The sequence below is a fragment of the Pseudoduganella sp. OTU4001 genome (genome assembly GCF_038440195.1).
Lineage (GTDB): Bacteria > Pseudomonadota > Gammaproteobacteria > Burkholderiales > Burkholderiaceae_D > Rugamonas.
On the sequence record NZ_JASATG010000016.1, the window covers coordinates 1 to 55,793 of the forward strand.

Here is a 55,793-nt window from a genome sequence, read left to right on the forward strand (position 1 = left end):
CCGAAGGCCCGCTAAGCATAAGCTAGCGGGCCTTTTTGCTTTCGAAAGTCTCAAATTAAACATACAACAGAAAGTTGTCTCAATTTGTAGAAATTTTGACTCTCCCCCTCCAAGCCCGATAGTGTGGCAGTCCCATTACAAAACCACCACGGGACAATTGGAGACCATATGCAAATTCGTAAAACGCTGATCGCTGCAGCCATCGCTGTGGTAGCTGCACAAGCTGGCGCCGCCAGCATGATGGCTAGCCCTGTAGCCTTCTCTGCACAGGAAAAAGCGCGCCTGATTTCTACCCTGAACGGTGAGCGCGGCAAGCACGGCCTGGATACCGACCACGGCTTCGTCATCGCCAGCCAGCACCCAGGCGAACAAGGCCACGCAATCAGCCGCCTCAACCACACCTACAAAGGTGTGCGCATCTTTGAATCCGAATCCGTGGTGGTGACCGACAAGGGCGGCAACATCGTCAGCGAATCGATCGGCGAGCGCCGTCAAGGCCTGTCCGCCAAGCGCTTCGACGTGAAGCCTGTCATCAGCAGCAAGGACGCCATCTCCAAAGCCGGCCAGCACGTGCCGGCGCGCGGCGCCCCGATCGATCCGCCTTCCGCTGAGCTGGTGATCTTCCCTGTCATGAAGTCGGTGCGTGCAGCCGGCGCCGAGAACAAGGCCGAAGATGAACTGAACGCAGTCGACGTGCAGGAAGTGGTGGACCGCCACGAACTGGCCTACCTGGTGAAGACCCGCGCCAAGGATGGTTTCTACGACACCGTTATCAGCGCCAAAGACGGCCGCGTGCTGGACCAGTGGAGCGCAATGCAAAACGTCGTCGGTACCGGCAATAGCCAGTACAACGGCGCGGTGCCAATCAACACTACCCTGACCGGCGGCGTGTACAAGATGATCGACGGCACCCGCGGTACCGGCGGCACCTTCGGCGCGATGGCCATCACGAACGCTGACCATGGCACCACTGCTGGCGCCGTGTACTCCAACGCCACCAATGTGTGGGGCGACGGCAAGCAGTACATCGCCGGCGGCAGCACCACCAACGCCAACGGCCAGACCGCTGCAGTGAATGCACTGTGGGGCCTGATGAACACCTACGACATGCACAAGAACGTGCTGGGCTGGCAGTCGCTGGACGGCAACAACACCGCGACCTACATCGCCGTGCACGTGAACACCGCCTACGACAATGCCTACTACTCCGACAGCTGCAAGTGCATGTTCATCGGCGACGGCGGCACGTCGTTCAATAACCTGGGTTCGATCGACGTGATCGGCCACGAGATGGGCCACGGCATTACCGCCGCCACCTCCAACCTGACCTACCGCGGCGAATCCGGCGGCCTGAACGAATCGTCGTCGGACATCGCCGGCGAAGCAGTGGAAGCCTACGCACGTGCCGGCGGCACTGGCGCGGCCCTGCCTGTCCCTTCCGGTAACGACTGGATGATGGGCAAGGAAATCTCGAAGAGCGGCCAGCCGCTGCGCTGGATGTACAAGCCAAGCAAGGATGGCCGCTCGCCAGATGCATGGTCGACCTCCGTGAAGCGCCTGGATGTGCACTACAGCAGCGGCCCTAACAACCGCATGTTCTACTTCCTGGCCATGGGCTCCAGTGCCACCACCACCAGCGACTACTACTCCAAGTATCTGGTGCAGGCGCCTAAGAACATGACCGGTATCGGCATCGACAAGGCTTACCGTATCTGGTTCCGCGCGAACAGCACCAAGTTCACCTCGTCGACCAACTACGCAGATGCTCGTTTGAAAGTGCTGGCAGCAGCGCAGGAACTGTATGGCGCGAACAGCGCTGAAGCAAAAGCAGTCCAGCGCGCATATGCTGCAATCAATGTCGGGGCTGACGTAGCAGAATAAGCTGCGCTGACCTGGATGAAGAAAGCCGCCGGTGCAAACCGGCGGCTTTTCTTTTTAGTAGCGGTAGGACGCTTTGATGACGAGGTAGTCGACGCCGCTGTTTGGCTTCTTGATGCCGCCGTTGGAGAAGTGCTGTGCCTTCAGGGCCACTTCCCACTTGTTGGCGAACACATAGCCGACGCCCAGGTGGTCGCCGAACTGGAAGGCCGTGGAGAGGCCATCGTCGTTGCTGTTATAAGTGCGCGACAGCAGGTGGGCGCCAATGCCGCCTTCAACGTAGAAGCCCTTCTTATTGGTATTCTCGAAGCGGAATACCGGGGTCAGTCCGATGTCGATAAGATTCCTCTTGGAGCCTGGTACATTGTGCCATTGGCGCGCTTCCCATAAGCCGATGCTGGCGTCCCAGTAACCGGCCAGGTGGGTGCCATTGGAATTGAACCAGCTCCACTCGGGCTTGAAGTCCTGGGTGGCGCCCAGGCGCACCATGCGGACTTTGGAGGCGGAACCGTATTCCACGTAGGCGGAATTGAGGTCGATGGCAAAGGCAGATTGAGCTGCAAGCAAGGCTGCGGCAGCGATGATTGTTTTACGGTGCATGTAATTTATCTCTCTTATTTTTGCCACAGTCTCTACATTTGCTGCGGCAATTCGGGCATTTTACTTACGTTCTGAAATAATTTCAGACGACCCCCAAATTGTTAAAATCACTGCAATATTGACATAAGTGGAGCAAAAATTGACTCATCCTCAGCGAATTGCGTTCCTCGGTATCGGCCTGATGGGGGAGCCCATGGTGCGTCGTCTGCTGGCGGCGGGTTACCCGGTCACCGCCTGGAACCGCACGCCGGGCAAGGCTGGCGTATTGGCGGCTGCCGGCGCCGATCCGGACGATGTGCTGCCGCATGCGGTGGCGGATGCGGCGGTGGTGGTGTCGATGTTGTCAGCGGGCGACGCGGTGCGCGGCGTGATCGAGGCGGCGCTTGATGCGCTGCGTCCGGGCACGCTGTGGATCGACATGAGTTCAACGCGGCAGGATGAGGCGCAGGAGTTCCATGCGCTGCTGGGCCGGCGCGGGCATCGCTTTATCGATGCGCCGGTGTCGGGCGGCGTTGGCGGTGCGGCTGCGGGTACGCTGGCGATCATGGCGGGCGGCAGCGCGGAGGATTTCGAGACAGCGCGTCCGGTGCTGGAGGCGATGGGCAAGCCGAAGCTGGTCGGGCCAGCCGGCAGCGGGCAGGTGGCGAAGCTGTGCAACCAGCTGATCGTCGGTGGCACCATCAATATCGTGGCGGAGGCTTTGCTGCTGGCGCAGGCGGCGGGGGCGGATCCGGAGGCGGTGCGGGAGGCGATCCGTGGCGGCTTTGCGGAGAGCCGGGTGCTGGAAGTGCATGGGCAGCGCATGCTGGAGCGGAATTTCCTGCCTGGCGGGCAGGTGCTGACGCAGCTGAAGGACCAGCACAATATCCTGGCTGCGGCAGCTGCTGCGGGGGTGGCGCTGCCCGTCACCAGCCTGGTGACGGAGCGTTATGAGACGATTCGCGATGTGCTGCCGCGGGCGGATCATTCGGCGGCGCTGATTGCGCTGGAACGGCTGAATCCGGGCGTGCGCGTCGGCAGCGGCGAGGATCGGCTGCCTTAACCTTTCGGCAGGGCTGCTTCGGCCAGCTGGACCCAGAAGCTGGCGCCGATCGGCAGCAGCTGGTCGTTGAAGTCGTAGCTGCCGTTGTGCAGCACGCAGGGACCGAGGCCGTGGCCGCCATCGCGGTGGTCGCCGTCGCCGTTGCCAATGAAGACGTAGCAGCCTGGCTTCTCCTGCAGGAAGAAGGCGAAATCCTCCGCGCCCATGGTCGGTTCGATATTGCTGTCGACCATCGCATCGCCAACCACGGCTTTCATCACCTCCACGGCGAAGCGGGTTTCCTTGGCGTGATTCACCAGCGGCGGGTAGTTGCGGCGGAAGGTGAATTCGACTTCCGCATCGAAGGCGGCGGCAATGCCTTCGGCCAGTGACTGCATGCGCTTCTCGACCATGTCCAGCACTTCGGTGGTGAAGGTGCGCACGGTGCCGACCAGCTTGGCGTCATCGGGAATCACATTGGTGGCGCTGCCGGCGTGGATCTGGGTGATCGACAGCACCGCCGTATCCAGCGGGCTCTTGTTGCGGGTGACGATGGTCTGCCAGGCCTGCGCGATCTGCACCGCGATCATGATCGGGTCGATGCCCTTGTGCGGCTGGGCCGCGTGGGCGCCTTTGCCGCGCACGGTGACGTGGAATTCGTTGGAAGAGGCCATCATCGGGCCTTCGCATACGCCCAGCGCGCCTTGCGCCATGCCGGGCCAGTTGTGCATGCCGTAGATGGCATCCATCGGGCACTTCTCGAACAGGCCGTCGCGGATCATTTCGCGCGCACCGGCGCCGCCTTCTTCGGCCGGCTGGAATACCAGGTAGACGGTGCCGTCAAAATTGCGGTGCTGCGACAGGTAGTGCGCCGCGCCCAGCAGCATGGCGGTGTGGCCGTCGTGGCCGCAGGCGTGCATCTTGCCGGCGTGTTTGGAGGCGTGCGGGAAGGTGTTGATCTCCTGCATCGGTAGCGCATCCATATCGGCGCGCAGGCCAATGGCGCGTTCGGACGTGCCGTTCTTGATGATGCCAACCACGCCGGTCTTGCCCAGGCCGCGGATCACGGGGATGCCCCATTCGCTCAGCTTGGCGGCAACGGTTTCGGCGGTACGTACTTCTTCATAGCAGAGTTCCGGGTGGGCATGCAGGTCGCGTCGGATCTGCTGCAGCTCGGATTGAAACGCAATAATCGGGTCGATCAGTTTCATTTGGTTCTCCATCGGTGTTGCCATTCTAGCCTCCCGATGCGATTTTCTGGAATCGTTTACGATATCGTTTTACGCCGCCGCTAAACCATATCAAGATGTCCACCTCCCAAGTCCGCGCCACCTGCCCGCACGATTGCCCCGATACCTGCGCCTTGCTCGTTACCGTCGAGGACGGCGTGGCGACCGAAGTGAAGGGCGATCCCGACCATCCGACCACGGCCGGCGTGCTGTGCACCAAGGTGTCGCGCTATACCGAGCGCACCTATTCGCCGGACCGCCTGCTGTACCCGATGCGCCGCGTCGGCAAGAAGGGCGAGGGCAAGTTCGAGCGGATCAGCTGGGATGAGGCGCTGGATGAGATCGCGGCGCGCCTGCAGCCGCTGGCAGCGACTGAGCCTGAATCCATCTTGCCGTACAGCTACGCGGGCACTATGGGCCTGGTGCAGGGCGATTCCATGTCCTCGCGATTCTTCCACAAGATCGGCGCTTCGCTGCTGGACCGCACGATTTGCGCGACGGCCGGGGCCACCGGCTACAAGTACACCATCGGCGCCTCGATCGGCACCGACCTCGAGCAATTCCAGAATGCCAAGCTGATCATCATCTGGGGCGGCAACCCGATTGCCTCCAACCTGCATTTCTGGACCCGCGCGCAGGAAGCCAAGCGCAATGGCGCCAAGCTGATCGCCATCGATCCCTACCGTTCGCTGACAGCCGACAAATGCCACCAGCACATCGCCGTGCTGCCGGGCACCGATTCGGCGCTGGCGCTGGGCATGATGCACATCCTGATCCGCGACGACCTGCTGGACCACGACTACATCGCGCAGTACACGCTTGGCTTCGACCAGCTGCGCGAGCGTGCGGCGGAGTGGACGCCGGAGCGCACCGCCGCCACCTGCGGCATCAGCGTCGAGGAAGTGGAAGGCCTGGCGCGCGAATATGGCGAAACCGCCAAGCGCGGCGAGCCGGTGGCGATTCGCATGAATTACGGCGTGCAGCGCGTGCATGGCGGCGGCATGTCGGTGCGCAATATCGCCTGCCTGCCGGCGCTGGTCGGCGCCTGGCGCCACGCGGCGGGCGGGGTGCAGCTGTCCTCCTCCGGCACCTTCAAGAAAAACCTGGCAGCGCTGCAGCGCCCGGATTTGCTGGCCAAACAGCCGCGCACCATCAATATGACCACCATCGGCGACGACCTGCTGCGCCCGGCCTCGCCCGAGTTCGGCCCGCAGTTGAAAGCGGTGATCGTGTACAACTCCAACCCGCTGGCGATTGCGCCCGACTCGGCCAAAGTAGCGGCCGGCTTCGCACGCGAGGACTTGTTCACGGTGGTGCTGGAACACTTCCAGACCGATACGGCCGATTATGCCGACATTGTGCTGCCGGCCACCACGCAGCTCGAGCATACCGATGCGCACAGCGCCTATGGCCACCTGTACATGATGGCCAACAATCCCGCCATCGCACCGATGGGCGAAGCGAAGTCGAACACCGAGTTCTTCCGCCTGCTGGCCGCGCGCATGGGCCTCGGCGATCCATGCTTTAAAGACAGTGATGACCAGCTGGCATCGGTCGCATTCGTGCAGTTCGACTGGGAGTCACTCAAGCGCAAGGGTTGGCAGAAACTGGAAGTTCCTGATGCACCTTTTGCATGCGGCAAATTCCCCACACCATCAGGAAAATGTGAGTTCTATTCGGAAAGCATGAAGCAGGATGGCCTGGACCCGTTGCCGACCTACATCGCCAACTACGAATCGGCGGCATCTGCCCCCGAACTGGCGGCAAAATACCCGCTGGCGATGATATCTCCGCCGGCGCGCAACTTCCTGAACTCGACCTTTGTCAACGTGCAAAGCCTGCGCGCCACCGAGGGTGAGCCGCACCTCGACATCAGTCCTGACGATGCGGCAACACGTGGCATCAACCACGGCGATATGGTGCGCATCTTCAACGATCGCGGTTCCTTCGTGTGCAAGGCGCGCGTGACGCCGAAGGCCCGCAAAGGCCTGGTGGTGGGGCTATCGATCTGGTGGAAGAAGCTGGCGGGCGATGGCAAGAACGCCAATGAGGTCACCAGCCAACGGTTGACTGACATGGGTCGTGCGCCGACGTTTTACGATACACTGGTCCAAGTCGAGAAAGCTGCCTGAGAATGACTTATGCGCACGTTAGCACACTTGAAACTGCGCGCCAGATACCTGGCGACAGCGGGTGTGTGCGCCGCGCTCCTGGCCGGTTGTGCGCAATTCAAGTATTACTTCCAGGCGGCCCAGGGCCAGTACGCGCTCTGGTCTGACGCCCGTCCGGTCGACGACTGGATCGGCGACCCCGCCACCGATCCCAAACTCAAAGCCCGCCTTGAAAAAGCCAAGCTGATCCGCCGTTTCGCGGTGAAGGAGCTCGGCCTGCCCGACAACGCCAGCTACAAGAACTACGCGCCGCTCAAGCGCCAGTACGTGCTGTGGAATGTGGTGGCCACGCCCGAGCTGTCGCTGCGCCCGGTGCAATGGTGCTTCCCGATTGCGGGCTGCGTCAGCTACCGCGGCTATTACGACAAGGCCGACGCCGAAGCCTATGCCGCCGAGCTGCGCAAGGAAGGCAACGATGTGCAGATCGGCGGCGTGCCGGCCTATTCCACGCTGGGCTGGTTCAGCGACCCGCTGCTGTCCACCTTCATCAACCACTCCGATGCCGAACTGGCGCGCCTGGTGTTCCATGAACTGGCGCACCAGGTGGTGTATGTGCAGGGCGATTCGAAATTCAACGAAGCCTTTGCCTCGGCGGTGGAAGAAGCCGGCGTCAACCGCTGGCTCGAACTGTATGGCAATGAAGCCATGCGCGAAGCCTACCAGCGCTACAACCTGCGGCGGCAGGATTTCATGGCACTGCTGGTCAAGCACCGCCAGATGCTGGCGGACAATTACGCCAGCAAGGCCAGCGCCAAAAAGAAGCGCGAGGAAAAGCTGCGCGTGTTCGCCTCCCTGCAGGAGGAATACAAGGTCTTGAAGGCCAACTGGGCTGGCTACAACGGCTATGACCGATTCTTTGCAGAACCGCTCAATAATGCCCATTTAGCATCTGTTGCAACCTATAATGACTTGCTGCCCGGCTTCCGCGCCTTGCTAGCTAAAGAGAAGGGATTCCCCCACTTTTATGCTGCGGTGCGGAGCATGAGCAACCTGCCATCCGTGGAGCGGCATGACCGGTTGCACGAGCTGGCGCGCGCTATGGCGCAGGCTCCTGAAACCACTACCGCTGCGGCGGCCAGGGAACGAAGCGGCGTGAACTGATGCTGCGGTGCAGCAGGGAGGCCTGCTAGAGGACGCGTTCCAGAATCCGGAAAATAGCTTGCCACTAGGCTGGCCTGCACGATAGCATCTAGAGTGCGGGAAAGCACGGCCGTTCTATTTTCGCAAATAATACATATAAAACCGAGACAAAGAGGCACAGGATGGAAAAAATCTGGTTGAAGTCGTATCCCCCAGGCGTCCCAAGCGAGATCGACGCCACGCAATACCGCTCACTGGTTCACCTGCTCGAAGAATCGTTCCAGAAGTACGCGTCGCGCAATGCCTTCGTGTGCATGGATAAGTTCATCACCTATGCCGAACTGGATCAACATTCCAAACGTCTCGGCGCCTGGCTGCAAAGCCGCGGCATGAAGAAGGGCGCGCGCGTCGCCGTCATGATGCCAAACGTGCTGCAATACCCGATCGCCATCTGCGCCATCCTGCGCGCCGGCTACACCGTGGTCAACGTCAACCCGCTGTACACCCCGCGCGAGCTGGAGCACCAGCTGAACGACTCCGGCGCGGAAGCCATCATCATCCTCGAGAATTTCGCCACCACGCTGGAACAGGTGCTGCCGCGCACCCAGGTCAAGCACATCATCGTTGCCAATATGGGCGAGATGCTGGGCGGCCTGAAAGGCCATATCGTCAACTTCGTGGTGCGCAACGTGAAGAAGCTGGTGCCGCCGTTCTCGCTGCCGAACGCGGTGCGCTTCAAGGATGCGCTGGGCCATGCCAAGAGCATGAAGCTGACCGCCGTCGAGCTGCGCCATGAGGACGTGGCCTTCCTGCAGTACACCGGCGGCACCACCGGCGTGTCCAAGGGCGCCACCCTGACCCACAAGAACATCATCGCCAACCTGCTGCAGATGCAGGCCTGGTCGGCGCCGAAGTTGGCCGACCTGCCGCCGGAAGAGCGCACCATCATTTGCGCGCTGCCGCTGTACCACATCTTCGCGCTGACCGTGTGCGCCATGTGGGGCATGCGCGAGGGCGGCCTGAATGTGCTGATCCCGAACCCGCGCGACATCGGCGGCTTTATCAAGGAACTGGCCAAGTACCGTTTCAACCTGCTGCCGGCAGTGAATACGCTGTACAACGCACTGCTCAACCATCCGGACTTCAACAAGCTCGATTTCTCCGGCCTGAAAGTCGCCAACGGCGGCGGCATGGCGGTGCAGAAGGCGGTGGCCGACAAGTGGCTGGCCGCAACCGGCGTCACCATCGTGGAAGGCTACGGCCTGTCCGAGACCGCGCCGGTGGCAACCGCCAACCGCTTCGACAGCACCGAGTTCTCGGGCATGATCGGCATGCCGATCCCATCCACCGACGTGGCGATCCTGGACGATGAAGGCAAGGAAGTGCCGCTTGGTACCCCTGGCGAAATCGCGATCCGCGGCCCGCAGGTGATGGCCGGCTACTGGAACCGTCCGGAAGAAACGGCCAAGGTCATGACCCCCGACGGCTACTTCAAGTCCGGCGACGTGGGCGTGATGGATGAACGCGGCTACGTGAAGATCGTGGACCGCAAGAAGGACATGATCCTGGTATCCGGCTTCAACGTCTACCCGAACGAAATCGAAGACGTGGTGGCTTCGCATCCGGGCGTGCTGGAATGCGCCTGCATCGGCGTGCCGGACGAGCACTCCGGCGAGGCGGTGAAAGTGTTCGTGGTGAAGAAAGACCCGAACCTGACCGCCGAAGCGCTGATGGAGCACTGCAAGCAAAACCTGACCGGCTACAAGAAGCCGAAATATATCGAGTTCCGCACGGAACTTCCAAAGACCAATGTTGGCAAGATCCTGCGCCGCATGCTGCGCGACGAGAAGCCTGCCGACGACAAGAAAGCTGCTTAAAAATGGAAAAAATCTGGCTGAAGTCCTATCCTGAGGGCGTTCCTGCGGAGATCGACGTTTCGCAGTACCGTTCCGTGACCCACCTGATGGAAGAGTCGTTCCAGAAGTTCGCGTCCCGCAACGCCTACGTCTGCATGGACAAGTTCCTGACCTACGCCCAGGTGGACCAGCTGTCGAAGCAATTCGGCGCATGGCTGCAATCCAAGGGCCTCAAGCCAGGTGCACGCGTCGCCATCATGCTGCCGAACGTGCTGCAATATCCGGTGGCGCTGGCGGGCATCATCCGCGCCGGCTATGTGGTGGTCAACGTCAATCCGCTGTATACCCCGCGCGAGCTGCAGCACCAGCTGAACGACTCCGGTGCGGAAGCGATCATCGTGCTGGAAAACTTTGCCACCACCGTTGAACAGGTGGTCGCATCGACCGGCGTCAAGCACGTGGTGGTGGCCTCGATGGGCGACCTGCTGGGCGGCCTGAAAGGCGCCATCGTCAACTTCGTGGTGCGCAATGTGAAGAAGATGGTGCCGGCCTGGAATATCCCTGGCCACACCAGCTTCAAGCAAGTGCTGTCGGAGGGCTCGCGCCTGCCGCTGCAGTCGGCCGACCAGAAACCAAGCGATATCGCCTTCCTGCAGTACACCGGCGGTACTACCGGCGTGTCGAAGGGCGCCGTGCTGCTGCACTCCAACGTCGTCGCCAACATGCTGCAGAACGAAGCATGGCTGCAGATGAAGCCAAGCAATGAGCAGATGGTGTTCGTGGCTGCGCTGCCGCTGTACCACATCTACTCGCTGACCATTTCCTGCTTCATGGGCTGGAAGACGGGTGGCATGAATATCCTGATCCCGAACCCGCGCGATATCCCGGGCTTCGTGAAAGAGCTGGCCAAGTACCGCGTGACCGTATTCCCTGCGGTGAATACGCTGTACAACGCGCTGCTGAACAATCCTGACTTCTCCAAGCTGGACTTCTCGAGTTACAAGATCTGCAACGGCGGCGGCATGGCCGTGCAGCAGTCGGTGGCGGACCGCTGGCTGAAGGTGACCGGCACCCCGATCATCGAAGGCTACGGCTTGTCCGAAACCTCGCCGGTGGCTACCGCCAACCGCGTCGACATCAAGGAATTCACCGGCACCATCGGCGTGCCTATCCCTTCCACCGAAGTGGCGATCTTGGATGATGATGGCAATGAAGTAGCGCTGGGCGCGCCCGGCGAAATCGCGATCCGCGGCCCGCAGGTGATGGCCGGCTACTGGAACCGTCCGGAAGATACCGCCAAGTCGATCACGCCTGACGGCTACTTCAAAACCGGCGACGTGGGCATCATGGACGACAAGGGCTTTGTGCGCATCGTCGACCGCAAGAAAGACATGATCCTGGTGTCGGGCTTCAATGTGTACCCGAACGAAGTGGAAGGCGTGGTTGCCGCGCACCCAGGCGTGCTCGAAGTGGCTTGCGTTGGTGTACCCGACGCGAACTCCGGCGAGGCGGTCAAACTGTTCGTTGTACGCAAGGACCCGAACCTGACGGTGGAAGCGTTGCAGGAATTCTGCAAGCACGAATTGACCGCGTACAAAAAGCCGAAGTATATTGAGTTCCGTGACGAACTGCCGAAAACGAACGTCGGCAAGATTCTTCGCCGTCAGCTGCGCGACGAAAAGAAGGCAGCATAAGCCGGCACGATTGATCTGGCGCAAGTAAAGGCTCCGGACCGGCTGTAAAGTGGAAAGTACCACCTGTGCAGCCTCCGGAAGCCATTTATGGGCCAATCGATACCATACACTTTAAACGCAGCACTCTCCCTCTCCACTGAAGGCCGCCGGGCGCTGCGACAGCGCGAAGGTTTGAGCGGCTACTATCAAACAAGCCATCCGGATATGACGCCCGACCAGGTCGAGGCGGAATTTGACCTGACCGTGCGCGGTGCGGAACGCGCCGTGCAGCGCCAGGTCAGCCACCATGCCCTCACGCAGGCGCAGTTCGATGCGCTGGTCAGCTATACCTTTAACCTCGGTGCGGGCGGCGCCATGCTGGTGCTGCGCCGTATCGATGCCGGCGACCTGGAAGGCGCGGCCGACGCCATGCTGCGCAATATCGACGCACCGGTCGCAGGCCGCCTGCAGCCGCAAGCCGGCCTGGTTGCACGGCGCAAGGAAGAAAGCGCGCCTTTCCGCCCCGGCGCCTAGCGCCTGGCACGCGGCGCTCAGGTTTCGCGCCGGGGTTCCGCCACGCCGTCCGCCACGCTAAAGCTCGCCAGCGTCGCGATGCCGCTGCCCGCCTGGCGCACATTGTCCAGCCCCTGGAAGGACACGGCGGCGCGCTCCGGCCGCAATTCCAGCAGCATGAAGCCGCGCTTGTCGCTGCGTCCATAGTGCAGGTGGCGGTTCATCTCGACGTATTGCTGCGTGCGCGCCTGCGGGCGCGAGCTGGACGTGACCGAAGTGCCGCAGAATTCTGTGGCGATGACGGGGTTGCTGGCGCTGGCCGCGCGCAAAGGATCGCGCCGCAAGTCCGCAGCGAAGAAGGTATGCACGTCGCCGGACAGCACCACGGGGTTGCGCGCGTGGCGCATCGCGTCGAGCAGGCGTCCGCGTGCTGCGGCATAGCCATCCCACCCGTCGGTCCAGAAGCGGCCATCGCTATCGCTGGCCGGCGGCACTTGCGACAGCTGCGCCATCAGGGTCTGCTGCGCGACGATGTTCCAGCTTGCCTTCGATTCCTTCAGACCCTGCGCCAGCCAGCGCTCCTGCTCCATGCCCAGCATGGTGCGGCCCGGCTCCGCCAGTGCCGCGCAGGCGCGCCGATAGACCGAATTGGAACCGCCGCGTCCCGCCGGCTGGCAGGCATGGGGCGAGCGGTACTGGCGCGTATCGAGCACGTGGAAGCGCGCCAGGCGCCCCCAGTCGTAGCGCTGGTAGATACGCTGCGCCCGCAGCGGCTGGTGCTCGAAGAAGGCCTGGTAGGCGGCGGCCCGGCGCTGCACGAAATCCGGCGACAGCAGCTCGTCGCGCGTTGGGCTGTAGTCGTTGGCTACTTCGTGGTCGTCCCAGGTCACCAGCCAGGGCGCGGCGTGGTGCGCGGCCTGCAGGTTGGTGTCGCTCTTGTACTGCGCGTAGCGCGCGCGGTACTGGGCCAGGGTGAAACTCTCGTCGCGGCGCAGGGCGCTGGCCGGATGCTGCAGGCTGTAGGGGCCCCACTCGTAGATGTAATCGCCGAGGAAGGCGACCAGGTCGGGCGCGGCGGCCGCGATATGGCGGTGCGCATCGTAGTGGCCGAATTCCCAGTGCTGGCAGGAGGCGGCGGCCAGCTTGAGCGCGGACGGCATGCTGCCCGGCGCCGGCGCGGTGCGGGTGCGGCCTGTCGGGCTGACCGCGTCGCCCAGCATGAAGCGGTACCAGTACCAGCGGTCCGGTTCCAGGCCGCGCACGTCGACGTGGACGCAGTGCGCCAGCTCGGGCGATGCGACAGCCGTGCCGCGCGCGGCGAGCCGGGTGAAGCCTTCGTCATGGGCGACTTCCCAGCGCAGCTGCTGGGCAATGGGCGGCATGGACGCGGCGTTCAGCGGATCGGGCAGGAGCCGGGTCCACAGGATGACGGAGTCGGGCAGGGGAGCGCCGGAAGCAACGCCCAGCGTGAAAGGATAGGCGCCGTTGGTGGCGCTGCGTGCGGAAGCGGGCAGGTGGGGCGCCAGTGCCGCCAGTGCGGCCACGCGGGCCGCAGTCTGGAGCAGGAGGCGGCGCCCTTCCTGCATGGGGTTACAGCAGTGATTCCAGCGGCGGCACCGGGCGTGGCTTGCGATCCGGGCCGGTGGCGACGTAGGTCAGCGTGGCCTCGGTCACCTTGACGATATTGGCCTGCAGGCGGTTGCGCTCCGCATAGACCTCGACGTTGACGGTGATCGAAGTGTTGCCGACCTTGACGATGTCGACATAGAAGGACAGCAGGTCGCCCACGAACACCGGGTTCTTGAACAGGAAGGAGTTCACGGCGATGGTGGCAACGCGGCCATTGGCGCGGCGGGTCGCAGGCAGCGACCCGGCAATATCGACCTGCGACATGATCCAGCCGCCGAAGACGTCGCCGTAGACATTGGCGTCGGACGGCGATGGCATCACGCGCAATTCCGGCATCCTTCCAGGCGGGAGGCTGTTAGGGGGAGTAATTTGTTCTTGGGTGCTCATCGCAAAATCTCATGAAGGACTACAATTGACAGGATTTTAAACCAGCCAGCCAACGCACGTATGCGACGCTATCCGAACACTCCCCCACCTCCACCAGGCCAGTCGCGCGGCGACCTTGCTACTCTGAAAACATTGCTGCCCTACCTGTGGGTGTACAAATGGCGCGTACTGGCGGCCCTGCTGGCGCTGGTGGGCGCCAAGGCTGCCAACGTCGGCGTGCCGGTGGTGCTCAAGCAGCTGGTGGACGATATGACCGTCAAGCCGGGCGACCCGCGCGCGCTGCTGGTGCTGCCGCTGGCGACGCTGGTGGCGTACGGTTTGCTGCGCCTGTCCACCACCATGTTCACCGAACTGCGCGAGTTCCTGTTCGCGCGTGTGACGCAGCGTGCGGTGCGCACGATTGCGCTGAAGGTGTTCCGCCACCTGCATTCGCTGTCCTTGCGCTTCCACTTGAACCGGCAGACCGGCGGCATGACGCGCGATATCGAGCGCGGTACGCGCGGCGTCAGTTCGCTGATCTCTTACACGCTGTTCAATATCCTGCCGACGCTGGTCGAGATCACGCTGGTGCTGGCCTACCTGGTGCTGCATTACGACGTGTGGTTCTCGGTGATTACTTTCTCGGCGCTGGTGATCTACATTACCTTCACCATCGTGGTGACCAACTGGCGTACGCACTTCCGCCGCACCATGAACGACCTGGATTCGAAGGCCAATACCAAGGCTATCGACTCGCTGTTGAACTACGAGACGGTCAAGTACTTCGGCAACGAGGACTACGAGGCCAACCGCTACGACGAGGGCTTGCAGCGCTTCGAGAAGGCGGCGGTCAAGTCGCAAACTTCGCTGTCTCTGCTGAACACAGGGCAATCGGCGATTATCGCGATTGCGGTCACGCTGATCCTGTGGCGCGCTACGCAAGGCGTGATTGACGGCACCATGACGCTGGGCGACCTGGTGCTGGTGAATGCCTTCATGATCCAGCTGTATATCCCGCTGAATTTCCTCGGCGTGATCTACCGCGAGATCAAGCAAAGCCTGGCGGATATGGAGCGTCTGTTCTCGCTGCTGAACGAGAACCGCGAAGTGGCTGATGCGGAACACGCGCAGCCGCTGCATCCGCAGGGCGCGGAGGTGCGCTTCAACCACGTCGATTTCAGCTACGAATCGAAACGCCAGATCCTGTTCGATGTGGACTTCACCATCCCCGCCGGTACTACGACGGCGGTGGTCGGCCATAGCGGCTCTGGCAAGTCCACGCTATCGCGCCTGCTGTACCGCTTCTATGAAGTGAATAGCGGCAGCATCACCATCGACGGCCAGGACTTGCGCGACGTCACGCAGAACTCACTGCGCCACGCGATCGGTATCGTGCCGCAGGATACGGTGCTGTTCAACGACACCATCGAATACAACATCGCCTATGGCCGCCCCGGCGCCAGCAAGGACGAGATCATCGCCGCCGCACGTGCCGCCTCGATCCACGACTTCATCGCCAGCCTGCCGGACGGCTACGAGACCATGGTCGGTGAGCGCGGGCTCAAGCTTTCCGGCGGCGAGAAGCAGCGCGTGGCGATTGCACGCACCTTGCTGAAGAACCCTGCCATCCTGATTTTCGACGAAGCTACTTCCGCGCTGGATTCCAAGGCCGAGCAGGCGATCCAGGCGCAGTTGAAAGAAATCGCGAAGAACCGCACCACCATGGTGATCGCGCACCGCTTGTCGACCATCGCCGACGCCCAGCAGATCATCGTGCTGGACCACGGCAAAATCATCGAACGCGGCACCCACGCCGCCCTGCTGGCACGCGAAGGCCTCTACGCCCAGATGTGGGAGCGCCAGCAAGCACGCGGCGACCAAGAGCAGGCCTCACCCACAAGCGACGAGTTGTTGATCCAGGGCGGTTAGCGCGCACCTAAAGGATCTCCAGCGAAGCGTGCGCGTGTTCCGTTCAGACGAAAAAAATGCCGCCCGGTTGGGCGGCATTTTTGTTGGGGCGCGGTGCGCTTATGGCAGCGGACGGTCGGCCAGTTCGGTGTCGTCGGTGGCGACCAGTTCGCCTTCCCACTTTGCCACGACGGCGGTAGCGATCGAGTTGCCGATCACGTTGGTAGCCGAGCGGGCCATGTCCAGGAAGTGGTCGATACCGAGCAGCAGCACCAGGCCCGCTTCAGGGATGTTGAACTGCGACAGGGTCGCGGCAATCACCACCAGCGAGGCGCGCGGCACGCCGGCCATGCCCTTGGAGGTCAGCATCAGCACGGCCATCATGGTCATCTGGGTGCCCAGGTCCAGCTGGATGCCGTAAGCCTGTGCGATGAAGATGGCTGCAAAAGTGCAGTACATCATCGAGCCGTCCAGGTTGAAGGAGTAGCCGATCGGCAGCACGAACGCGGCGATGCGGTTACGCACGCCAAAGCGCTCCAGGCCTTCCAGGGTCTTGGGGAAAGCCGCTTCGGAGGAGGCGGTGGAGAAGGCCAGCAGGGTCGGCTCTTTCACTTCCGAAACCAGCTTCATCACGCGCTTGCCCAGGAACAGGAAGCCGGCAAAGATCAGGATCGCCCACAGTACGGCGATGGACAGGTAGAACTCCGCCATAAATACGCCATAGGTTTGCAGCACGCCCAGGCCGCTCTTGGCGATGGTGCCGGCAACCGCGGCGAACACCGCAAACGGTGCGAACTGCATCACGTAGCCGGTAACCTTCAGCATGATGTGCGCCACGCCGTCGACCGCGTCGATCAGCGGTTCCGCCTTCTTGCCGACAGCAGCAGCTGCGGTGCCGAAGAACAGCGAGAACACCACGATCTGCAGGATCTCGTTCTTGGCCATGCCGTCGATGATGGAGGACGGCACCAGGTGGGTGATGAACTCTTTCAGGGACAGGCTGGATTTCTGCAGCGTCGCTGCGGCGGCCGCGCCGTCAGTCGGGATATGGCCCATCAGCGCATCGCCCGGACGGAACAGGTTGACCATGATCAGGCCCAGGGTCAGCGACAGTACCGACGCAATGAAGAACCAGCCCAGGGTCTTGATACCGACGCGGCCCACTTCCTTGGTATCGCCCATGCGCGCGATGCCGACCATCAGGGTCGAGAACACCAGCGGCGCGATGATCATCTTGATCAGGCGCAGGAACAGGGTGGTAATGAGCGACATGTACTCGGCAAAGCTGGTCGCGCCATCCTTGTAACCGGTATTGATGAAGTAGCCGGCGACGATACCCAGCGCCAGGCCGACGAGGATATAGGTGGTCAAACGGTTTTTGTTGGCCATAAGCAAGATTCCTGATGTGGGGCGGATTTGCCGTTAGAATGAGGAGCTTAATGATGGGTTATTAAGCAAGTCCCGAAGTATCCTTGCGGTGCTAGGCGACTGTCAAGCAAGAATGAAACTGCTGAAACACCAAAAAGATGATCGCAATTAAAGACTTAAGTAAATGGTATGGCAACTTTCAGGTGCTGACAGACTGCAGCACCGAGGTGGCCAAGGGCGACGTCATGGTGATCTGCGGACCGTCCGGCTCCGGCAAATCGACCCTGATCAAGACGGTAAACGGCCTGGAACCCTTCCAAAAAGGCGAGATTATTGTCGATGGAACATCAGTTGGCGCCAAAGGCACCAATTTGTCGGCCTTGCGGGCCCGGATCGGCATGGTTTTCCAGAATTTCGAGCTGTTCCCCCATTTGTCGGTGCGCGAAAACCTGACCCTGGGGCAGGTCAAGGTGCTGGGCCGTTCCCAGGACGAGGCCAATGACAAGGGCCTGAAGTACCTGGACCGCGTCGGCCTGCTGGCGCACCAGGACAAATACCCGAACCAGCTGTCCGGCGGCCAGCAGCAGCGCGTGGCCATCGCGCGCGCCCTGGCGATGGACCCGATCGCCATGCTGTTCGACGAGCCTACCTCCGCCCTGGACCCGGAAATGATCAACGAGGTGCTGGACGTGATGGTCGGGCTGGCGCAGGAAGGCATGACCATGATGGTGGTGACCCATGAAATGGGCTTCGCCCGCAAGGTCGCCAACCGGGTGGTTTTCATGGACAAGGGCCGTATCCTGGAAGACTGCAGCAAGGACGAATTCTTCGGCGCGCCACGTTCCGAGCGCGCACGGGACTTTTTAGCGCGTATCATCCACTAGTAGAGCGGGTCATCGTCCCCGCCTAGCGGAGGACATCATGACCTGTCTGCGCCTGCTTCCCTTCCTGTGCCTGTGCGCGGCCACGACGGCTGTCGCGCAGGACGCCACCGGCACCCTTGCCAAGATCAAACGCAGCGGCCAGATCGTGCTGGGCGTGCGCGACGGCTCGGTGCCTTTCTCCTATCTCGACGACAAGCAGCAGTACCAGGGTTATTCGGTTGACCTGTGCCTGAAGATCGTCGACCACCTGAAGGCGCAGCTGGCCATGCCGGGGCTGACAGTCGCCTACAACCCAGTCACTTCGGCCAACCGCATCCCGCTGATGGCCAACGGCACTATCGATCTTGAATGCGGCTCCACCACCAATAATGCGGAGCGCCAGCAGCAGGTGGCGTTCGCGCCGACCATGTTCGTGATCTCCAGCCGCCTGTTGACGAAGAAGGCTGCCGGCATCCGCTCCCTGGCCGACATGAAGGGCAAGACGCTGGTCGCCACCGCCGGCACCACCTCATTGAAGCAGTTGACGGTGTTGAATGCGCAGCGCGGGCTGGGCATGAAGATTGTTACCGGCCGCGACCACCCTGAATCGTTCCTGATGCTGGAAACGGGGCGCGCGGTGGCGGAGGCGAATGACGATATCCTGCTGGCGGCCCAGGTAGCCACTTCCAAGGCGCCGGGCGACTATGTGATCGGCGGCGAGGCGCTGTCGGTGGAGCCATACGGCATCATGCTGCGCAGGGGCGATGCTCCGTTCAAGCAGGCGGTCGATGCGGCGTTGGCCAAGGTATACCAGTCGCCCGAGATGGCGCGCATTTACGACAAGTGGTTCATGCAGCCGATTCCGCCGCGCGGCGTGAACCTGAAGTTTCCCATGCCGGCCGCGCTGAAAGCCGTGCTGGCCAAGCCGACCGACTCGCCCGACCCCGCTGCTTACAAATAGCATGCACTACAACTGGAATTGGCGCATCTTCTGGGAGCTGTCGCCGGACGGTGTGCATACCTATTGGGACACGCTGCTGTCCGGGCTGGCGTGGACGCTGGCTACCTCGCTGGCCGGATGGGTGATTGCGCTGGCGCTGGGGATTGTGGTCGGCACCTTGCGCACGGCGCCCAACCGCTGGCTGCGCCGGCTGGCGATCTGCTGGGTGGAGGTGTTCCGCAATATCCCGCTGCTGGTGCAGATGTTCCTGTGGTTCTTTGTGCTGCCCGAGCTGCTGCCGCGTGCGGCGGGGGACTGGCTCAAGGCGCTGCCTAACGCACCGTTCGTGACGGCGGTGTTATGCCTGGGCTTTTTCACCTCGGCACGCGTGGCAGTGCAGGTCGCGGCGGGGATCAATGCACTGGCGAGTGGGCAGCGGCTGGCGGCGCTGGCGATTGGGCTGTCGCGCGTGCAGGCGTATCGCCATGTGCTGCTGCCGCTGGGCTTGCGCATCGTGCTGCCCCCTTTAGCCAGTGAATTTCTCAACATCATCAAGAACAGTTCCGTCGCGCTCACCATCGGCCTGATGGAGCTGACCGCCAGCGCGCGCTCGATGCAGGAGTTCTCGTTCCAGTTCTTCGAGGCCTTTGCCGCCGCCACCATGATCTACGTACTGGCGAACTTGCTTGTCGTCGCCGGCATGACCGTGCTCGAACGCCGATTGGCGCTGCCTGGCACGCTTGGCGAGGCTGCCCGGAGGGCCGCGTGATGCTGGCCAGCTTCGACTTCAGCGTGATCGCCAACTCCTGGATCTATCTGTTCAAGGTCGGCATGCTGTTCACGCTCAAGCTCACCGTGCTCGCCATGCTGGGCGGCGTGGCGCTTGGCACGCTGCTCGCCATGGCGCGGCTGGCGAGCTGGCGCCCGCTTGCGCTGGCCGCCGCGGCATACGTCAACCTGATCCGCGCCGTGCCGCTGGTGCTGGTGATCTTCTGGTTCTACTTCCTGGTGCCCTATATCGCCGCCTGGGCGTTGGGCAAGGCCGAACCGGTGAAGGTCGGCACCTTCCTCTCCGCGCTGATCACCTTCACCTTGTTCCAGGCGGCCTACTACTGCGAGATCATGCGCGGCGGCATACAAGCCATCCCGGAAGGGCAGGTGTATGCGGCGCAAGCGCTTGGCATGAACTACTGGCAGACCATGTCGAAAGTAGTGCTGCCCCAGGCCTTTCGAAATATGTTGCCAGTCCTGCTAACACAGACCATCGTATTGTTTCAGGATGTATCACTGGTCTACGTGCTCTCAGTGCCCGACTTCGTCGGCGCCGCCAGTAAAATCGCCCAGCGCGACGGACGCCTTGTCGAAATGTACCTGTTTGTGGCCCTCATCTATTTCGTAATGTGTAGTTTGTTATCGTGGCTGGTGCGCAGGCTTCAGCGGGCGTACCATGTTGGGCAATGAAGACGACTAAACTTTTGGTTGGCGCCTTGATGGTGCTGGGGGCGTACGGCAGCGCGCATGCTGCGGGACGCGTGGTGGTGGATGTGGCGCTGACGCAGGCAACGATTGTCGATGTGGCCAGCGGCCAGCTGGTGACGGGCAAGGCGGTGCTGCTGAAGGGAGGCGACATCCTCGCCGTGGTCGACAGCGCGAAGCTGAAAAACTACGCGCCCAAACGCACCGTCAAACTGCCGGGCAAGTATTTGATGCCGGGCCTGTGGGATACCCACGTACACTTCGGCGGCGGTCCCGCCCTGATTGAAGAGAACAAGCAGCTGCTGGGACTCTATCTCGCGCACGGCATCACCACGGTGCGGGATTGCGCCGGCGACCTGTCGGACACCGTGCTCGATTGGCGCGACCTGATCCGCCAGGGCAAGCTGGTGGGCCCGAAGATCCTCGCCTCCGGCCCCAAGCTGGAAGGCTACAAGCCGCTGTGGAAAGGCACCATCGAAGTCGGCACGCCGGAAGAAATCAGCAAGGCGCTGGACTACCTGCAATCGCGCAGCGTGGACTTCGTGAAGATTACCGAGAACACCATGAAGCCCGAGATCTTCCTGGAAGCGGTACGCCAGGCGAAAGCGCGCGGCATGCAGACTTCCGGCCACCTGCCCGTGCAGCTGACGCTGGACCAGGTGATGCGGGCCGGCCTGGGCAGCATCGAGCACCAGTCCTACGCCCTGCGCGGCGCGACCCCGCGCGAAGCGGAGCTGACCGCGCAAGTCGCCGCAGGAAAGCTGCCCCCGCGAGAAGCCATGCGCGCCAGCCTGGAGAGTTTTGACGAAGCGACCGCACGCGCCACCTTCCGCCGCATGGCCGCTGCCGGCATGTCGATCACCCCAACCCTGGTGGGCTCGCAGGTCACGGCCTACCTGGACCAGGACGACCACGCGCACGACGACTACCTGAAATACATCGGCAAGGGCCTGCGCAAGACTTACGAATGGCGCGTGCAGCGCGCGGCCAAGGACGATGCAGCCGCCATCGCCTATCGCCACGCGCAGTATGAGAAGGCGGCCTCGCTGCTGCCGCTGATGCAGCAGGAAGGCGTCAACATCATCGCTGGTACCGATGCGGGCTTCCTGAACTCCTTCGACTATCCGGGCCAGGGCCTGCACGACGAGCTGGGCATCTTCGTCAAGAACGGCCTGACGCCGCAGCAGGCGCTGCAGGCGTCGGTGATCAACGGCCCGCGTTTCATGGGCAAGCAGGAACGCTATGGCGCGGTGGCGCCAGGGAAGGCGGCCGACTTGCTGGCGCTGGACGCCAACCCGCTGCAGGATATCGCCAACACGCGCAAGGTACGCCTGGTGGTCAGCCAGGGCAAGGTGTACGAGCGCGCCAGGCTGGACGCCATGCTGGAGTCAGCACGCCGCTACGCCGAAGAGCATCCGGCGCCAACTGCCGACTAAGAGCCGCGTCGCGCCTTCTCGATCGCCGCGATGTCGATTTTCCCCATCGTCATCATGGCATCGAAGGCGCGCTTGGCTGCCGCGCGGTCCGGATCGGTAATCGCCTCCATCAGGACGCGCGGCGTAATCTGCCACGACACGCCCCAGCGGTCCTTGCACCAGCCGCAGGCGCTTTCCTGGCCGCCGTTGCCGACGATGGCATTCCACAGGCGGTCGGTCTCGGCCTGGTCCTCGGTCGAAATCTGGAACGAGAAGGCTTCGCTTTGCTTGAACTGGGGACCGCCGTTCAGGCCAACGCAGGGAATGCCGGCCACTGTGAATTCGACGGTCAGCACATCGCCCTGATGACCGTCCGGAAAATCGCCAGGGGCGCGAAACACGGCGCCAACAGAGCTGTCAGGGAAGGTTTTGGCGTAAAAGCTTGCAGCCTCGAGCGCATCGCGCTCGTACCAAAGGCAGATCGTATTCTTGCTGGGCATGGGAGGCTCCTCAAGGATTGCGGCAGGAGCCGCCAATATCGCACATTCTCGCGGAAGGGGCTGTCCAGAAGGTAAAATGGCGGGATTCGTTCCAACAGAAAGCTTGCCGCCATGAGTGACTTCGAGATCCCACAAAGCATCACCATTACCCGCCCAGACGACTGGCACCTTCACCTGCGTGATGGCGCCACCATGGCCAGCGTCCTGCCGGACACCGCGCGCCAGTTCGGCCGTGCGATCGTGATGCCAAATTTGAAACCTCCTGTCACCACCGTGGCGCAGGCGGCCGCCTACCGCGACCGCATCCTGGCCGCCCTGCCGCAAGGCATGGACTTCGAGCCGCTGATGACGCTCTACCTGACCGACAACACCTCGCCGGACGAAATCATCCGCGCCGCCGACAGCGGCTTTGTGCATGCGGTCAAGCTGTACCCAGCCGGCGCCACCACCAATTCCGACGCGGGCGTGACCGACCTGGCCAAGTGCTACAAGGTGCTGGAAACCATGCAGGAGGTGGGCATGCCTTTCCTGGTGCACGGCGAAGTCACCGACCAGGACATCGACCTGTTCGACCGCGAGGCCGTCTTCATCGAACGCGTGATGCGCCCGCTGCGCAAGGACCTACCGGCACTGAACATCGTGTTCGAGCACATCACTACCAAGGACGCCGCGCAGTACGTGGCAGAGGCGGAAGGCCCGATCGCGGCCACCATCACCGCCCACCATCTGCTGTACAACCGCAACGAGATCTTCAAAGGCGGCATCCGTCCCCACTACTACTGCCTGCCGGTGCTGAAGCGTGAAGAGCACCGCCTCGCGCTGGTGACTGCCGCCACCAGCGGCGACGAGCGTTTCTTCCTCGGCACCGACTCCGCGCCGCACGCGCAGGGCGCCAAGGAAGCGGCTTGCGGCTGCGCCGGCTGCTACACCGCGCTGCACGCGATGGAGCTGTACACCGAAGCCTTCGCCCGCGCCGGCGCGCTGGACAAGCTGGAAGCCTTCGCCTCGCTGAACGGCCCTGCTTTCTACGGCCTGGAGCCAAATATGGGCAAGATCACCCTGAAGCGCGAGCAGTGGACGCTGCCAGCCGACCTGCCATTCGGCGATTCCAAGCTGATCCCGCTGAACGCCGGCGAAGTCATCAACTGGAAAATGGTCTAAGGATCATAGTGTTCGCAGAGATCGACTGGTCCCGCCCGTGGTACGCCGCGGTGCGGGACGCCGCTTCCCGCATCGACCTCTCCCTGCCCAGCGTAGTCGGCCCGTTCTGCGAGCAAGCCACTGCGCTGGCGCTGGTCAACCACGCTGGCCAGCCGCTGCGCTTCGTGCCGCAGGACGCGCTGCCGGAAGGCACCGCTTATGAAGAATTCATCGGCGCCACCGGCCAGGTGCCCACGCGCGACAACCTGCACGACTTCTTCAACGGCCTGGTGTGGCTGACCTTCCCGATCATCAAACGCGAGCTGAACGCGCTGCAGTCCGCCCAGATCGCACAGGACGGCGTGGGCAAGTCGCGCGGTCCGGCGCGCGATGCTGCTACTATCTACGATGAAAACGCCGCCTTGCTGGTAGTGCGCGACGATGCCGACGGCGCCGCGCTGGTGGACGCCCTGCGCAACCACCGCTGGCGCGAGGCGTTCGTTGAACGTGCTGCGCAATTTGGCCCTGCCGCGCAAGTCTGGCTGTTCGGCCACGCCCTGATGGAAAAGCTGGTGGCGCCTTACAAGGCGATCACCGCCCACACCCGTGTGGTGCAGGCCGGCGACGATTACTGGGCGCTGGACGATGCAGGCCGGCGCGCCTGGCTCGACCGTGCCGAAGCCCGGCGCCTGGCCGAAGAGGGCCTGGCCAAGGGCGGTTTCACGCCGCTGCCGGTGCTGGGCATCCCCGGCTGGTGGCCGCAACAGGATGACGCTTTTTACGACGATGACACGGTATTCCGCCCCAAGCGGAAGCCGACCTGACCAGGAGCTTATGCATGGAAAAGATTATTCGCTGGGGCATCCTCGGCACCGGCAAGATCGCCAAGGCTTTCGCCACGGCGCTGCGCGAGGTACCTGATGCCGAGCTGGCGGCGGTCGCATCGCGCAGCTTAGATAGCGCTACCAGTTTCGCCGCCGAATACGGAGTCCAACGCGCCCACGGCAGCTACCAGGCGCTGGCCGACGATGCCGGCGTGGACGCGATCTACATCGCCACGCCGCACGCCATGCACCACGAAAACGCCCTCATGTGCCTGAAGGCGGGCAAGGCGCTGCTGATCGAAAAGGCCTTCACCCTGAACCGCCGCGAAGCGCAGGAAATCGCCGGCCTGGCGCGCGAACGCAAGCTGTTCGTCATGGAAGCGATGTGGACGCGCTTCCAGCCCGCCATGCTGGAAGCCAAGCGCATGATCGACATGGGCGAGATCGGCAATGTGCGTAACCTGCAGGCGGACTTTGGCTTCCCGGCCGACGCCGGCCCGGAGCACCGCCTGTTCAACCCTGCGCTGGGCGGCGGCTCGCTGCTGGACCTGGGCATCTACCCGCTGTCGATGGCTGCCTTCTTCCTCGGCCCGGTGAAGGGCGTGAAGGGCTTTGGCGAGCTGGCGCCGACCGGCGTCGACATCCAGGCCAGCTTCGCCTTGCAGCACGAAGGCGGCGCGCTTTCGGTCTGCACCTGCAGCCTGAATACGCGCACCCCGACGACCCTGACCATTTGCGGCGACAAGGGATTCCTGCGCCTGCATGGACGCTTCCACCATACCGAGCGCTTCACCATCGGCCTGAACGACGGCAGCGAGCGCGAATTCCACTTCCCGCGCATCGGCAACGGCTATGCGCATGAGGCGATGGAAGTGGGGCGCTGCCTGCGCGAGGGGCTGCAGGAAAGCCCGGAGATGCCGCTGGGCGAGTCGGTCGACCTGATGGGCGTGCTGGATGAACTGCGCCGCCAGTTAGGCGTCCGCTACGCCGTGGACTGACACGCTTTGCACGGCAAGCTTCTGCAAGGAGGCTGCCGAATCGCTGGCGACACGCCGGCGCAGGACCAGCCGGTCCGCCAGGCGTACCAGCAGGCTGGCGAACCGGTATTCCAGTGTGCGCACGAAACGGGTGCCGGCCGCAGTGGCCGCGCATTCGTAGGTGACCAGCAGCTCCAGGCCATGCTTGCCGCGTGCGCTCGCCTGCCATAGCCGGCCAGGTTCGCAGGCCAGCACTTCCCAATGCAATTGACCCGCGCGCCCGCCGAAGTATTCGAAGCGGCTGCCGGCCGGCAAAGCGCCCTCCGGCGCGGTGACATCGACATGGTAGGGATGCCATTCGTGCCAGCGGCGCGGCGTGCTGGCGTATTCCAGCACCTGGGCCGGCGGCAGGGGGATGTCAACCTGGTGCTGCATCCTGATTGCAGAGGGCCGGCGCTCTCCGGACGGCGTTTGCCAGTAGAGGGTGCCGTAGATCCAGTCCCACAGCGGGAACACGATATTGAAATTGTGCGTCTGCATCAGCTCGCGGCGGTGATGCAGCTCGTGCAGATGACGCATATGGCGCACCCACGGCAGGCGCGCCACCGGATTCTCCGGCGGGAAGTGCTCGCAGGCGTGCAGGATTTCGTAACTCAGGTAGCCGCCGACCAGCGTGGCCGCGAACAGTGCTGCGACGTTTTCATTGAGCAGGCAAAGCGCGCCCCAGGCCAGTAAGGCGCCGCAGCTGTAAATCACGATCAGCCAGGCTGGAAACAGGATCACGCGCCAGTCCTTGGCGAAATCATAGCGCATATGGCCGTCGGCGAAGAAGGAGTGGTGGTCGCCCGTATGCCGCTTGTAGAAGGTCGGCAGCAGGGGGAGCTTCTTATGGCCCAGGCCTTTGTGGATGTGGTATTCGCCCCAGCTGTAGAAGACCAGGGTCAGCGGCACAGTCAGCCATTCCAGCAGGCTGACCTGGTCCAGCGTGCGCAGCAGGAAAGCCAGCACGGCCAGGCCGGCGGCCAGCACGAAGCCGCCGTGCAGCCAGGGGTTGTAGTAGGGCGCGATATTGGCCCGGTACTTGTTGCGGAACGCTTGCGTATCAAACGACATGGGCTGTGTCCTCCTTGACAGCAGTCTAGCGAACGCTGGATTATTTGAATAATTTATATTTGTTAATAGCATTATTCATGATCCAGAATTTGCGTCAGCTCGACCTCAACCTGCTCCTGGTGTTCGATGCCCTGATGCAGGAGCAAAAGCTGTCGCGGGCTGCCGAGCGCCTCCACATGAGCCAACCCGCGGTGAGCAACGCCCTCATGCGCTTGCGGGCGCAGCTGGGGGAGCCGCTGTTCACGCGCACCGCGCGCGGCATGCTGCCGACGCCGCAGGCGCAGCAGATGCATGGGCATGTGCGCCAGGCGCTGCATTTGCTGCAATTGGGGCTGGGGCCGCAGCAGGAGTTCGACGGCAATGCCGAGCACCACTTCCGCATCTGCATGAACGATTACGGACAGATGGCGCTGCTGCCGGCGCTGCTGGCTGAGCTGCGGAAGTCGGCGCCAGGCGTGCTGCTGACCGTGCAAAGCGACGACGCTGCCACCATCCCCACCCGCCTGGCGACGGGCGAACTCGACCTGGCAATCGATTACCTGTCTTTCGACGCACCGGACCTGCGCTATCAAGCGCTGCTGGAGGAGGAGCTGGTGGTGATTGGCCGCGCCGGACATCCCGCGTTTGCGGGCGGCCTGAGCGCGGACAGCTACCAGGACAGTCCGCATGTCGCCGTGCTGCCGCGTGGTGTGCGCGGTTCGCCTCTGGAAATCGTGCTCGGTTCGGCCAAGCTGCGGAGGAAGATCCAGCTCTACCTGCCGCATTACGTGCCGATTCCGGCGCTGGTAGCGAGCTCGGACCTGCTCGGCACGGTGCCGCGCCGGCAGGCCGTGCAATCGGGCCTGGCCCATGCATTGGAAATCGCCCCATTGCCCCTGCCGGCGCCGCCGATCCAGGTCAGCCTGATCTGGCATCGCCAGCAGGAGGCCGCGCCTGGCCTGGTCTGGCTGCGCAAACGTATTGCTGAGGTAGTCAGCAGACTGCCGGGCGCATAGCCGGCGGTTTCGATCCGTCGTCAGCAGGAAATTGCAGCATCCTTTACACTGGCCTTCTTTGCCTGCCAGGATGCACGCCATGTCCGACAACGACCGCCAGCTGAATCTCAAGACGATACTGATCACGACCGGCGTCGTGCTGACGCTGTCGATGGGCGTGCGCCACGGCTTCGGCTTCTGGATGCAGCCGATCTCACAGGCCAATGGCTGGAGCCGCGAAACCTATTCGCTGGCGCTGGCTTTGCAAAACCTGCTGTGGGGCGCCTTCGGCCCCTTCGCCGGCATGGTGGCCGACCGCTGGGGCACCCAGCGCGTGGTGATCGCGGGCGCGCTGTCCTATGTGGCGGGCTTGCTGTGGATGGCTACGGTGACGCAGCCGGCGCTGTTCATCATCGGTTCCGGCGTGTTCATTGGCCTCGGCCTGGCGTGTACCGCGTTTGGCGCGGTCAGCGGCATCATTGGCCGCGCCGCCCCGGTGGAGAAGCGCTCCTGGGCCTTTGGCGTCTCCGGCGCGGCCAGCTCCTTCGGCCAGTTCCTGATGATGCCGGTCGAGCAGCAATTGATCTCCACCATCGGCTGGCAGCAGGCCTTCTACGCGCTGGCAGGCGTGGTATTCCTGCTGATGATCCCGATGTCGTCCTTCCTGCGCGAGCCAAAGCATGCAGTGGCCGCCGGCGCTGCCGACCAGAGTGTGGGTGAAGCCATGCGCGAAGCGATCGGCAACCGCTCCTTCATGCTGCTGGTGGCCGGCTATTTCGTATGCGGCTTCCAGCTCGTGTTCATCGGCGCCCACCTGCCGGCCTACCTCAAAGACAAAGGCATCGTCACGCCCGGCGTGGCGGTGATGGCGCTGGCGCTGATTGGCCTGTTCAATATTTTCGGCTCCTTCGCCGCCGGCCAGCTGGGCGGCAAGCTGCCCAAGCGCTACCTGCTCTCCACCATCTACTTCGCCCGCTCGGTGGTGATTGGCCTGTTCCTGCTGGCGCCTTTGTCGCAGTGGTCTGTGTATTTGTTCGCCGCAGCGATCGGCTTCCTGTGGCTGGCCACCGTGCCGCTCACCAACGGCATCATCGCCGGCGTGTTCGGCTTGAAGCATATGTCCATGCTGGCGGGCGTGGTGTTCCTGTCGCACCAGGTGGGCAGCTTCCTCGGGGTGTGGCTGGGCGGCTACCTGTTCGACCAGCGCGGCAGCTATGACGTGGTGTGGGGCATCACCCTCGGCCTCGGCATCTTCGCCGGCCTGGCCAACCTGCCAATCGACGAACGCCCGCTGGTGCGCTCCTCGCCCAAGCTGCAGGCGGCCTGACATGAAACGCCAGCTGCTCCGTTTCGGCACCTGGGCCCTGGTCGCCCTCGTGCTGGCGCTGGCGTTCGCATCCTACCTGCAGCCAGCCTTCATGCTCGACCTCGCCAACCGCATCTACCTCTGCTTCTGACGGGAGTTTTTTCAGGCGCGCTTGCGGGACTTGCTGGACTTTTGTGCGACCTGGGTTTTCTTCTTTGATGGTTTGGCGCTGCTGGCGAGGCGGGCCGCCTTGCCTTTAGATTTCTTGCCGGCTTTTTCTTTGGTGCGTGCAGTCGGGGGGACTTCCTCCACGCCGGTGCGCTTGGCGCGCATGGCTGACGGCAGGGCGTCGTCTTCCAGGTTAGCCAGCAGGAAGCGGTTCGGGTCGATGCGGGTGCCGTCCTGGTAGGCTTCGAGATGCAGGTGCGGGCCGGTGGACTTGCCGGTGGCGCCGGAGAGACCGATCAGTTCACCGGCGCTGACCGAATCGCCCACATTCACATGGCGCTTGTTCAGGTGCGCGTACAGCGAACGCAGGCCGCCTTCATGTTCGATCACCACCACATTGCCGTATTTGCGGTCGCCTTTGTAGCCCATGCTGGAGGCGACGACCGTGCCGTCATTGGTCGCCATCACCGGGGTGTTGTGCGGGACGGAGAAGTCGATGCCGCCGTGTGCTCGGCGGCCTCGCGCGGCGCCAAAGAAACTGCTGACGCGGCCCGCGTCGAGCGGTAGTCGCCATTGCTGGTCCTTGGCTTGCTCTTTCGGCAGCACGTCCAATGGCTCAGGCATCGCAGCAGCAGGCTGCACGACATTGACGGCGGCCAGCAGGGCCAGTAACAGAATGTTGGTGATCTTTGGCATAGGCGGGCGAGTTTCGCATACAAGATGCGTTCTGGCAAATTCGTAAGTAACAGACAAGATTTACTTTCCTTAGTTGAAGTGGTGCGTGTAGTTGAGGCGCACGGTGGCGCCGCCGTGCGCGGTGATGGCGGATTGGCGCCAGGCGCCGCTGCTGGCGTCGTCGTAGCCGTAGGTGCTGGTTTGGTCGGGATGCAGGACATTGCTTAGCGCCAGGCGCCATTCCTCGCGTGGCGACGGCTTCCAGCTGGCGCGCAGGTCCAGCTTGCGCTGATAGGGGGCCAGCGCACTGGTGGTGAGCGAGTCGCGGCTTGGGCCGCCAGCTTCGTAGGTGTATTCGGCGTCCAGCGACAGCGCGGCGTATTTGTAGCTGAGGGATGCGGCGCCGCTCAATGGCGCCTGGCGGTCAAGGCGGTTGTCAGGGCCGGGTACGTGATCGAGGCGCGAGCGGTTGAAGGTGGCGTTGGCGCGCATCGACAGCGCTGGTGTGAGCGGCATGCGGGATTCCAGCGTGATGCCGTAGGCGCGGGCGCCGCCCCGGTTGGCGGGCATGGCGATCCAGCGTGCCCCGTCGCGGTATAAGGTGGTGAGGATTACGTTGTCGATGTCGCGGGCGTAGATGCTGGCACTGAGCAGGCTGTCCTTCGCGAAGTAGTAGTCGATGCCAGCATCCAGGCCCCAGGCCAGTTCCGGGCGCAGTGTGGGATTGCCTTGCGTGTCGGGGTTGGTGGTGCTGTTGTTGTTGTCGGAGGTGAAGCGGCGCGGGATCAGGTCCAGCATGTTGGGCCCCTTATAGGTGCGGCTGGCGCCAAGACGCAACTGGACGTTGCCGGGCAGTTGGCGCATCCATTCCAGCACGGGGCTGATGACGGTGCTACGCTGGCGTACCTCGGCGCTGTGGCGGTCGTGCGCGGCGGTGAGCATGGTTTCCCAGCGCAGGCCTGCGGACCAGGAGTCGCTGCCTTGCTTCCATTCGTCCTGGGCGAAGGCGGCCAGGCGTTCAATGCGGCCGTCGTAGCGGTCGTCGCGGACGAAGTTCACGGCGCCGGAGTGGTTGTACTCATGCTCGATGCGGGTCTGCATGCGTTGGATGGCGGAGCCGTCCCAGCCTGCGACCAGGGCGTGGCCGTTACCGAGAGGGTGGGAATATTTGCCGCCGTAGTTGAAGCCGTTTTCCCGGATGTCGCCATCGACGTGGCGCAAGGTGGGGCCGGGTCCGGCCAGCGGCATGCCGGTAAAGTCGAAGTCAGTTTCGCGCGGGGCGGTGCTGGCGCCCAGCTTGAGTTCCCATTGTGCTTCGTTGGCCAGCTTGCGCTGCCATGCCAGCTCGCTGCGCAGGAATTGGCTGCGTAGGCGGAAGTTGCTGCGGACATCGGCGAAGTCGCCGGTCTCGCCAAGCTGCATGGTTTCGTGCGAGCGGTAATCGACGTGGCGGCGCGTGATGGTGGCGATGGTTTGCAGCGAGATGGCGTCGCCGCTGGCGTTGCTCCAGTTCAGGCGCGGGGCGAGGTTGAGGGTTTGGGCGACGTTGTCTTCATGCGAGTTGGTGGTGCGCAGCAGGCCGGGGGCGCTCTCGGTGATGGTGCGGCTGGCTGGCGTGCTGGGACGGGCCAGTACCAGGCTGACGTTGTGCGACCAGCCGTCGGCCTTGCCGCTGCTTTGCGCGCTGAGGCGGGGCGACCATGCGCCGTGCAGTGTGTCTGCGCCGAGTTGCAATTCCTGCGTGTCGCGGCGGATGGTTTTTCGCAGCACGATGTTGATGGTGCCGGCGATGCCTTGCGTTCCCAGTACGGCGGAGGCGGCGCGCAGCACTTCCACGCGTTCGATCACTTCCGGCGGTAGGCTGTCGAGCGAGAAGCCGTTGGGGGCGGGCTGGCCGTTCAGCAGCACTTGCGTGTAGCCGTTGCCCAGGCCGCGCATGCGGATGCCGGCGCTGTCGCTGATGGTGATGCCGGGCAGGCGGCGCAGGGCGTCGGCCACGGTGCGGTCGCCGGCGGCGGTCAGGTCTTCGCGCGTCAGCACGAGGGTGCTGGCGGTGTCCTCTTTGCGCTGGTCGATACGGGCGGTCTTGATTTCCACCACCGGTTGCGGTTGTGCGGATGCGGTCTGGCCTGCCAGCGCGGCGGCCAGCATGAGGGTGAGCTTCTTCATGCGTTTCCTTGGGATGAGCGCCGCCGCTGCCGGGCGTTTTGCGCGGCAGGACTATTTGGCGGCGGGAGACTGGTTAAGGCGCTCGGCTAGCCTTCAGGCGTTGCAGCGCGGTTCGCGTGGCGTTGGCTTCGAGGTTGCCCAACAGGGCTTGCGGGTCGATGTTGTCGCCGTTGCGGGTGATTTCCATGTGCAGGTGCGGGCCGGTGACTTTTCCGCTGGCGCCGGAGGTGCCGAATTGCTGGCCGGCGGTGATTCGGTCGCCTTCCTTTACCTGGCGTTTGTCGAGGTGGGCATAGAGTGAGCGCAGGCCGCCAGGGTGTTCGATGACGACTACCTCGCCCCACTTTGCTTCGCCACGGTAGTTGCTGGTGGAGGCGATGACGACACCTGCCGCCGGGGCGGTGACCGGCGTGCCGGTGGGGGCGGCGAAGTCCATGCCGCCGTGCAGCCGGCCGGTTGGCGCGTGCTTGATGCCGTAGAAGGCGCTGACCCGCAGACGCTCCATGGGGGCTAGCCAGGCGGGCGCGGTATCGCCGGCTGCGGCCGTGGCGGGAGCGGGCGAGTGGGCGGCGGTGTCGAGGCGCCAGGCGAAGGCGGGTTGCAACAAGACGCTGGCGGCCAGCACGGCGGGCAGTGCGGCCCAGCCGAGTGCTGCGGCTGCGGCGCGCGGCATGGCGGGGACGCCGTCGCGGATCATGCCGATGCGGGCGGCGACTGCGTCCACCACGCGGCCGCCGAAGGCCAGTGCGGTGCCATGGTCGGGCGTGGCTTGCATGCGCATTTGCGCGACCAGTGCGGCGGCGTAGGCGCGGCGGTGGGTGGATGGGCGGCCTTCCAGCACGGTGCGGTCGCAGCCCAGTTCCTGCGCCCAAGCCATCTGCTTGCCAAGGCGCGCCACCATGGGGTTGAACCATTGCGCTGCCTGCAGCAGGAAGCTGAGGTGCATCCACAAGTGATCGCGGCGGGCGAGGTGGGTCAGCTCATGTTCGATGACGAGGCGCTGCTGGGCTGCGTCGAAGTCGCGCAGGTGGCGCGGCAGCAGCAGGATTGGACGTGCCAGGCCAGCCAGCATGGGCGCGATGGGGGCGTCGATCTCGCGCACCTCCGGCAGCTTGCGGTGCAGGTTGGCGAAGCCGGGATGGGCCGCCAGGTGGAAGCGGTCGAGGCGCTGGGCGGCCGACAGCAGGGCGTTCAAGCGGCGTTTGGCTTGCAGCCAGCGGGTGGCAGTGGCGGCCAGGCCTGCGCCGTATATGGCGAGCCAGGCGTAGCCCAGCCACAGCAGGGCGGGCGCGGGCTCGAGTGGCATGGCGCCATCGTCGGTGGCGTCGTCGGCCGCTGCGCGAGACGCCGGGCCGGGTCCGGCGTGGTCGGGAGCTCCATCGCGGGGCAGGGCGGTGGGACTCAGCACTGCTGGTAGTTCGATGGCCGGCACGATGCTGGGCCGCAGGGCGGGGGGCAGCAAGCCAAGTGCGAGGCTGGCTGCGGCGAAGGCCACGGCCAGCAGCCACGGTGCGCGGCGCGCTTGCAAGGCGGGCCAGGCGCGGGCGGCAGTGCGCAGCAGGAGCCAGGCGCCGGCTCCTGCCAGCAGGCTGGCCAGGCTGGCCTGCAGGAAGACTAATGCGAACATGGTCTTACTCCTGATCTTCCGGCCACTCACTGAGCAATTGTTCCAGTTCTTTCAGCTCATGCTGGTTCACCAGCTTGGAGCCGGTGAACATATTCACAGGCAGCGGCGCGTTCATTTCCATCACACGATGCGAAAAATCGTGCGCAAATGCGGCCAGCGTTTCAACCTTTTCGAGTACTGGCGCGTATACGTGCATACCGTGGGCGGAATGCTGGCTGATCATGCCTTTCTCAAGCATGCGCTCCAGGGTTTTGCGGGTGGAGGAATAGGACCAGGCCAGTTCTTCTTCTGCCCGGTCGTGGATTTCGCGGGCGCTGAGCGGCTGCTGTTTCCACAGCGCTTTGAGCAAGGTCAGTTCGGTAATGGATGGAATGGCCATAGGGGCTCCTTGTGACGTATGACGGCAGTATGCGACATGTGTCGCACCAATGCAAGGAGTTTATGCGACAGTTGTCACATGCGGTATCATTCACTATATGAAGAAACTTGCAATCATTATCATCGCGGCCCTGGCAGGCCTGACGGCATGCGGGAAACGCCTGACCGAAGCGGAAGTCCGCACCGTCATGGTCAATATGGAAGCCTCGGTCAAACGCCACGATGCTGAAAGCCTGATGGCCAATTTCGCGCCTAACGCCACCATCATGGTGTCAATGCCCGGCACCGGCGGCGGCCTGTCGCGCATGAGCGTGGGCGAGTACAAGACCATGCTGGAAGGGTTGTGGAAGGTGCAGCTGCACTCGAGCTATGAGGTCAGCAGCCGCGAAGTCGCGCTGTCGTCGAATGGCCGCAGCGCCACCGCACGCGATACCGCGAAGGAAGTCGTACTGCTGCCCGGCGAGCGCATGGAATCGCTCAGCAAGCAGAAGGCGGAAATCGCGCTGGTTGATGGTGTGCCGCGCATTATCACGCTGACGGCGGAAGTGGAGTCGCTGGTGGCGACGCCGACGGCAACGGCAAGCCGCAACTAAACTTTCAGGAATTCCTCGCGGCCGCCCAGCCAGCGTTCGAGGTGGGCTTCCACCGTGGCGTTGTTGGCGGGCGTAGGTTCGTGCAGCAAGGCGTGCGCGATGTCGCGGGCCTGGTCGACCAGCCAGCCGTCGGTTTCCAGGTCGGCGAAGCGCAGCATGGCCTGGCCGGACTGGCGTGAACCGAGGAATTCGCCGGGGCCGCGGATCTCCAGGTCGCGGCGGGCGATCTCGAAACCGTCGGTGGTTTCGCGCATGGTCGACAGGCGCTGCTTGGCGACCGGGCCAAGCGGGCTTTGATACAGCAGCAGGCAGACCGAGGCCGCCGAGCCGCGCCCCACGCGGCCGCGCAGCTGGTGCAGCTGCGACAGGCCGAAACGCTCGGCGTGTTCGATCACCATCAGCGAGGAATTCGGCACGTCCACGCCGACCTCGATCACGGTGGTGGCGACCAGTACGTGGATTTCGCCGGCGGCAAAGGCGTCCATCACTTCAGCTTTTTCGGCGGGCTTCAGGCGGCCGTGCACCAGGCCGACGCGCAGGTCGGGCAGGGCGGCGGCCAGGGTTTCGTAGGTCTCCGTCGCGGTCTGCAGCTGCAGCGCTTCCGATTCTTCGATCAGCGGGCAGACCCAGTAGGCCTGGCGCCCTTCCAGCGCGGCGGCATGCACGCGGGCGATCACTTCGTCGCGGCGGTTCTGGTCCACTACGGCGGTGACGATGGGCGTGCGGCCCGGCGGCAACTCGTCGATCACCGAGACTTCAAGGTCGGCGTAGTAAGTCATGGCCAGCGTGCGCGGGATCGGCGTGGCGGACATCATCAGCTGGTGCGGCACGTTGTCGCCGTTGCCCTTGTTGCGCAAGGTCAGGCGCTGGCCGACGCCGAAGCGGTGCTGTTCGTCGACGATCACCAGGCCAAGCTTGGCGAATTGCACGCTGTCCTGGATGATGGCGTGGGTGCCGATCACCAGCTGCGCTTCGCCCGATTCCACCATTGCGTAGGCAGCTTCCTTCTCTTTCTTTTTCAGGCTGCCGGTCAGCCAGGCGACCTTCACACCCAATGGCTCCAGCCATGCGGCGATTTTGCGGAAGTGCTGGTCGGCCAGGATTTCGGTCGGCGCCATCAGGGCGGCCTGGTAGCCGCTGTCGATGGCCTGCGCGGCGGACAGCGCGGCGACGATGGTCTTGCCGCTGCCGACGTCGCCCTGCAGCAGGCGCTGCATCGGGTAGGGCTGTTTGATATCGTTGCGGATTTCCTTCAGCACGCGCTGCTGCGCGCCGGTCAGCTTGAACGGCAGCGAGGCTTCGAAAGCTGACGACAGCTTGCCCACCTTGCCCAGCACGGCGGCGCCCTTGGCGCGGCGTGCGCGCTGCGCCCGTTTCAGCGACAGCTGCTGCGCCAGCAGCTCGTCGAATTTCACCCGTGTCCAGGCCGGGTGGGTGCGGTCGATCAGGGCGTTTTCGTCAATCTGGGCCGGCGGGTAATGCAGGGTACGCACGGCGTTTTCCAGCGGATGCAGGCGCAGGGTCTTCAGGATTTCCGGCGGCAAGGTGTCGGTCCAGTCCACGCGCTTCATCGCGTCCGCAATCGCGCGGCGCAGTACCAGCTGCGACAGGCCTTCGCCGGAAGGGTAGACCGGTGTGAGCGAGGTTGGCAGCGGCGCGCCTTCGTTCACGATCTTGTAGGCCGGGTGCACCATCTCGGCGCCGAAGAATCCATGCCGCACCTCGCCGCGCGCCCGCACGCGGGTGCCTTCGGCCAGCTGCTTGACCTGGCTGCCGTAGAAATTCATGAAGCGCAGCTGGATATCGCCCGTCTCGTCGGCGATATGCACCAGCAGCTGGCGGCGCGGCTTGTAGGCGATTTCATTGGAGGTGACCACGCCTTCCACCTGCGACACCTCGCCGCCGCGCATGCAGGCCTCGCGGACGGTCAGTACTTCCGTCTCGTCCTCATAGCGCATGGGCAGGTGCAGCACCAGGTCCATATCCGTGCGGAGGCCAAGCTTGGCGAGCTTGCTCTCGGCGGTGGCGGCTGGCTTTTTTGCGGCGGCAGGCTTGTTTGGCTTCGTTTCCGGCATTTTTGCGTGGTTTTTGGGCAGATGACGTAAAATAGAGGGTTGCCCAACAGTTTTTCAGTAGTCTCGTCAATGTACTCGCTATCCGACTTCGATTTTAACTTGCCGCCAGAGCGTATTGCGCAATTTCCTCTGCCGGACCGCAGCGCGTCGCGCCTCCTGCATGTGGACGGCAAGACCCTGCACGACCGTCAATTCACCGACATCGTCGACCAGCTGCAAGCCGGCGACCTGCTGGTGATGAACAATACTCGCGTGCTGAAGGCCCGTTTCTTCGGCGTCAAGGACAGCGGCGGCAAGGTGGAAGCCCTGGTTGAGCGCGTGCTGGACACCCGCACCGTGCTGGCCCAGCTGCGCGCCTCCAAGTCGCCCGGCCCGGGCGTGAAGATCCGCCTGGCCGATGCCTTCGACGTGACCGTGGGCGAACGCGCCGGCGAATTCTTCACCCTGCACTTCGATGCCGACGTGTTCGAGCTGATCGAGCAGTACGGCCGCCTGCCGCTGCCGCCTTATATCGAGCACGCGCCGGGTGAGGTGGACGAAACCCGCTACCAGACCGTCTTCAATAAAGTGCCTGGCGCGGTGGCCGCGCCGACCGCCGGCCTGCACTTCGACGAAGCGCTGCTGGACAAGCTGCGCGCCAAGGGCGTGAAGTTCGCCTACGTCACCCTGCACGTGGGCGCCGGCACCTTCCAGCCGGTGCGCACCGAAAACCTGGCCGAGCATAAGATGCACACCGAGTGGTACACCATGCCGCAGGAAACCGTGGATGCGGTGCGCGAGGCGCAGGCCGCCGGCCGCGATGTGGTGGCGGTGGGGACCACTTCGCTGCGCGCGCTGGAATCGGCCTCGCAAAGCGGCAAGATTGAAGCCGGCAGCGGCGACACCAACCTGTTCATCACGCCGGGCTACAAGTTCAAGACCGTCACCCGCCTGATCACCAACTTCCACCTGCCGAAGTCCACCCTGCTGATGCTGGTGAGCGCCTTCGCAGGCTTTACCGAGATCCGCCACGCCTACCAGCACGCGATCGTCAACGAATACCGCTTCTTCAGTTATGGCGACGCCATGCTGCTGACTACAAGGAATATCGATGCTTGAATTTAAACTGATCAAGAAGGACGCCACCGGCAAGACGCACGCCCGCCGCGGCACCGTAAAGCTGAACCACGGCGAGGTGCAGACCCCGATCTTCATGCCGGTCGGTACCTACGGCTCCGTCAAGGCGATGTCGCCGCTGGAGCTGAAGGAAATCGGCGCCCAGATCATCCTTGGCAACACCTTCCACCTGTGGCTGCGCCCTGGTAACGACGTGATGTCCAAGTTCGGCGGCCTGCACGGCTTCATGGGCTGGGACAAGCCGATCCTGACCGACTCCGGCGGCTTCCAGGTGTTCTCCCTGGGCGAAATGCGCAAGATCACCGAGGAAGGCGTGACCTTCAATTCGCCGATCAATGGCGACAAGCTGTTCCTGTCGCCGGAAATCTCGATGCAGATCCAGCGCGTGCTGAATTCCGACATCGTGATGCAGTTCGACGAGTGCACCCCGTACGAGATCGACGGCCGCCCGGCCACCCTGGAAGAAGCCGCCAAGTCGATGCGCATGTCCCTGCGCTGGGCCCAGCGTTCGATGAACGAGTTCAAAGCCGGCGAAAACCCGAATGCGCTGTTCGGTATCGTGCAAGGCGGCATGTATGAAAACCTGCGCGATGAGTCGCTGGAGGGCCTGGAAAAGATCAATTTCCCGGGCCTGGCCATCGGCGGCCTGTCGGTCGGCGAGCCGAAAGAAGACATGATGCGCATCCTGCAGCATGTCGGCCCGCGCCTGCCTGAGAACAAGCCGCACTACCTGATGGGCGTCGGCACGCCGGAAGACCTGGTCAACGGCGTAGCCAACGGCGTCGATATGTTCGACTGCGTGATGCCGACCCGGAATGCCCGCAACGGCTGGATCTTCACCCGCTTCGGCGACGTCAAGATCAAGAATGCGCGTTATAAGGATGACAAGGAGCCGCTGGACCCGACCTGCTCCTGCTACACCTGCCGCAACTTCAGCCGCGCCTACCTGCACCACCTGCACCGCGCGCAGGAGATCCTGGGTGCGCGCCTGAACACCATCCACAACCTGCATTATTACCTCGACATCATGCAGCAGATGCGCGATGCGCTGGATGCAGACCGCTTCCCGGACTGGGTGCAGCAATTCCACGCCGACCGCGCGCGTGGTATTTAAAAAACGGCAAGCCGCCCTTATATAGGTCGGCAGCATCGCTGGTGCTAGAATACACCGCTTAATTTTTTAACTAGAACAACTGGAGTCACCGTGTTCATTTCCAATGCATACGCTCAAACCGCTGCCGACGCCGGCGCCATGGGCAACCTGACCACTTTCCTGCCACTGATCCTGATGTTCGTGGTGATGTACTTCCTGATGATCCGTCCTCAGCAGAAGCGCGCCAAAGAGCAGAAAGCCATGATGGAAGCCCTGGCCAAGGGCGACGAAGTGGTGACCATCGGCGGCATCCTGGGCAAAGTGTCCAAGGTGACCGAGCAGCACGTGACCATCGAAGTCGCGAGCGGCACCGAAATCGTGGTGCAGAAGCACGCAGTGTCCTCGCTGCTGCCGAAAGGCACCCTGAAGGGCCTGTAATGAATGGCGCGGGCGGCTCAGTGCCGCCCGTTTTTGTATTGCCTGAACGCTCAAGACTATGAATCGCTATCCTGTCTGGAAATACATCCTCATCGCCGTGGTGGTGCTGCTTGGCGCCCTGTACACGGCGCCTAACTACTTCGGCCAGACGCCTGCACTGCAGGTCACCAGCGGCAAATCCACCGTTAAGGTAACCAGCGCCCTCGCCACCCAGGTGGAAGAGGTGCTGAAGAAAGAGAACATCAAGACCGACGGCGTCGCTGTTGATGGCAGCGGCATGCACTCCTCCGTGCGCGCCCGCTTTGCCGACACCGACACCCAGTTCAAGGCCCGCCTGGCACTGGAAAAGAGCCTGAATGCGGACCCGAACGACCCGACCTATATCGTCACGGTCAACCTGGTATCGAACACCCCGCAATGGATGCAATCGCTGCACGCCCTGCCTATGTACCTGGGCCTGGACCTGCGCGGCGGCGTGCACTTCCTGATGCAGGTGGACACCAAGGCTGCGCTGACCAAGCGTATCCAGGGCATGCAGGCCGCGATCAAATCGCAGCTGCGCGACAAGAATGTGCGCCATGCCGGTATCGACCGCTCCGGCGACTCGATCATCGTCAAGTTCCGCGAAGACGCGATCCGCAAGCAAGCCAAGGCCATCATCGAAGGCCAGCAGCCTGACCTGAACGTGGTGGAAGCCGCCGACGGCGAAGAACTGCGCCTGGTGGCGACCCTGAAGCCAGCCGCGCTGAAAGCCACCCTGGACAACGGCGTGCAGCAGAACATCGCCACCCTGGGCAAGCGAGTGAACGAACTGGGTGTGACCGAACCGGTGATCCAGCAGCAAGGCCCTGACCGCATCGTGGTGCAGCTGCCAGGCGTGCAGGATGCCGCCCGCGCCAAGGACATCATCGGCCGTACCGCTACCCTGGAAATCCGCATGGTCGACGAGACCGTGACCCCGGGCACCGAACTGACCGCATCGATCCCTTACAACTCCGAGCTGTTCACCGCCGGCAAGGGCACCCCTGTGGTGCTGTACAAGGACGTGGTGCTGACCGGCGACTACATCGCCAGCGCAACCGCCACCTTCGACCAGAACCAGCAGCCCGCCGTCAGCATCGACCTGAACGGCGACGGCGGCCGCAAGATCCGCGAAGCGACCCGCGACCGCGTGGGCAAGAAGATGGCGATCGTGCTGTGGGAAAAGAAGAAGCCGGAAGTGCTGTCGGTAGCGACCATCCAGGAAGAACTGGGCAGCCGCTTCAACATCACCGGCATGGGCACCATGGAAAACTCGGCTGAACTGGCGCTGCTGCTGCGCGCCGGCGCGCTGTACGCCCCGATGGAAGTGATCGAACAGCGTACCGTCGGTCCTGCACTGGGCGCCGAGAACATCAAGATGGGCTTCCATTCCACGATGTACGGTTTTGCCGCCATCGCGATCTTCATGATCGTGTACTACATGATGTTCGGCTTCTTCAGCGTACTGGCGCTGGCCGTCAACCTGCTGCTGCTGATTGCGATCCTGTCGCTGCTGCAGGCGACCCTGACCCTGCCGGGTATCGCCGCAATTGCGCTGGCGCTGGGTATGGCGATTGACGCCAACGTGCTGATTAATGAACGTATCCGCGAGGAGCTGCGTAACGGCGCCAGCGCGCAGAACGCGATCTCCGCCGGCTTCGAGCACGCATGGCACACCATCCTGGACTCCAACGTGACCACCCTGATCGTGGGTATCGCGCTGCTGGTGTTCGGTTCCGGTGCGGTGCGCGGCTTCGCCGTGGTGCACAGCCTGGGCATCCTGACCTCCATGTTCTCCGCAGTCTTCGTTTCGCGCGGCGTTGTGAACCTGTGGTACGGCCGTAAGAAGAAACTGCAGTCGCTGTCGATCGGCACTGTCTGGAAACCTGCGAACTAAGGAATAAAGATGGAATTTTTCCGCATCCGTAAAGACATCCCGTTCATGCGCCACGCGTTGGTCTTCAACGTGGTTTCGGCGCTGACCTTCGTGGCGGCAGTGTTCTTCCTGATCACCCGCCCGCTGAACTTCTCCGTGGAGTTCACCGGCGGCACCGTGATGGAAGTGAAGTACGCGCAGGCAGCCAACCTGGAAGGCGTGCGCGCCACGCTGACCGGCATGGGCTACCACCCTGAAGTGACGGCCATCGACACCGCGCGCGACGCCATGATCCGCCTGCCTAACGCAGCCGGCACCAGCGCGGCCGACACCGCAGCCAGCGTGTTCAACGCGCTGTGCAAGGCCGAGCAGGGCACCGTCAAGCAGCTCGACAAAGTGACCGACAAGGGCGCGCATGAGCTGAAGAGCGCCTGCGTCCACGCTGACGGCACCGAAGGCGTGGCGCTGCAGAAGGTCGAATTCGTCGGCCCGCAAGTGGGCAAGGAACTGGCCGAGAACGGCTTCTGGGCCCTGTTCTGGGTGGTGGTTGGCGTGATGGTCTACCTGGCGATCCGCTTCGAATGGAAATTCGCAGTCGCCGCGATCATCGCTAACTTGCACGACGTCGTGATCATCATGGGCTTCTTCGCCTTCTTCCAGTGGGAATTCTCGCTGACCGTGCTGGCGGCCGTGCTGGCGGTGCTGGGCTACTCGGTCAACGAATCGGTGGTTATCTTCGATCGAATCCGCGAGAACTTCCGCAAGCAGCGCAAGATGTCGGTGCATGAAGTGATCGACAACGCGATCACCTCCACCATCTCGCGTACCATCATCACCCACGGCTGTACCCAGATGATGGTGCTGTCGATGCTGTTCCTGGGCGGCCCGACCCTGCACTACTTTGCCATCGCGCTGACCATCGGTATCTGCTTCGGTATTTACTCCTCCGTGTTCGTTGCCGCCGCCGTGGCCATGTGGCTGGGCGTGAAGCGCGAAGACCTGATCAAGCCGATCAAGGAGAAGGACGAGACTGACGGCGCTGTCGTGTAAACGCCCACCGCTCGGAGAAAGGCAGCCTTAAACGGCTGCCTTTTTTATTTGTGCGACGAGTTCGGTGGGGGCGTGCCGTGCGTCGAGCGTCAGGCCGGCTTCGTCTGGCTGCAGCGGCTCCAGTGCGGCCAACTGGCTGTCCAGCAGTGCGACGGGCATGAAGTGGTTGGGACGGGCTTGCATGCGCTGGGCGAACAGCTCGCGCGGGCCGTGGATGTGGGCGAAGCGCAGTCCTGGGTCGGCGGCGCGCAATTGGTCGCGGTAGCGGCGGCGCAGGGCGGAGCAGGACAGGACCAGGCCTTCGCCGGCAGCGGCTGCGAGCGCGATTTCAGCGGACAGGCGGTCCAGCCATTCGGCGCGGTCTTCGTCGGTCAGGGCGACGCCGGCGCGCATCCTCGCGACGTTGGCGGGGGAGTGGTAGTCGTCGCCTTCCAGGAAGCGCACGCCGAGCGCTTCGGCCAGGGCGGCGCCGACCGAACTCTTGCCGCTGCCGCTGACGCCCATTACGACCCAGCGCATGTTCACGCGCTTTCCCGTGCCATCAGCGTGAAGCCCAGGTCGATGCGGTGCGCCGGCACCTCGTTGCCGCGGATGCTGGCCAGCAGCAGGCTGGCGGCGTCGAATCCGGTCTGGTACAGCGGGGTGCCGACCGTGGTGACGGTAGGATTCATCCACGCCGATGCGGGCAAGTCGTTGAAGCCGCAGATCGCCAGCTGCTCCGGCACCTTGATGCCGCGCCGCTGGCACTGGAAGATGGCGCCATGCGCCAGGTCGTCGTTGCAGCAGAAGATGGCGTCCAGGTCCGGCATGCTGGCCAGCATGCGGCCCACCAGCTCCGCGCCCAGCGCGATGGTGGAAGGCTCGGGGCTCATCATCTCCAGCGCAGGATCGGCCAGGCCGGCCTCCTGCATCGCCTTGCGGTAGCCTTCCGCGCGGCGCAGGGTGCGCTCGTCCAGCTGCGCCGCCATATAGCCGATGCGCTTGCGGCCCTTGTCGATCAGGTAGCGCGTCATCGCGTAGCCCGCGTCCACCTGCGAAAAGCCGACCGACATCACGCCCGGCTCCGGCGACAGGTCCATCATCGACACCACCGGCACGCGCGAGGTGGCGAGCATCTGCTGCACGCGCGGGCTGTGCGTCAGGCCGGACAGCAAAATCCCGTCCGGATTCGACTGCATATAGGTGAACAGCAGCTTTTCCTCCTCCGCATCGGAGTATCGCGTATTGCCGATCAGGATCTGGTAGTTGCAGGGATCGAGCGCATCCTGGATCCCCGCCAGCACCGCCGTGAACACCGCGTTCGACAACGAAGGCACCAGCACTGCAATCACCTTCGATTGCGCCGACGCCAGCGCGCGCGCCGCGCGGTTTGGTACGTATCCCAGTTCCAGCACGGCCTTGTCCACGCGCTCGCGCAGGACGGACGACACCAGCTCCGGCTGGTTGATGGCGCGCGAAGCGGTCATCGGCGCCACGCCGGCCAGCGCTGCTACATCAGAGAGGGTGACTTTGCCGAGTGCACGGCTCTTGGTATTGGTGCTCTTGCTCATGCGGGAATTATAACTATGTTAAGCTGCACGCCTCTCAAAAAAGGAGCGTCAATGAGCCGTACCGGCCGTCTGTTCCAGTTGATGGATGCCATGCGCGGCAGCCGCCGTCCCGTCACCGCGGCAGCGCTGGCGGAGCAACTGGGCGTATCGGAACGCACAATCTACCGCGACATGCAGACCCTGGCCGAACTGGGCGCGCCGGTGGAAGGCTCGGCCGGCCTGGGCTACCTGCTGCGCAGCGGCTTCTTCCTGCCGCCGCTGATGTTCGATGTCGACGAGCTGGAAGCGCTGGTGCTTGGTGCGCGCTGGGTGCGCCGGCAGGGCGACCCCGCATTGGCACAGGCTGCGGCCAATGCGCTCGCCAAAATCGCCACCGCCACGCCCAAGGACCTGCGCGACGACATGGCGGAAACCAGCCTGTGGGTGCCGCTGGTGCGCGATGCGCCCGAGCATGACGAATTCGTGCAGCCCGCGCGTGAAGCGATCCGCCGCCAGCACAAGCTGCGCATCCACTACTGCGATGAAAACGGCTTGGCTTCCGAACGCACGGTGTGGCCATTCGCTTTGGCTTTCTACGATGGGCGCCGCTTGCTGGCCGCCTGGTGCGAGATGCGCAAGGCCAACCGCCACTTCCGCATCGACCGTATTTCGCGAGCCGAGGCGCTTGCAGAACGCTATCCAACACCACGCCACGCTTTGCTGAAAACCTGGCGCGAAGAGAACGCGATTAGCGAAGACTCCTGACAGAAACTGTCAGGAGCCCTTGGTTACCATGGGCGCATTCGATCAACCCTTTGTGGAGTTTAACGATGCGCCTCTATCACAATCCCCTGTCCTCCAATGCCCGCCGCGTATTGCTGCTTGCTAGCCATCTCGGCCTCAAGTTCGATGAAGTGCTGATCGACTTCGCCAGCGATGACGACCGCCGCCGCCTGCTGGAAGTGAACATCTGCGGCAAGGTGCCGGCGCTGGAAGACGAGGGCTTCGCGCTGTGGGAGTCCTGCGCCATCATGCAGTACGTGGCCGACAAGGCCGGCGCCGAAGAGCTGTACCCGAAAGAGCTGAAGGCGCGCGCCGACATCAACCGCTGGATGTTCTTCGGCGCCCAGCACTTCTCGCCGGCGATCGGCATCCTGACCTGGGAATACCTGTGGAAGAAGCTGGTGACCGGCCAGGATCCCGACCCGGTGGAAATCGCCAAGGGCGAGCACTTCGTGCATGAACATGCGGCCGTGTTGGACAAACACCTGGCCACGCGCCAGTGGCTGAGCGGCGACCAGCTGACGCTGGCCGATTTCGCCGTGGCTGCACCGATGATGTACGTCAACCGTGCCAAGATCCCGGTGCAGGCCTACCCGCACCTGCTGGCCTGGGCGGAGCGCGTGCAGCAATTGCCTGCCTGGCGCAATACTGAGGCTCCCTGGCCTTTTTAAGCAGTATGTGAATTGACGCACAGAGTGTGGCCGGTCCGGGACATATGATGGAACCGTCTCTTTCAGGACATCCCTAGTTTTGGACTTGGCCCACTCTCCGGAGTGGGCACTTTTTTTTCTGGACGAGACATCATGCAAACCGTATCCGTGCTGGGCTCCACCATTGCCTATCGCGAGCTTGGCGAACGCAGTTCACGCGCTGTGATTTTCTTGCACGGCAATCCAACGCATTCCTTTATCTGGCGCGGCATCATGCCGCACATAGCGCAGAAGGCCTGGTGCCTGGCGCCGGACCTGATCGGCTTTGGCGCATCGGGCAAGCCCGACATCGCCTACAGCTTCCTCGAACACGCGGCCTATCTCGAAGCCTTCCTGCAGAAGATGGAGGTGGAGGAGTTCATCCTGGTCGGCCAGGACTGGGGCGGCGCGCTGGCGATCCACCTGGCGGCGCGCTATCCCTCCAAGGTGCGCGGCATGGCGCTGATGGAGTTTGTGCGCCCCAGCCCGACCTGGGAGGACTTCCATCCATTGGAGCAGGCGCGCGAGCGCTTCAAGCTGATGCGCGCGGAGGGCAGCGGCGAAGAGTTTGTGCTGCAGCAGAATTTCTTCATCGAACAGATGCTGCCGAAAGGCTCGCTGCGCCCGCTGACGGAGGAAGAAATGGACGCCTACCGCGCGCCATTCCCGACACCGGAATCGCGCAAGCCCATGCTGGCCTTCCCGCGCATGATGCCGATTGCCGGCGAGCCGGCCGACATCTACCAGCTGATCGAGCGCAACGAAACGGTCATGGAGACCGCCCAGTACCCCAAGCTGATCCTGTTCAGTCCCAACGGCGTGCTGACGCCGCGCGCGGTCGCCGAGCGCTACGCCGCAAAGCTGGCCAACTGCAAGCTGGTGGAACTGGGCGAAGGCACCCACAACATCCAGGAAGACCACCCCGACGCCATCGGCCGCGCCATCGCCGCCTGGCTGCCGCAATAACGCACGAGCCCGTGTCCCACCATGGGGTCACACCCCAGCCGGGACACGGGCTCGGCCAATGCAAAGACGAGCTCGTGTCTCACTTAGGGTGTGACCCCAGGGTGGGACACGGGCTCGGCTGTAGGATTTAGTGCAGCAGGGCGGCGGTGAGGGATTTCACTTCTTCCGCCGACTCTTCCATGATGCCGGCCAGCGTGCCGTCGCCGATGGCGAAGTCGATGGTGCTGGCGGCGGACATGGAGGTGGCGCCAGGCCGCGCATGCAGCGGGGAGGCGATTGGCGACAGGTCGTTCGCCAGCAACAACGTGTCGCCGAGGTTTTCCGGCGGCAGGGCGCGCAGGCCTTCCCACATGGCTTCCACGGCCGTCATCACGTTCTCGGGAATCATCAGCTTCTGCAGCACGCCGCGGCCGATCTGCACCTCGCCGTGCGTGGTCCAGTCCTCAGGATCGCCTTCCATCACTTCGGGATAGGCTTCGGCCTGCGACAGCATGTAGAAGCCGCCCACTTCGTGCACGATGCCGGCAAACATGGCGGTATCGGGGTCGACATGGGACACGCGCCGCGCGATCACCTGCGCCAGCGCCGCCACATGGGCGGTGTGTTCCCACAGCTGGTTGGATTTGGCTTTGAGCAGCGGATTGCGGATCTTGCTGCTCAATTGGCGCACGATCACGGAGGCCACCAGCGACTGCAGGGTGCGCACGCCCAGGCGTTGCACCGCTGTCTTCACGCTGGAAATCTCCATGCCGGAGCGGTTATAGGCCACCGAATTGGCGATTGCCACCGTCCGCGCCGCCAGCAGCGGGTCGGCCTGCACCAGCTTGGCTGCCAGGTCGATATGGCAATTGTCGTCGTTGAGCGCGCGCTGCAGCTTCATCGACGCATCGATATTGGTGGGGAAGGCAAGCTCACCGCGACCCGCTTGGGCCGCAATTGCTTTGAAGGCGTCCAGTCTGTCCATGCGAAAAATTATGGCAGAAAATTGCCCTACGGAACTATCCAAGGGCAATTATTTTGATGAATTTTTCCGCAGGCCTTGCCGGGCGCGATTGAATTACGCTATGCGCCGGGGTTCAGCCTTCGCCGAAGATGGCGTCGCACCCTTCGACGGTGCCTTCGACATCTCCCAATTCGTCGACCAGTTCCAGGTCTTCGAGTTCCTCCACCGCATTGGTGAAGCTGTTGTGCTTGGTGGCGCCGATCAGACGGTAGATCTCACCGTCTTCGTTACGTACGCCGATCAGCAGTTTTTCCTTGCGTACCGCCTCGGCGCTGGTGCTTTCCAGCAGCAGGTTGGCGGTGATTTGCTTGTCGAACTTGGCTGGCTTGATGCCGTCCAGCAGGGTAGTTTTTAACATTCTTGTCGTTCTTTATAGTGGTGTACCGGCACTGATCGTGGCCTTTAGCCCGGCCAGGGTACGTTCCAGTGCGTCAAAATCGGCGTCGCTGTAGCTGGAAAACAAATGTACTCCTTTGGCGACGATGACGGGAAATACTTTGGCAAATAGCTGTTCGCCCGCCGGTGTCAGGCGGACGAAATAGGAGCGCTTGTCGTCGGCATTGCGTTCCCTGTGTACCAGGCCCTTCTGTTCCAGCCGTTCGATGACGCCGGTCAGGGTGCCCTTGGTGATCAGGGTGCGCTCGCCCAGTTCCTTGTAGCTCATGCCGTGGGTGTTGCCCAATGTGGCGATGATATCGAATTGCGCGTGGGTGAGGCCAAGCTGGCGCACATGCTCGCCGGACCACCTCTCAAACCCTTGCATGCATTCGGCCAGCAGCCGGATGCTCTTCAAATATCGTTCGCCCATGGCTTGGGATTATAGCGCCCGCCCGCGGTGCGCAGCATCGGTTAAGATATGCAAACTTATAACAATATGCCGTTTTCGCCATGCCCCAACACGCACGCGGTATCCTGGCACTGCTGGTGGTGACCCTAGTCTGGGGCACCACCTTTCCCGCCATGAAGGACATGACCGATACCTTGTCCGCCAACTGGATTGTGGTATCGCGCTTTGCGGTGGCGGGCGTGCTGCTGTCACCGTTCCTGCTCAAGGCGAAATGGCGCGACCTGCACTACGGCTTCCTGGCCGGCGTGCTGCTGTTTTTCTGCTACCTGGCCCAGGTCGAGGGCCTGAGCATGACGTCCTCCAACCGGAATGCCTTCATCTGCGGCCTGAACGTGCTGGTGGTGCCGCTGCTTGGCATCGCCATGGGCAAGTGGCCGGACAAGCGCATCGTGCTGGCGCTGGTCCTGGCGGTGGGCGGCCTGTTCGCCCTGTGCTGGGAAGGCAGCTTCACCTGGAGCCGCGGCGATTCGCTGGCGCTGGCGGCGGCCTTCCTGTTCGGCCTCTATATCAAGGTGATGGAGCAGTTCTCGCGCAAGGTGGAGCGGCTGATGACGCTGACCGTGGCCCAGATCTGGACCGTGGCGGTGTTTGCCGGGCTGTGGATCCTGCTGCGCGAAGTGCCGCGCGGGGTGATCGATGTGCCGCATGATGCGTCGGACTACTACAACTACATCTGGCAGGGCTTGCTGGAACACAAATGGAACCTGGCCTACCTGGGCGTGATCGCCACGGCCGCCATTATTTCCCTGCAAACCTGGGGCCAGAGCCATGCCACCGCCAATGAGGCGGCGGTGATCTATGCCTTCGAGCCGGCCAGTGCGGCCATTTTCGGCTTTTTCTGGCTGGGCGAAACCATGGGCCCGATGCAGCTGGTGGGCGCGGCGCTGTTGATCTCCGGTATGATTGTCAGTCAATGGAACACCCCTGAGCGCCCTGCGTCGGCGCTCGTCCCCGAATAGAGATGTCATTTGATCAACTTAGTCGCCTGACCCGGGAGCAGCCGCTGCGCGTGCTGCTGGTGAATGCGGGCGAACCGGACAGCCTGGCCTGGTCCGGACTGGTGCAGCCGCTGCGGCTGGCCCAGCGAATCCTGAAAGAAGCCTTCGCGCTCGACGTGCTGGCGCCGGCCCAGGTGGCCAGTGCCGCCGGCGGCTGGCATCTGGCCCTGCTGGTGGCGGATGAAGGTTCCGTGCGTCCCGCGGAGGCCGAGCTGCGCGCCGTGATCGAGCGTTGCCGCGAGGCGGAGTTCTGGGGCGGCGTGGGGGCGGGTGTGCTGTGGCTGGCGCAGGCGGGGGCGGCGGGCAATACCCGCATCGCGCTGCCGTGGGCGCTGTATGCGGACACCGAGGATGTGACGGAGCGCGCGATCCTGACCCCCCATTTGTTCGAGTTGGACGGACGGCTGCTGAGCTGCTGCGGCGGCTCGGCGTCGCTGGACTTCTCGCTGACCCTGGTGGAGGCGCTGTTTGGCGCCAATGTGCAGGCCGAGATCAAGGAGGCGCTGTGCATCGACCGCGTGCGTTCGCAGGACGAGCGGCAGCGGGTGGCCCTGCAGGCCCGTTTCGGCGCCCTGCAACCCAAGCTGTCGGAGGCGGTGACCCTGATGGAGGCCAATATCGAGGAGCCGCTGTCGACCGACGATATCGCCGGCTTGGTGGGCCTGTCGCGCCGCCAGCTGGAGCGGCTGTTCAAGCAGTACCTCGGCTCCTTGCCTTCCCGCTATTACCTGGAGCTGCGCCTGCAGCGGGCCCGGCAGCTCCTATTAGAAACGAACCATTCCATTGTGCAAGTTGGGCTGATGTGCGGCTTCTCGTCCGGGTCGCACTTTTCCACCGCGTTCGGCACGCTATTCGGCAACACGCCACGGGAGGAGCGCCAGCGCAAGTTGCAGCGGTAACCATTTTTGAAAATCCTTGTCGCAGATTCAAAAGAGTTTTAGCATCCCCGCTTTTACAATGCAGTACACCTTACCATTGATGGGGATTTGCCATGAACGCCAAGCTTGACTCTTCTGTTACCACCCGCCCTGTAACCCGCGCCACGTTCGACGAGGTAATCGTCCCGACTTACGCACCTGCCCAGATGGTGCCAGTGCGAGCAGCGGGTCTGGACCTGTGGGACCAGACTGGCAAGCATTACCTGGATTTCACCTCCGGCATCGCCGTGGCCTCCCTGGGCCACTGCAACCCAGTGCTGGTGGAAGCGCTGACCAAGCAGGCCAATACCCTTTGGCACCTGGGCAATGGCTACACCAATGAGCCAGTGCTGCGCCTGGCCACCGCCCTGACCGAAGCCACCTTCGCTGACCGCGCCTTCTTCTGCAACTCCGGCGCCGAAGCCAATGAAGCGGCCCTGAAGCTGGCCCGTAAAGCCGCCCACGCGAAATACGGCGACAAGAAGCCGCGCATCGTGTCCTGCCTGAACTCCTTCCACGGCCGCACCCTGTTTACCGTCTCCGTCGGCGGCCAGGCCAAGTACACCGAAGGTTTCGAGCCGCTGCCACCATCGATCGACCACATCCCTTACAACGATATCGAAGCGGCCAAGGCTGCCATCGGCGACGACGTGTGCGCCGTGATCGTGGAGCCGGTGCAGGGCGAAGGCGGCGTGATGCCGGGCAATCCTGAATACCTGAAGACCCTGCGCGAGCTGTGCGACAAAGTCGGCGCCGTGCTGATCTTCGACGAAGTACAGTGCGGCATGGGCCGTACCGGTTCCCTGTTCGCTTACCAGGGCTACGGCGTGACCCCGGACATCCTGACCTCGGCCAAGGCGCTGGGCAACGGCTACCCGATCGGCGCCATGCTGACCACCGAAGAACTGGCCAAGCACCTGGGCGTAGGCACCCACGGCACCACCTACGGCGGCAACCCGCTGGCGGCCACCGTGGCGCTGACCGTGCTGGAAACCATCAACCAGCCTGCTTTCCTGGCGCGCGTGAAGGAAGCGTCCGAGAAGCTGATCGCCAAGCTGGAAGGCCTGGTACGCGATTTCCCTCAGGTGTTCTCCGCTGTGCGCGGCGCTGGTCTGCTGCTGGGTCTGGTTGTGGCGGAGCCATTCAAGGGCCGCTCGAAGGACATCCAGCGCGCTGCTGAAGCGCATGGCCTGATGATCCTGATTGCGGGCATGGACGTGGTGCGCCTGGCGCCGGCGCTGATCGTGTCGGATGCGCAGATTGAGGAAGCCGACCGTATTATCCGCCTGGCGATCGCTGACCTGACCAAGGCTGCCTAAAACCGGTAAACCAGGGGCAGACACAAGTGTCTGACCCGATCTGCGGCAGTCGCGGGTCGGGTCTGACCCTTGGGTCAGACCCGGATTTACCGGTTTTTGTTTTAGAGAAGAATAAAGAGGAGCACCCCATGTATGTAGTCCGTCCGGTAGAAACCGCCGACATCGCCGCCCTCGAATCACTGGCTGCGGTCAGCATGCCGGGTGTCCATACCCTGCCCAAGACCCGCGAAAAGATCGAGCAAGCCGTCGAAGGTTCCATCGCATCCTTCTCCGCCCACGTCGACATCCCGAGCGAAGAGTCGTACATGTTCGTGATGGAGTCGCTGGCCGACAAGAAGATCGTCGGCACCGCCGCCATCCACGCCTCCGCAGGCTCGAACGGCACCTACTTCTCTTTCCGCAACGACGTGATCCAGCAGGTCTCGCGCGACCTGAACATCAGCCACAGCGTGCACGCGCTGACGCTGTGCTCCGAACTGACCGCCTACTCGCAACTGTCCGGCTTCTACGTCGACGCCAGCGTGGCGCAGCGTCCGGAAGCAGCACTGCTGTCGCGTTCGCGCCTGCTGTACGCGGTGCAGGCGCCGCACCGCTTCGGCGACCGCTTCTTCGTGCCGCTGGCCGGCCTGACCGATGAAAACGGCGGTTCGCCATTCTGGGACGCGCTGGGCCGCAAGTTCTTCAAGATGGACTTCCTGGATGCCGAACGCGTGATCGGCGGCGCCCGTAACCGGACCCTGATCGTGGAACTGATGCCGCACTATCCGGTGTATGTGCCGCTGCTGCCTGGCGCTGCGCAATCGGTGATGGGCCAGATCCACCCAAGCGGCGAACTGGCCTTCAACCTGCTGACCTCTGAAGGCTTCGAAGCCGACGAGTACATCGACATCTTCGACGGCGGTCCGATCCTGCAGGCGCACAAGCATTCGCTGCGCACCTTCACCGCGTCCATGCCGCGCCGCGTGGCCAACGCCAGCGGCACCCCGGCCAGCGACAACGTGGCCACCTATGCCGTTTCCACCGGCCCTGACCAGCGCTTCCGCGCCGTGACGATCAACTGCGCGCCGCTGGAAAACAGCGATGCCGTTTGCCTGCCGAAGGAAGTCCAGGAAGTCCTGGGCGTAGCCGAAGGCGATACCGTGACCTGCGTCCGCATTTAAGAACGAGAATACCTATGCTAGTTGTACGCGCCATTAAAGCGAATGACCTGGACGGATTGTTCAACCTGGCCAGCCAGGTGGGCACCGGCATGACCACGCTGAAGCCGGACATGAAGATGATGGGCGACCGTGTCGCCGTCGCCGTCGCGTCCTTCAACGAAACCATCCCGCCGGAAGAACGCGACTACATGTTCGTGATGGAAGACACTGCGACCGGCCGCCTGGCCGGCGTGTGCGCCATCAAGGGCGCGGTCGGCCTGACCGAGCCGTTCTACAACTACCGCATCGGCACCCTGGTGCACTCCAGCCGCGAGCTGAATGTGTTCACCCGCATGGACACGCTGTACCTGTCGAACGACCTGACCGGCTGCTCCGAGCTGTGCTCCCTGTTCCTGCACCCGGACTACCGCCAGGGCAACAACGGCAAGCTGCTGTCGAAATCGCGCTTCCTGTTCATCGCCCAGTTCCCGCACCTGTTCGAGCAGAAGATCATCGCCGAGATGCGCGGCTACCAGGCGGAGGACGGCAGCTCGCCGTTCTATGAAGGCCTGGGCCGCTACTTCTTCAAGATGGACTTCCACCACGTGGACGATTTGACCGCGCTGGGCAAGAAGTCCTTCATCGCGGAGCTGATGCCGCGCCAGCCGCTGTATGTCGACTACCTGCCGCAGGATGCGCAGGAAGCGATCGGCAAGGTGCACCAGGCCACCGCGCCGGCGCGCCGCCTGCTGGAGCAGGAAGGCCTGCACTACGAAGGCTATGTCGATATCTTCGATGCCGGCCCGGTGCTGCAAGCGCGCGTTTCCGAACTGCGCGCGATGCGCGACAGCGAACTGGCGATTGTGGAGCGCGATACCGATACCGCGCACGCTTGCGCCCTGCACACCACCGAACCATACCTGGTGTCGAACACGGTCATGAAGGATTTCCGCATGATCCTGACCGACGCCAATCCATCCGACGGCAGCATCGACTTGTCGTCCGAAGAACAAGCGCTGTTGCATTGCCACTCCGGCGAAACCGTGCGCACCCTGTCTCTCAACGTGAGGAAGAACCAGAATGTCTGATAAAGCACTGAGCAATTTCATCAACGGCCAATGGAAGGCAGGCCACGGCGAGACCATCGTGACCACCAACCCGGCCACCGGCAAGCAGACCTACGCTTCGCAGGAGTCGACCGCGAGCGATGTGGCGGAAGCCGCGCAGGCTGCGCGCGCCGCGTTTGAAGCCTGGGCCTACCGTCCGCTGGAAGAGCGCATCGCCATCGTCACCAGGTTCCGCGACCTGCTGAAGGAAAACGCGGAAGACCTGGCGCAGACTATTTCCGAAGAAGTCGGCAAGCCGCTGTGGGAAGCGCGCACCGAAGTCACCACCATGGCGAACAAGGTGGATATCTCGATCACTTCCTACGGCGCGCGCACCGGCGTGAGCTCCTCCAAAGTGGCCGACGGCGAAGCCGTGCTGCGCCATCGTCCGCACGGTGTGTTCGGTGTATTCGGTCCTTACAACTTCCCTGGCCACCTGCCTAACGGCCATATCGTTCCTGCGCTGATCGCCGGTAACACCGTGGTGTTCAAGCCGAGCGAGTACGCGCCGCGCACCGCCATCAAGACCGTGGCGCTGTGGGAAAAGGCTGGCGTCCCAGCTGGCGTGATCAACCTGGTCAACGGCGGCCGTGAAACCGGCATCGCGCTGGGCCAGAATGAAGAAATCGACGGCGTGCTGTTCACCGGCTCCAGCCAGACCGGCGCGGCGCTGCACAAGCAGTTCGGCGGCCAGCCCGGCAAGCTGCTGGCGCTGGAAATGGGCGGCAACAATCCGCTGATCGTGTGGAATCCGACCGATATCGACGCTGCCGTGTTCATGGCGGTTTCCTCCTCCTTCATCTCCGCCGGCCAGCGCTGCACCTGCGCGCGCCGCGTGATCGTGCAGAAGGGCGAGCAGGGCGACGCGTTCGTCAAGCGCTTCGTGGAAGTAGCTTCGAAGCTGGGCGTAGGCGCTCCGGCCGCCGAACCGGCTCCGTTCATGGGCCCTGTGGTTTCCGCTGCCGTGGCCGAGCGCCTGGTGCAGGCGCAGGCCGACATGGTGGCCAAGGGTGGCAAGCTGCTGCTGGAAATGCGCCAGCTGGAGCCGGGCACCGGCTTCGTTTCCGCCGGCATCGTGGACACCACCGACGCCAAGGGCATCCCTGACGAAGAATGGTTCGGCCCACTGGCACAGATCATCCGTGTTGACGATTTCGACGCCGCGATCAAGGCCGCCAACAACACCGGCTACGGCCTGGCCGCGGCCCTGATCTCGACCGACGAAGCGCTGTGGCAGAAGTTCCAGCTGCGCGCCCGCGCCGGCATCGTGAACTGGAACCGTCCGACCACCGGCGCGGCCAGCTCGGCCCCGTTCGGCGGCGTCGGCAAGTCCGGCAACCACCGTCCAAGCGCATACTATGCGGCGGACTACTGCGCCTACCCGGTCGCTTCGATCGAGAACAGCGCCCTTGAAATGCCAGCCAAGCTGTCGCCTGGCATGAACTTCTGAGGATGAACATGCCATCTGCACGCGAATATAACTTCGATGGCCTGGTTGGGCCGTCGCACAACTACGCCGGCCTGTCGTTCGGCAACGTAGCGTCCTTCAACAACGTCAAGAGTGCTTCCAATCCGAAGCAGGCGGCCCTGCAGGGCCTGGCCAAGATGCGCGAGCTGGCCAAGCGCGGTTTCGCGCAGGCGCTGCTGCCGCCGCAGGACCGTCCGAATTTCCGCCTGCTGCGCAGCCTGGGCTACAGCGGCTCGGATGCGGACGTGATCACCAAGGCGTATAACGATTCGCCGGTGATCCTGGCGTGCGCCTACTCGGCATCGCCGATGTGGACCGCCAATGCGGCCACCGTCAGCCCATCGGCTGACACCTCGGATGGCCGCGTGCATTTCACCGCCGCGAACCTGAACAATAAGCTGCACCGCGCTTTCGAGCACACCCAGTCGGCCCGCGCGCTGCGCGCAATCTTCAAGGACCCGCGCTTCTTCGCGGTGCATGACGCACTGCCAGGCACCCCGGCCTTCGGCGACGAAGGTGCGGCCAACCACACCCGCCTGTGCGACCAGCACGGCAACCCTGCGGTGGAGCTGTTCGTGTACGGCCGCGTGGAGTTCGATCCTTCCGCGCCGGCGCCGAAGAAATTCCCTGCGCGCCATACGCTGGAAGCTTCGCAAGCGGTGGCCCGCCTGCATGGCCTGGACCCGGCGCGCTGCGTATTCGTGCAGCAAAACCCGGAAGTGATCGACCAGGGCGTGTTCCATAACGACGTGATCGCGGTGGGTAACGGCAATGTGCTGTTCTACCACGAGCAGGCGTTTGCCGATGAACAGGCGGCGCTGGCCTCGATCCGCGCGGCGATGCATGGCGTGGGCGCGGAGCTGGTGGCGATCCGCGTGCCCACCGCCGAAGTGTCGGTGGCGGATGCGGTGTCGTCCTACCTGTTCAACA

The 55,793-nt window shown here is 63.4% G+C and carries 52 protein-coding genes (1 of these 52 running past the window's edge); 35 read left to right on the plus strand and 17 right to left on the minus strand.

Annotated elements, in window-relative coordinates:
* Positions 1-168: 168 nt before the first annotated feature.
* Entirely contained in the window at positions 169-1,881 is a 1,713-nt protein-coding gene (locus tag AAHE99_RS15540) for a M4 family metallopeptidase (RefSeq protein ID WP_342118260.1), read from the plus strand.
* Positions 1,882-1,935: 54 nt separating this feature from the next.
* On the opposite strand, the gene AAHE99_RS15545 is transcribed toward AAHE99_RS15540, so the two are convergent.
* A complete protein-coding gene (locus AAHE99_RS15545; RefSeq protein WP_342118261.1) occupies positions 1,936-2,478 on the minus strand; it encodes an acyloxyacyl hydrolase in 543 nt (180 codons plus the stop codon).
* Between the two features lie 139 nt (positions 2,479-2,617).
* On the opposite strand from AAHE99_RS15545, the gene AAHE99_RS15550 reads away from it, so the two are divergent.
* Entirely contained in the window at positions 2,618-3,520 is a 903-nt protein-coding gene (locus AAHE99_RS15550; RefSeq protein WP_342118262.1) for an NAD(P)-dependent oxidoreductase, read from the plus strand.
* Here AAHE99_RS15550 and AAHE99_RS15555 read toward each other — a convergent pair.
* The gene (locus AAHE99_RS15555; protein ID WP_342118263.1) at positions 3,517-4,710 is read right to left on the minus strand and encodes a M20 aminoacylase family protein; all 1,194 of its coding nucleotides are present in this window, start codon (positions 4,708-4,710) and stop codon (positions 3,517-3,519) included. The two genes, AAHE99_RS15550 and AAHE99_RS15555, sit on opposite strands and share 4 nt — an antisense overlap.
* Positions 4,711-4,805: 95 nt before the next feature.
* On the opposite strand from AAHE99_RS15555, the gene AAHE99_RS15560 reads away from it, so the two are divergent.
* From AAHE99_RS15560 to AAHE99_RS15580, 5 genes are all read left to right on the plus strand, one after another.
* Positions 4,806-6,860, plus strand: a complete 2,055-nt coding sequence (locus AAHE99_RS15560) for a molybdopterin-containing oxidoreductase family protein (protein WP_342118264.1) — start codon at positions 4,806-4,808, stop codon at positions 6,858-6,860.
* Between the two features lie 9 nt (positions 6,861-6,869).
* Positions 6,870-8,000, plus strand: a complete 1,131-nt coding sequence (locus tag AAHE99_RS15565; RefSeq protein ID WP_342118265.1) for an aminopeptidase — start codon at positions 6,870-6,872, stop codon at positions 7,998-8,000.
* Between the two features lie 161 nt (positions 8,001-8,161).
* Positions 8,162-9,856, plus strand: a complete 1,695-nt coding sequence (locus AAHE99_RS15570) for a long-chain fatty acid--CoA ligase (RefSeq protein WP_342118266.1) — start codon at positions 8,162-8,164, stop codon at positions 9,854-9,856.
* A gap of 2 nt (positions 9,857-9,858) precedes the next feature.
* Positions 9,859-11,529: a long-chain-fatty-acid--CoA ligase gene (locus AAHE99_RS15575; RefSeq protein ID WP_342118267.1), complete on the plus strand. Its 1,671-nt coding sequence runs from the start codon at positions 9,859-9,861 to the stop codon at positions 11,527-11,529.
* Between the two features lie 204 nt (positions 11,530-11,733).
* The gene (locus AAHE99_RS15580) at positions 11,734-12,042 is read left to right on the plus strand and encodes a lysozyme (protein ID WP_446728933.1); all 309 of its coding nucleotides are present in this window, start codon (positions 11,734-11,736) and stop codon (positions 12,040-12,042) included.
* Positions 12,043-12,059: 17 nt separating this feature from the next.
* Here the strand turns inward: AAHE99_RS15580 and AAHE99_RS15585 are convergent, their stop codons facing one another.
* Together AAHE99_RS15585 and AAHE99_RS15590 are read right to left on the minus strand one after the other, a co-directional pair.
* Complete coding sequence (locus tag AAHE99_RS15585) at positions 12,060-13,607, minus strand: alkaline phosphatase D family protein (RefSeq protein ID WP_342118269.1); 1,548 nt, start codon at positions 13,605-13,607, stop codon at positions 12,060-12,062.
* A gap of 4 nt (positions 13,608-13,611) precedes the next feature.
* The gene (locus tag AAHE99_RS15590; RefSeq protein ID WP_342118270.1) at positions 13,612-13,986 is read right to left on the minus strand and encodes an acyl-CoA thioesterase; all 375 of its coding nucleotides are present in this window, start codon (positions 13,984-13,986) and stop codon (positions 13,612-13,614) included.
* A gap of 111 nt (positions 13,987-14,097) precedes the next feature.
* Here AAHE99_RS15590 and AAHE99_RS15595 point away from each other — a divergent pair, with 111 nt between their 5' ends.
* A complete protein-coding gene (locus tag AAHE99_RS15595) occupies positions 14,098-15,945 on the plus strand; it encodes an ABCB family ABC transporter ATP-binding protein/permease (RefSeq protein WP_342118271.1) in 1,848 nt (615 codons plus the stop codon).
* Between the two features lie 99 nt (positions 15,946-16,044).
* On the opposite strand, the gene AAHE99_RS15600 is transcribed toward AAHE99_RS15595, so the two are convergent.
* Positions 16,045-17,313 carry a dicarboxylate/amino acid:cation symporter gene (locus tag AAHE99_RS15600; protein WP_342118272.1) on the minus strand — a complete coding sequence of 423 codons (1,269 nt, stop codon included), beginning with the start codon at positions 17,311-17,313 and terminating at the stop codon, positions 16,045-16,047.
* A 137-nt stretch (positions 17,314-17,450) separates the two neighbouring features.
* Between AAHE99_RS15600 and AAHE99_RS15605 the strand changes: the two genes are divergently transcribed.
* Genes AAHE99_RS15605 through AAHE99_RS15625 form a run of 5 tightly spaced genes read left to right on the plus strand, consistent with a single transcriptional unit; the run spans position 17,451 to position 22,007 of the window.
* A complete protein-coding gene (locus tag AAHE99_RS15605) occupies positions 17,451-18,176 on the plus strand; it encodes an amino acid ABC transporter ATP-binding protein (protein ID WP_342118273.1) in 726 nt (241 codons plus the stop codon).
* A gap of 37 nt (positions 18,177-18,213) precedes the next feature.
* On the plus strand, positions 18,214-19,116 hold the full coding sequence (locus tag AAHE99_RS15610; RefSeq protein ID WP_342118274.1) for an amino acid ABC transporter substrate-binding protein: 903 nt from the start codon (positions 18,214-18,216) through the stop codon (positions 19,114-19,116).
* Between the two features lies 1 nt (position 19,117).
* Positions 19,118-19,864 carry an amino acid ABC transporter permease gene (locus AAHE99_RS15615; RefSeq protein ID WP_342118275.1) on the plus strand — a complete coding sequence of 249 codons (747 nt, stop codon included), beginning with the start codon at positions 19,118-19,120 and terminating at the stop codon, positions 19,862-19,864.
* The gene (locus tag AAHE99_RS15620) at positions 19,864-20,556 is read left to right on the plus strand and encodes an amino acid ABC transporter permease (RefSeq protein ID WP_342118276.1); all 693 of its coding nucleotides are present in this window, start codon (positions 19,864-19,866) and stop codon (positions 20,554-20,556) included. The genes AAHE99_RS15615 and AAHE99_RS15620 overlap by 1 nt, the downstream gene beginning before the upstream one ends.
* Positions 20,553-22,007 carry an amidohydrolase family protein gene (locus AAHE99_RS15625; RefSeq protein ID WP_342118277.1) on the plus strand — a complete coding sequence of 485 codons (1,455 nt, stop codon included), beginning with the start codon at positions 20,553-20,555 and terminating at the stop codon, positions 22,005-22,007. Before AAHE99_RS15620 ends, AAHE99_RS15625 begins: the two co-directional genes overlap by 4 nt.
* Here AAHE99_RS15625 and AAHE99_RS15630 read toward each other — a convergent pair.
* Positions 22,004-22,486, minus strand: coding sequence for a VOC family protein (locus AAHE99_RS15630; protein WP_342118278.1), 483 nt, complete (start codon positions 22,484-22,486; stop codon positions 22,004-22,006). The genes AAHE99_RS15625 and AAHE99_RS15630 overlap by 4 nt on opposite strands.
* 111 nt (positions 22,487-22,597) lie before the next feature.
* Here AAHE99_RS15630 and pyrC point away from each other — a divergent pair, with 111 nt between their 5' ends.
* Genes pyrC through AAHE99_RS15645 form a run of 3 tightly spaced genes read left to right on the plus strand, consistent with a single transcriptional unit; the run spans position 22,598 to position 25,448 of the window.
* A complete protein-coding gene (pyrC, locus tag AAHE99_RS15635) occupies positions 22,598-23,647 on the plus strand; it encodes a dihydroorotase (RefSeq protein ID WP_342118279.1) in 1,050 nt (349 codons plus the stop codon).
* Between the two features lie 8 nt (positions 23,648-23,655).
* Positions 23,656-24,450 carry a DUF3025 domain-containing protein gene (locus tag AAHE99_RS15640; protein WP_342118280.1) on the plus strand — a complete coding sequence of 265 codons (795 nt, stop codon included), beginning with the start codon at positions 23,656-23,658 and terminating at the stop codon, positions 24,448-24,450.
* Positions 24,451-24,464: 14 nt separating this feature from the next.
* A complete protein-coding gene (locus AAHE99_RS15645; RefSeq protein ID WP_342118281.1) occupies positions 24,465-25,448 on the plus strand; it encodes a Gfo/Idh/MocA family protein in 984 nt (327 codons plus the stop codon).
* Here AAHE99_RS15645 and AAHE99_RS15650 read toward each other — a convergent pair.
* Positions 25,422-26,540 carry an SRPBCC family protein gene (locus AAHE99_RS15650; protein ID WP_342118282.1) on the minus strand — a complete coding sequence of 373 codons (1,119 nt, stop codon included), beginning with the start codon at positions 26,538-26,540 and terminating at the stop codon, positions 25,422-25,424. The two genes, AAHE99_RS15645 and AAHE99_RS15650, sit on opposite strands and share 27 nt — an antisense overlap.
* Before the next feature lie 77 nt (positions 26,541-26,617).
* Here AAHE99_RS15650 and bsrA point away from each other — a divergent pair, with 77 nt between their 5' ends.
* The 3 genes from bsrA (at position 26,618) to AAHE99_RS15665 (ending at position 28,971) form a co-directional block, all read left to right on the plus strand.
* A complete protein-coding gene (gene bsrA, locus AAHE99_RS15655) occupies positions 26,618-27,535 on the plus strand; it encodes a LysR family transcriptional regulator BsrA (RefSeq protein ID WP_342118283.1) in 918 nt (305 codons plus the stop codon).
* Between the two features lie 79 nt (positions 27,536-27,614).
* On the plus strand, positions 27,615-28,841 hold the full coding sequence (locus AAHE99_RS15660; protein WP_342118284.1) for an MFS transporter: 1,227 nt from the start codon (positions 27,615-27,617) through the stop codon (positions 28,839-28,841).
* Position 28,842: 1 nt separating this feature from the next.
* Complete coding sequence (locus tag AAHE99_RS15665; protein WP_342118285.1) at positions 28,843-28,971, plus strand: hypothetical protein; 129 nt, start codon at positions 28,843-28,845, stop codon at positions 28,969-28,971.
* Positions 28,972-28,982: 11 nt separating this feature from the next.
* Here AAHE99_RS15665 and AAHE99_RS15670 read toward each other — a convergent pair whose 3' ends face one another.
* The 4 genes from AAHE99_RS15670 to AAHE99_RS15685 all read right to left on the minus strand — a co-directional run bounded on the left by AAHE99_RS15670 (position 28,983) and on the right by AAHE99_RS15685 (position 33,838).
* The gene (locus AAHE99_RS15670; RefSeq protein WP_342118286.1) at positions 28,983-29,684 is read right to left on the minus strand and encodes a M23 family metallopeptidase; all 702 of its coding nucleotides are present in this window, start codon (positions 29,682-29,684) and stop codon (positions 28,983-28,985) included.
* 69 nt (positions 29,685-29,753) lie between these two features.
* Positions 29,754-31,832: a TonB-dependent receptor plug domain-containing protein gene (locus AAHE99_RS15675; protein ID WP_342118287.1), complete on the minus strand. Its 2,079-nt coding sequence runs from the start codon at positions 31,830-31,832 to the stop codon at positions 29,754-29,756.
* 73 nt (positions 31,833-31,905) lie between these two features.
* Positions 31,906-33,459 carry a M23/M56 family metallopeptidase gene (locus tag AAHE99_RS15680; protein ID WP_342118288.1) on the minus strand — a complete coding sequence of 518 codons (1,554 nt, stop codon included), beginning with the start codon at positions 33,457-33,459 and terminating at the stop codon, positions 31,906-31,908.
* A 4-nt stretch (positions 33,460-33,463) separates the two neighbouring features.
* Positions 33,464-33,838 (minus strand): BlaI/MecI/CopY family transcriptional regulator, encoded by a 375-nt coding sequence (locus AAHE99_RS15685; RefSeq protein WP_342118289.1) that lies wholly within the window; start codon positions 33,836-33,838, stop codon positions 33,464-33,466.
* A gap of 97 nt (positions 33,839-33,935) precedes the next feature.
* On the opposite strand from AAHE99_RS15685, the gene AAHE99_RS15690 reads away from it, so the two are divergent.
* Positions 33,936-34,430, plus strand: coding sequence for a hypothetical protein (locus AAHE99_RS15690; protein ID WP_342118290.1), 495 nt, complete (start codon positions 33,936-33,938; stop codon positions 34,428-34,430).
* Here the strand turns inward: AAHE99_RS15690 and recG are convergent.
* Positions 34,427-36,505: an ATP-dependent DNA helicase RecG gene (gene recG, locus AAHE99_RS15695; protein ID WP_342118291.1), complete on the minus strand. Its 2,079-nt coding sequence runs from the start codon at positions 36,503-36,505 to the stop codon at positions 34,427-34,429. The two genes, AAHE99_RS15690 and recG, sit on opposite strands and share 4 nt — an antisense overlap.
* Positions 36,506-36,574: 69 nt before the next feature.
* Here recG and queA point away from each other — a divergent pair, with 69 nt between their 5' ends.
* From queA to secF, 5 genes are all read left to right on the plus strand, one after another.
* The gene (gene queA, locus AAHE99_RS15700; RefSeq protein WP_342118292.1) at positions 36,575-37,603 is read left to right on the plus strand and encodes a tRNA preQ1(34) S-adenosylmethionine ribosyltransferase-isomerase QueA; all 1,029 of its coding nucleotides are present in this window, start codon (positions 36,575-36,577) and stop codon (positions 37,601-37,603) included.
* Entirely contained in the window at positions 37,596-38,735 is a 1,140-nt protein-coding gene (gene tgt, locus AAHE99_RS15705; protein WP_342118293.1) for a tRNA guanosine(34) transglycosylase Tgt, read from the plus strand. The genes queA and tgt overlap by 8 nt, the downstream gene beginning before the upstream one ends.
* 90 nt (positions 38,736-38,825) lie before the next feature.
* Positions 38,826-39,152 carry a preprotein translocase subunit YajC gene (yajC, locus tag AAHE99_RS15710; RefSeq protein WP_342118294.1) on the plus strand — a complete coding sequence of 109 codons (327 nt, stop codon included), beginning with the start codon at positions 38,826-38,828 and terminating at the stop codon, positions 39,150-39,152.
* Between the two features lie 58 nt (positions 39,153-39,210).
* Positions 39,211-41,070 carry a protein translocase subunit SecD gene (secD, locus tag AAHE99_RS15715; protein WP_342118295.1) on the plus strand — a complete coding sequence of 620 codons (1,860 nt, stop codon included), beginning with the start codon at positions 39,211-39,213 and terminating at the stop codon, positions 41,068-41,070.
* Positions 41,071-41,079: 9 nt separating this feature from the next.
* The gene (secF, locus tag AAHE99_RS15720; protein WP_342118296.1) at positions 41,080-42,099 is read left to right on the plus strand and encodes a protein translocase subunit SecF; all 1,020 of its coding nucleotides are present in this window, start codon (positions 41,080-41,082) and stop codon (positions 42,097-42,099) included.
* 27 nt (positions 42,100-42,126) lie between these two features.
* On the opposite strand, the gene AAHE99_RS15725 is transcribed toward secF, so the two are convergent.
* The gene (locus tag AAHE99_RS15725) at positions 42,127-42,618 is read right to left on the minus strand and encodes a gluconokinase (RefSeq protein ID WP_342118297.1); all 492 of its coding nucleotides are present in this window, start codon (positions 42,616-42,618) and stop codon (positions 42,127-42,129) included.
* A 2-nt stretch (positions 42,619-42,620) separates the two neighbouring features.
* The gene (locus tag AAHE99_RS15730; protein WP_342118298.1) at positions 42,621-43,649 is read right to left on the minus strand and encodes a LacI family DNA-binding transcriptional regulator; all 1,029 of its coding nucleotides are present in this window, start codon (positions 43,647-43,649) and stop codon (positions 42,621-42,623) included.
* Positions 43,650-43,700: 51 nt separating this feature from the next.
* Between AAHE99_RS15730 and AAHE99_RS15735 the strand changes: the two genes are divergently transcribed.
* The 3 genes from AAHE99_RS15735 (at position 43,701) to AAHE99_RS15745 (ending at position 46,066) form a co-directional block, all read left to right on the plus strand.
* Positions 43,701-44,393 carry a helix-turn-helix transcriptional regulator gene (locus AAHE99_RS15735; RefSeq protein ID WP_342118299.1) on the plus strand — a complete coding sequence of 231 codons (693 nt, stop codon included), beginning with the start codon at positions 43,701-43,703 and terminating at the stop codon, positions 44,391-44,393.
* A gap of 65 nt (positions 44,394-44,458) precedes the next feature.
* A complete protein-coding gene (locus AAHE99_RS15740; protein WP_342118300.1) occupies positions 44,459-45,082 on the plus strand; it encodes a glutathione S-transferase family protein in 624 nt (207 codons plus the stop codon).
* 132 nt (positions 45,083-45,214) lie between these two features.
* Positions 45,215-46,066, plus strand: coding sequence for a haloalkane dehalogenase (locus AAHE99_RS15745; RefSeq protein WP_342118301.1), 852 nt, complete (start codon positions 45,215-45,217; stop codon positions 46,064-46,066).
* Between the two features lie 127 nt (positions 46,067-46,193).
* On the opposite strand, the gene AAHE99_RS15750 is transcribed toward AAHE99_RS15745, so the two are convergent.
* From AAHE99_RS15750 to AAHE99_RS15760, 3 genes are all read right to left on the minus strand, one after another.
* On the minus strand, positions 46,194-47,030 hold the full coding sequence (locus tag AAHE99_RS15750; protein WP_342118302.1) for an HDOD domain-containing protein: 837 nt from the start codon (positions 47,028-47,030) through the stop codon (positions 46,194-46,196).
* 112 nt (positions 47,031-47,142) lie between these two features.
* On the minus strand, positions 47,143-47,427 hold the full coding sequence (locus tag AAHE99_RS15755; protein WP_342118303.1) for a hypothetical protein: 285 nt from the start codon (positions 47,425-47,427) through the stop codon (positions 47,143-47,145).
* Between the two features lie 12 nt (positions 47,428-47,439).
* Positions 47,440-47,877, minus strand: coding sequence for a MarR family winged helix-turn-helix transcriptional regulator (locus tag AAHE99_RS15760; RefSeq protein ID WP_342118304.1), 438 nt, complete (start codon positions 47,875-47,877; stop codon positions 47,440-47,442).
* A gap of 80 nt (positions 47,878-47,957) precedes the next feature.
* On the opposite strand from AAHE99_RS15760, the gene AAHE99_RS15765 reads away from it, so the two are divergent.
* From AAHE99_RS15765 to astB, 7 genes are all read left to right on the plus strand, one after another.
* Positions 47,958-48,875 (plus strand): DMT family transporter, encoded by a 918-nt coding sequence (locus AAHE99_RS15765; RefSeq protein ID WP_342118305.1) that lies wholly within the window; start codon positions 47,958-47,960, stop codon positions 48,873-48,875.
* A 2-nt stretch (positions 48,876-48,877) separates the two neighbouring features.
* Positions 48,878-49,813, plus strand: a complete 936-nt coding sequence (locus tag AAHE99_RS15770) for a GlxA family transcriptional regulator (protein WP_342118306.1) — start codon at positions 48,878-48,880, stop codon at positions 49,811-49,813.
* 92 nt (positions 49,814-49,905) lie between these two features.
* Complete coding sequence (locus AAHE99_RS15775) at positions 49,906-51,150, plus strand: acetylornithine/succinyldiaminopimelate transaminase (protein WP_342118307.1); 1,245 nt, start codon at positions 49,906-49,908, stop codon at positions 51,148-51,150.
* A 128-nt stretch (positions 51,151-51,278) separates the two neighbouring features.
* The gene (locus tag AAHE99_RS15780) at positions 51,279-52,310 is read left to right on the plus strand and encodes an arginine N-succinyltransferase (RefSeq protein WP_342118308.1); all 1,032 of its coding nucleotides are present in this window, start codon (positions 51,279-51,281) and stop codon (positions 52,308-52,310) included.
* Positions 52,311-52,324: 14 nt separating this feature from the next.
* Positions 52,325-53,377 carry an arginine N-succinyltransferase gene (gene astA / locus AAHE99_RS15785; protein ID WP_342118309.1) on the plus strand — a complete coding sequence of 351 codons (1,053 nt, stop codon included), beginning with the start codon at positions 52,325-52,327 and terminating at the stop codon, positions 53,375-53,377.
* On the plus strand, positions 53,370-54,845 hold the full coding sequence (gene astD, locus AAHE99_RS15790; protein WP_342118310.1) for a succinylglutamate-semialdehyde dehydrogenase: 1,476 nt from the start codon (positions 53,370-53,372) through the stop codon (positions 54,843-54,845). Before astA ends, astD begins: the two co-directional genes overlap by 8 nt.
* Positions 54,846-54,853: 8 nt before the next feature.
* On the plus strand, positions 54,854-55,793 hold the 5' portion of the coding sequence (gene astB, locus AAHE99_RS15795) for an N-succinylarginine dihydrolase (RefSeq protein ID WP_342118311.1). It continues 404 nt past the right edge of the window; 940 of the gene's 1,344 nt are visible here — the first part of the coding sequence; its start codon is at positions 54,854-54,856; its stop codon lies beyond the right edge, outside the window.

What these genes read in the sequence shown, in the direction of transcription:
- AAHE99_RS15555 (WP_342118263.1), bottom strand. Translation starts at nt 4,710, where the DNA reads ATGAAACTGATCGACCCGATTATTGCGTTTCAATCCGAGCTGCAGCAG.
- AAHE99_RS15610 (WP_342118274.1), top strand. Translation starts at nt 18,214, where the DNA reads ATGACCTGTCTGCGCCTGCTTCCCTTCCTGTGCCTGTGCGCGGCCACG.
- AAHE99_RS15750 (WP_342118302.1), bottom strand. Translation starts at nt 47,030, where the DNA reads ATGGACAGACTGGACGCCTTCAAAGCAATTGCGGCCCAAGCGGGTCGC.
- AAHE99_RS15775 (WP_342118307.1), top strand. Translation starts at nt 49,906, where the DNA reads ATGAACGCCAAGCTTGACTCTTCTGTTACCACCCGCCCTGTAACCCGC.
- AAHE99_RS15670 (WP_342118286.1), bottom strand. Translation starts at nt 29,684, where the DNA reads ATGCCAAAGATCACCAACATTCTGTTACTGGCCCTGCTGGCCGCCGTC.
- AAHE99_RS15580 (WP_446728933.1), top strand. Translation starts at nt 11,734, where the DNA reads ATGACGCCCGACCAGGTCGAGGCGGAATTTGACCTGACCGTGCGCGGT.
- queA (WP_342118292.1), top strand. Translation starts at nt 36,575, where the DNA reads ATGTACTCGCTATCCGACTTCGATTTTAACTTGCCGCCAGAGCGTATT.
- AAHE99_RS15680 (WP_342118288.1), bottom strand. Translation starts at nt 33,459, where the DNA reads ATGTTCGCATTAGTCTTCCTGCAGGCCAGCCTGGCCAGCCTGCTGGCA.
- astA (WP_342118309.1), top strand. Translation starts at nt 52,325, where the DNA reads ATGCTAGTTGTACGCGCCATTAAAGCGAATGACCTGGACGGATTGTTC.
- AAHE99_RS15595 (WP_342118271.1), top strand. Translation starts at nt 14,098, where the DNA reads ATGCGACGCTATCCGAACACTCCCCCACCTCCACCAGGCCAGTCGCGC.
- AAHE99_RS15740 (WP_342118300.1), top strand. Translation starts at nt 44,459, where the DNA reads ATGCGCCTCTATCACAATCCCCTGTCCTCCAATGCCCGCCGCGTATTG.
- AAHE99_RS15605 (WP_342118273.1), top strand. Translation starts at nt 17,451, where the DNA reads ATGATCGCAATTAAAGACTTAAGTAAATGGTATGGCAACTTTCAGGTG.
- AAHE99_RS15685 (WP_342118289.1), bottom strand. Translation starts at nt 33,838, where the DNA reads ATGGCCATTCCATCCATTACCGAACTGACCTTGCTCAAAGCGCTGTGG.
- tgt (WP_342118293.1), top strand. Translation starts at nt 37,596, where the DNA reads ATGCTTGAATTTAAACTGATCAAGAAGGACGCCACCGGCAAGACGCAC.
- AAHE99_RS15585 (WP_342118269.1), bottom strand. Translation starts at nt 13,607, where the DNA reads ATGCAGGAAGGGCGCCGCCTCCTGCTCCAGACTGCGGCCCGCGTGGCC.
- AAHE99_RS15645 (WP_342118281.1), top strand. Translation starts at nt 24,465, where the DNA reads ATGGAAAAGATTATTCGCTGGGGCATCCTCGGCACCGGCAAGATCGCC.
- AAHE99_RS15665 (WP_342118285.1), top strand. Translation starts at nt 28,843, where the DNA reads ATGAAACGCCAGCTGCTCCGTTTCGGCACCTGGGCCCTGGTCGCCCTC.
- AAHE99_RS15650 (WP_342118282.1), bottom strand. Translation starts at nt 26,540, where the DNA reads ATGTCGTTTGATACGCAAGCGTTCCGCAACAAGTACCGGGCCAATATC.
- AAHE99_RS15745 (WP_342118301.1), top strand. Translation starts at nt 45,215, where the DNA reads ATGCAAACCGTATCCGTGCTGGGCTCCACCATTGCCTATCGCGAGCTT.
- AAHE99_RS15730 (WP_342118298.1), bottom strand. Translation starts at nt 43,649, where the DNA reads ATGAGCAAGAGCACCAATACCAAGAGCCGTGCACTCGGCAAAGTCACC.
- AAHE99_RS15760 (WP_342118304.1), bottom strand. Translation starts at nt 47,877, where the DNA reads ATGGGCGAACGATATTTGAAGAGCATCCGGCTGCTGGCCGAATGCATG.
- AAHE99_RS15590 (WP_342118270.1), bottom strand. Translation starts at nt 13,986, where the DNA reads ATGCCGGAATTGCGCGTGATGCCATCGCCGTCCGACGCCAATGTCTAC.
- AAHE99_RS15765 (WP_342118305.1), top strand. Translation starts at nt 47,958, where the DNA reads ATGCCCCAACACGCACGCGGTATCCTGGCACTGCTGGTGGTGACCCTA.
- AAHE99_RS15770 (WP_342118306.1), top strand. Translation starts at nt 48,878, where the DNA reads ATGTCATTTGATCAACTTAGTCGCCTGACCCGGGAGCAGCCGCTGCGC.
- bsrA (WP_342118283.1), top strand. Translation starts at nt 26,618, where the DNA reads ATGATCCAGAATTTGCGTCAGCTCGACCTCAACCTGCTCCTGGTGTTC.
- AAHE99_RS15565 (WP_342118265.1), top strand. Translation starts at nt 6,870, where the DNA reads ATGCGCACGTTAGCACACTTGAAACTGCGCGCCAGATACCTGGCGACA.
- pyrC (WP_342118279.1), top strand. Translation starts at nt 22,598, where the DNA reads ATGAGTGACTTCGAGATCCCACAAAGCATCACCATTACCCGCCCAGAC.
- secF (WP_342118296.1), top strand. Translation starts at nt 41,080, where the DNA reads ATGGAATTTTTCCGCATCCGTAAAGACATCCCGTTCATGCGCCACGCG.
- AAHE99_RS15570 (WP_342118266.1), top strand. Translation starts at nt 8,162, where the DNA reads ATGGAAAAAATCTGGTTGAAGTCGTATCCCCCAGGCGTCCCAAGCGAG.
- AAHE99_RS15725 (WP_342118297.1), bottom strand. Translation starts at nt 42,618, where the DNA reads ATGCGCTGGGTCGTAATGGGCGTCAGCGGCAGCGGCAAGAGTTCGGTC.
- AAHE99_RS15660 (WP_342118284.1), top strand. Translation starts at nt 27,615, where the DNA reads ATGTCCGACAACGACCGCCAGCTGAATCTCAAGACGATACTGATCACG.
- AAHE99_RS15690 (WP_342118290.1), top strand. Translation starts at nt 33,936, where the DNA reads ATGAAGAAACTTGCAATCATTATCATCGCGGCCCTGGCAGGCCTGACG.
- AAHE99_RS15625 (WP_342118277.1), top strand. Translation starts at nt 20,553, where the DNA reads ATGAAGACGACTAAACTTTTGGTTGGCGCCTTGATGGTGCTGGGGGCG.
- AAHE99_RS15630 (WP_342118278.1), bottom strand. Translation starts at nt 22,486, where the DNA reads ATGCCCAGCAAGAATACGATCTGCCTTTGGTACGAGCGCGATGCGCTC.
- AAHE99_RS15620 (WP_342118276.1), top strand. Translation starts at nt 19,864, where the DNA reads ATGCTGGCCAGCTTCGACTTCAGCGTGATCGCCAACTCCTGGATCTAT.
- AAHE99_RS15560 (WP_342118264.1), top strand. Translation starts at nt 4,806, where the DNA reads ATGTCCACCTCCCAAGTCCGCGCCACCTGCCCGCACGATTGCCCCGAT.
- AAHE99_RS15540 (WP_342118260.1), top strand. Translation starts at nt 169, where the DNA reads ATGCAAATTCGTAAAACGCTGATCGCTGCAGCCATCGCTGTGGTAGCT.
- AAHE99_RS15735 (WP_342118299.1), top strand. Translation starts at nt 43,701, where the DNA reads ATGAGCCGTACCGGCCGTCTGTTCCAGTTGATGGATGCCATGCGCGGC.
- AAHE99_RS15545 (WP_342118261.1), bottom strand. Translation starts at nt 2,478, where the DNA reads ATGCACCGTAAAACAATCATCGCTGCCGCAGCCTTGCTTGCAGCTCAA.
- AAHE99_RS15575 (WP_342118267.1), top strand. Translation starts at nt 9,859, where the DNA reads ATGGAAAAAATCTGGCTGAAGTCCTATCCTGAGGGCGTTCCTGCGGAG.
- recG (WP_342118291.1), bottom strand. Translation starts at nt 36,505, where the DNA reads ATGCCGGAAACGAAGCCAAACAAGCCTGCCGCCGCAAAAAAGCCAGCC.
- astD (WP_342118310.1), top strand. Translation starts at nt 53,370, where the DNA reads ATGTCTGATAAAGCACTGAGCAATTTCATCAACGGCCAATGGAAGGCA.
- AAHE99_RS15755 (WP_342118303.1), bottom strand. Translation starts at nt 47,427, where the DNA reads ATGTTAAAAACTACCCTGCTGGACGGCATCAAGCCAGCCAAGTTCGAC.
- secD (WP_342118295.1), top strand. Translation starts at nt 39,211, where the DNA reads ATGAATCGCTATCCTGTCTGGAAATACATCCTCATCGCCGTGGTGGTG.
- AAHE99_RS15615 (WP_342118275.1), top strand. Translation starts at nt 19,118, where the DNA reads ATGCACTACAACTGGAATTGGCGCATCTTCTGGGAGCTGTCGCCGGAC.
- AAHE99_RS15780 (WP_342118308.1), top strand. Translation starts at nt 51,279, where the DNA reads ATGTATGTAGTCCGTCCGGTAGAAACCGCCGACATCGCCGCCCTCGAA.
- AAHE99_RS15675 (WP_342118287.1), bottom strand. Translation starts at nt 31,832, where the DNA reads ATGAAGAAGCTCACCCTCATGCTGGCCGCCGCGCTGGCAGGCCAGACC.
- AAHE99_RS15600 (WP_342118272.1), bottom strand. Translation starts at nt 17,313, where the DNA reads ATGGCCAACAAAAACCGTTTGACCACCTATATCCTCGTCGGCCTGGCG.